At 56.5% G+C, this 55265-nt stretch carries 61 protein-coding genes, 2 tRNA genes and 1 other RNA gene (1 of these 64 cut by a window edge); 32 read left to right on the forward strand and 32 right to left on the reverse strand.

Features of this window, described 5'->3' with window-relative positions:
* Positions 1–195: 195 nt before the first annotated feature.
* Positions 196–285, reverse strand: a tRNA-Ser gene (locus tag PJL69_RS03530).
* A 107-nt stretch (positions 286–392) separates the two neighbouring features.
* Between PJL69_RS03530 and PJL69_RS03535 the strand changes: the two genes are divergently transcribed.
* The 8 genes from PJL69_RS03535 (at position 393) to PJL69_RS03570 (ending at position 7130) form a co-directional block, all read left to right on the forward strand.
* A complete protein-coding gene (locus PJL69_RS03535) occupies positions 393–1265 on the forward strand; it encodes a DUF2059 domain-containing protein (RefSeq protein ID WP_271308420.1) in 873 nt (290 codons plus the stop codon).
* Between the two features lie 221 nt (positions 1266–1486).
* Positions 1487–2092 (forward strand): 50S ribosomal protein L21, encoded by a 606-nt coding sequence (locus tag PJL69_RS03540; protein WP_209095709.1) that lies wholly within the window; start codon positions 1487–1489, stop codon positions 2090–2092.
* Between the two features lie 23 nt (positions 2093–2115).
* Positions 2116–2385: a 50S ribosomal protein L27 gene (gene rpmA / locus PJL69_RS03545; RefSeq protein ID WP_108890078.1), complete on the forward strand. Its 270-nt coding sequence runs from the start codon at positions 2116–2118 to the stop codon at positions 2383–2385.
* 81 nt (positions 2386–2466) lie between these two features.
* Complete coding sequence (locus PJL69_RS03550) at positions 2467–3060, forward strand: LysE family translocator (RefSeq protein WP_271308421.1); 594 nt, start codon at positions 2467–2469, stop codon at positions 3058–3060.
* Positions 3061–3074: 14 nt separating this feature from the next.
* A complete protein-coding gene (locus PJL69_RS03555) occupies positions 3075–3614 on the forward strand; it encodes a GNAT family N-acetyltransferase (RefSeq protein ID WP_271308422.1) in 540 nt (179 codons plus the stop codon).
* Positions 3615–3669: 55 nt separating this feature from the next.
* Positions 3670–4716: a GTPase ObgE gene (gene obgE, locus PJL69_RS03560; protein WP_209095712.1), complete on the forward strand. Its 1047-nt coding sequence runs from the start codon at positions 3670–3672 to the stop codon at positions 4714–4716.
* The gene (gene proB / locus PJL69_RS03565) at positions 4704–5810 is read left to right on the forward strand and encodes a glutamate 5-kinase (protein ID WP_271308423.1); all 1107 of its coding nucleotides are present in this window, start codon (positions 4704–4706) and stop codon (positions 5808–5810) included. Before obgE ends, proB begins: the two co-directional genes overlap by 13 nt.
* A 54-nt stretch (positions 5811–5864) precedes the next feature.
* Positions 5865–7130: a glutamate-5-semialdehyde dehydrogenase gene (locus tag PJL69_RS03570; RefSeq protein ID WP_271308424.1), complete on the forward strand. Its 1266-nt coding sequence runs from the start codon at positions 5865–5867 to the stop codon at positions 7128–7130.
* 50 nt (positions 7131–7180) lie between these two features.
* Here the strand turns inward: PJL69_RS03570 and PJL69_RS03575 are convergent, their stop codons facing one another.
* Positions 7181–7777: a histidine phosphotransferase family protein gene (locus tag PJL69_RS03575; protein ID WP_271308425.1), complete on the reverse strand. Its 597-nt coding sequence runs from the start codon at positions 7775–7777 to the stop codon at positions 7181–7183.
* 29 nt (positions 7778–7806) lie between these two features.
* On the opposite strand from PJL69_RS03575, the gene PJL69_RS03580 reads away from it, so the two are divergent.
* From PJL69_RS03580 to PJL69_RS03590, 3 genes are all read left to right on the forward strand, one after another.
* Positions 7807–7989 (forward strand): DUF3553 domain-containing protein, encoded by a 183-nt coding sequence (locus tag PJL69_RS03580; RefSeq protein ID WP_271308426.1) that lies wholly within the window; start codon positions 7807–7809, stop codon positions 7987–7989.
* 121 nt (positions 7990–8110) lie between these two features.
* The gene (locus PJL69_RS03585; RefSeq protein WP_271308427.1) at positions 8111–8890 is read left to right on the forward strand and encodes a GNAT family N-acetyltransferase; all 780 of its coding nucleotides are present in this window, start codon (positions 8111–8113) and stop codon (positions 8888–8890) included.
* Complete coding sequence (locus tag PJL69_RS03590; RefSeq protein WP_271308428.1) at positions 8887–9705, forward strand: lysophospholipid acyltransferase family protein; 819 nt, start codon at positions 8887–8889, stop codon at positions 9703–9705. Before PJL69_RS03585 ends, PJL69_RS03590 begins: the two co-directional genes overlap by 4 nt.
* A 55-nt stretch (positions 9706–9760) precedes the next feature.
* Here the strand turns inward: PJL69_RS03590 and PJL69_RS03595 are convergent, their stop codons facing one another.
* Entirely contained in the window at positions 9761–10375 is a 615-nt protein-coding gene (locus PJL69_RS03595; RefSeq protein ID WP_271308429.1) for a glutathione S-transferase family protein, read from the reverse strand.
* Between the two features lie 324 nt (positions 10376–10699).
* On the opposite strand from PJL69_RS03595, the gene rpsB reads away from it, so the two are divergent.
* Together rpsB and tsf are read left to right on the forward strand one after the other, a co-directional pair.
* Positions 10700–11470: a 30S ribosomal protein S2 gene (gene rpsB / locus PJL69_RS03600; protein WP_058240801.1), complete on the forward strand. Its 771-nt coding sequence runs from the start codon at positions 10700–10702 to the stop codon at positions 11468–11470.
* 75 nt (positions 11471–11545) lie between these two features.
* Positions 11546–12421: a translation elongation factor Ts gene (gene tsf / locus PJL69_RS03605; RefSeq protein ID WP_271308430.1), complete on the forward strand. Its 876-nt coding sequence runs from the start codon at positions 11546–11548 to the stop codon at positions 12419–12421.
* Positions 12422–12592: 171 nt separating this feature from the next.
* On the opposite strand, the gene PJL69_RS03610 is transcribed toward tsf, so the two are convergent.
* The 12 genes from PJL69_RS03610 to PJL69_RS03665 all read right to left on the reverse strand — a co-directional run bounded on the left by PJL69_RS03610 (position 12593) and on the right by PJL69_RS03665 (position 25673).
* Positions 12593–14398, reverse strand: a complete 1806-nt coding sequence (locus tag PJL69_RS03610; protein ID WP_271308431.1) for a methyl-accepting chemotaxis protein — start codon at positions 14396–14398, stop codon at positions 12593–12595.
* A 568-nt stretch (positions 14399–14966) separates the two neighbouring features.
* A complete protein-coding gene (locus PJL69_RS03615; protein ID WP_271308432.1) occupies positions 14967–15731 on the reverse strand; it encodes a LuxR family transcriptional regulator in 765 nt (254 codons plus the stop codon).
* Between the two features lie 321 nt (positions 15732–16052).
* Positions 16053–16742 carry a phosphate regulon transcriptional regulator PhoB gene (phoB, locus tag PJL69_RS03620; RefSeq protein WP_209095723.1) on the reverse strand — a complete coding sequence of 230 codons (690 nt, stop codon included), beginning with the start codon at positions 16740–16742 and terminating at the stop codon, positions 16053–16055.
* Between the two features lie 23 nt (positions 16743–16765).
* Positions 16766–17461 carry a phosphate signaling complex protein PhoU gene (gene phoU, locus PJL69_RS03625; protein ID WP_209095724.1) on the reverse strand — a complete coding sequence of 232 codons (696 nt, stop codon included), beginning with the start codon at positions 17459–17461 and terminating at the stop codon, positions 16766–16768.
* A gap of 12 nt (positions 17462–17473) precedes the next feature.
* Complete coding sequence (gene pstB, locus PJL69_RS03630; protein WP_209095726.1) at positions 17474–18271, reverse strand: phosphate ABC transporter ATP-binding protein PstB; 798 nt, start codon at positions 18269–18271, stop codon at positions 17474–17476.
* Between the two features lie 17 nt (positions 18272–18288).
* Positions 18289–19644 (reverse strand): phosphate ABC transporter permease PstA, encoded by a 1356-nt coding sequence (gene pstA / locus PJL69_RS03635; RefSeq protein ID WP_271308433.1) that lies wholly within the window; start codon positions 19642–19644, stop codon positions 18289–18291.
* Complete coding sequence (gene pstC / locus PJL69_RS03640; RefSeq protein WP_271308434.1) at positions 19641–21113, reverse strand: phosphate ABC transporter permease subunit PstC; 1473 nt, start codon at positions 21111–21113, stop codon at positions 19641–19643. Before pstC ends, pstA begins: the two co-directional genes overlap by 4 nt.
* 90 nt (positions 21114–21203) lie before the next feature.
* Positions 21204–22241, reverse strand: a complete 1038-nt coding sequence (locus tag PJL69_RS03645) for a substrate-binding domain-containing protein (protein WP_271308435.1) — start codon at positions 22239–22241, stop codon at positions 21204–21206.
* 151 nt (positions 22242–22392) lie between these two features.
* Positions 22393–23481: a sensor histidine kinase gene (locus PJL69_RS03650; RefSeq protein ID WP_271308436.1), complete on the reverse strand. Its 1089-nt coding sequence runs from the start codon at positions 23479–23481 to the stop codon at positions 22393–22395.
* A 134-nt stretch (positions 23482–23615) separates the two neighbouring features.
* Positions 23616–24137 (reverse strand): gamma carbonic anhydrase family protein, encoded by a 522-nt coding sequence (locus tag PJL69_RS03655; RefSeq protein WP_271308437.1) that lies wholly within the window; start codon positions 24135–24137, stop codon positions 23616–23618.
* On the reverse strand, positions 24137–24778 hold the full coding sequence (gene gmk, locus PJL69_RS03660) for a guanylate kinase (RefSeq protein WP_209095731.1): 642 nt from the start codon (positions 24776–24778) through the stop codon (positions 24137–24139). The genes PJL69_RS03655 and gmk overlap by 1 nt, the downstream gene beginning before the upstream one ends.
* A 4-nt stretch (positions 24779–24782) precedes the next feature.
* Positions 24783–25673 (reverse strand): YicC/YloC family endoribonuclease, encoded by an 891-nt coding sequence (locus PJL69_RS03665; RefSeq protein WP_271308438.1) that lies wholly within the window; start codon positions 25671–25673, stop codon positions 24783–24785.
* A gap of 235 nt (positions 25674–25908) precedes the next feature.
* Between PJL69_RS03665 and PJL69_RS03670 the strand changes: the two genes are divergently transcribed.
* Positions 25909–26607 (forward strand): PAS domain-containing protein, encoded by a 699-nt coding sequence (locus tag PJL69_RS03670; RefSeq protein WP_271308439.1) that lies wholly within the window; start codon positions 25909–25911, stop codon positions 26605–26607.
* A 157-nt stretch (positions 26608–26764) separates the two neighbouring features.
* On the opposite strand, the gene PJL69_RS03675 is transcribed toward PJL69_RS03670, so the two are convergent.
* From PJL69_RS03675 to PJL69_RS03745, 15 genes are all read right to left on the reverse strand, one after another.
* Positions 26765–27484: an alanyl-tRNA editing protein gene (locus PJL69_RS03675; protein ID WP_271308440.1), complete on the reverse strand. Its 720-nt coding sequence runs from the start codon at positions 27482–27484 to the stop codon at positions 26765–26767.
* Positions 27481–29913 (reverse strand): DUF3772 domain-containing protein, encoded by a 2433-nt coding sequence (locus tag PJL69_RS03680; RefSeq protein ID WP_271308441.1) that lies wholly within the window; start codon positions 29911–29913, stop codon positions 27481–27483. Before PJL69_RS03680 ends, PJL69_RS03675 begins: the two co-directional genes overlap by 4 nt.
* Positions 29914–29927: 14 nt before the next feature.
* The gene (locus PJL69_RS03685; RefSeq protein ID WP_271308442.1) at positions 29928–30965 is read right to left on the reverse strand and encodes a cysteine synthase A; all 1038 of its coding nucleotides are present in this window, start codon (positions 30963–30965) and stop codon (positions 29928–29930) included.
* Between the two features lie 58 nt (positions 30966–31023).
* Entirely contained in the window at positions 31024–32157 is a 1134-nt protein-coding gene (locus tag PJL69_RS03690; RefSeq protein ID WP_271308443.1) for an NUDIX domain-containing protein, read from the reverse strand.
* A gap of 3 nt (positions 32158–32160) precedes the next feature.
* A complete protein-coding gene (locus tag PJL69_RS03695) occupies positions 32161–32595 on the reverse strand; it encodes a TrgA family protein (protein WP_271308444.1) in 435 nt (144 codons plus the stop codon).
* On the reverse strand, positions 32592–33803 hold the full coding sequence (locus PJL69_RS03700) for an SAM-dependent methyltransferase (protein ID WP_271308445.1): 1212 nt from the start codon (positions 33801–33803) through the stop codon (positions 32592–32594). The genes PJL69_RS03695 and PJL69_RS03700 overlap by 4 nt, the downstream gene beginning before the upstream one ends.
* Before the next feature lie 63 nt (positions 33804–33866).
* Positions 33867–35297, reverse strand: coding sequence for a cryptochrome/photolyase family protein (locus PJL69_RS03705; protein ID WP_271308446.1), 1431 nt, complete (start codon positions 35295–35297; stop codon positions 33867–33869).
* Positions 35298–35366: 69 nt separating this feature from the next.
* Entirely contained in the window at positions 35367–36587 is a 1221-nt protein-coding gene (locus tag PJL69_RS03710; protein ID WP_271308447.1) for an aminotransferase class V-fold PLP-dependent enzyme, read from the reverse strand.
* 84 nt (positions 36588–36671) lie between these two features.
* Positions 36672–37088, reverse strand: a complete 417-nt coding sequence (locus PJL69_RS03715; protein ID WP_271308448.1) for an HIT family protein — start codon at positions 37086–37088, stop codon at positions 36672–36674.
* A 123-nt stretch (positions 37089–37211) separates the two neighbouring features.
* The gene (locus PJL69_RS03720; protein WP_333781862.1) at positions 37212–37655 is read right to left on the reverse strand and encodes a hypothetical protein; all 444 of its coding nucleotides are present in this window, start codon (positions 37653–37655) and stop codon (positions 37212–37214) included.
* A 200-nt stretch (positions 37656–37855) separates the two neighbouring features.
* Positions 37856–38848, reverse strand: a complete 993-nt coding sequence (gene acuI, locus PJL69_RS03725) for an acrylyl-CoA reductase (NADPH) (RefSeq protein ID WP_271308449.1) — start codon at positions 38846–38848, stop codon at positions 37856–37858.
* A 104-nt stretch (positions 38849–38952) separates the two neighbouring features.
* Positions 38953–40056, reverse strand: a complete 1104-nt coding sequence (locus PJL69_RS03730) for a dimethylsulfoniopropionate demethylase (RefSeq protein WP_271308450.1) — start codon at positions 40054–40056, stop codon at positions 38953–38955.
* Positions 40047–40562: a DinB family protein gene (locus PJL69_RS03735; RefSeq protein ID WP_271308451.1), complete on the reverse strand. Its 516-nt coding sequence runs from the start codon at positions 40560–40562 to the stop codon at positions 40047–40049. The genes PJL69_RS03730 and PJL69_RS03735 overlap by 10 nt, the downstream gene beginning before the upstream one ends.
* Complete coding sequence (locus tag PJL69_RS03740) at positions 40562–41266, reverse strand: DUF1326 domain-containing protein (RefSeq protein ID WP_271308452.1); 705 nt, start codon at positions 41264–41266, stop codon at positions 40562–40564. Before PJL69_RS03740 ends, PJL69_RS03735 begins: the two co-directional genes overlap by 1 nt.
* 2 nt (positions 41267–41268) lie before the next feature.
* Positions 41269–42072 carry a DUF2182 domain-containing protein gene (locus PJL69_RS03745; RefSeq protein WP_271308453.1) on the reverse strand — a complete coding sequence of 268 codons (804 nt, stop codon included), beginning with the start codon at positions 42070–42072 and terminating at the stop codon, positions 41269–41271.
* An 81-nt stretch (positions 42073–42153) separates the two neighbouring features.
* Between PJL69_RS03745 and PJL69_RS03750 the strand changes: the two genes are divergently transcribed.
* The 12 genes from PJL69_RS03750 to PJL69_RS03805 all read left to right on the forward strand — a co-directional run bounded on the left by PJL69_RS03750 (position 42154) and on the right by PJL69_RS03805 (position 50210).
* A complete protein-coding gene (locus PJL69_RS03750) occupies positions 42154–42900 on the forward strand; it encodes a FadR/GntR family transcriptional regulator (RefSeq protein WP_271308454.1) in 747 nt (248 codons plus the stop codon).
* Positions 42901–43024: 124 nt separating this feature from the next.
* Positions 43025–43510: a twin-arginine translocation signal domain-containing protein gene (locus PJL69_RS03755; protein WP_271308455.1), complete on the forward strand. Its 486-nt coding sequence runs from the start codon at positions 43025–43027 to the stop codon at positions 43508–43510.
* 4 nt (positions 43511–43514) lie between these two features.
* Positions 43515–44144, forward strand: a complete 630-nt coding sequence (locus PJL69_RS03760) for a ferric reductase-like transmembrane domain-containing protein (RefSeq protein ID WP_271308456.1) — start codon at positions 43515–43517, stop codon at positions 44142–44144.
* Positions 44145–44247: 103 nt separating this feature from the next.
* A complete protein-coding gene (locus PJL69_RS03765) occupies positions 44248–44895 on the forward strand; it encodes a TenA family protein (protein ID WP_271308457.1) in 648 nt (215 codons plus the stop codon).
* 120 nt (positions 44896–45015) lie between these two features.
* Positions 45016–45365: a transfer-messenger RNA gene (gene ssrA, locus PJL69_RS03770) on the forward strand.
* A 227-nt stretch (positions 45366–45592) separates the two neighbouring features.
* On the forward strand, positions 45593–46024 hold the full coding sequence (locus tag PJL69_RS03775) for an ester cyclase (protein ID WP_209095765.1): 432 nt from the start codon (positions 45593–45595) through the stop codon (positions 46022–46024).
* A gap of 50 nt (positions 46025–46074) precedes the next feature.
* A complete protein-coding gene (gene chrA, locus PJL69_RS03780) occupies positions 46075–47331 on the forward strand; it encodes a chromate efflux transporter (RefSeq protein WP_271308458.1) in 1257 nt (418 codons plus the stop codon).
* Between the two features lie 79 nt (positions 47332–47410).
* On the forward strand, positions 47411–47881 hold the full coding sequence (locus PJL69_RS03785; RefSeq protein WP_209095770.1) for an SspB family protein: 471 nt from the start codon (positions 47411–47413) through the stop codon (positions 47879–47881).
* A 152-nt stretch (positions 47882–48033) separates the two neighbouring features.
* Positions 48034–49428, forward strand: coding sequence for a class II fumarate hydratase (fumC, locus tag PJL69_RS03790; RefSeq protein WP_271308459.1), 1395 nt, complete (start codon positions 48034–48036; stop codon positions 49426–49428).
* A 128-nt stretch (positions 49429–49556) separates the two neighbouring features.
* The gene (locus tag PJL69_RS03795) at positions 49557–49694 is read left to right on the forward strand and encodes a hypothetical protein (RefSeq protein WP_271308460.1); all 138 of its coding nucleotides are present in this window, start codon (positions 49557–49559) and stop codon (positions 49692–49694) included.
* A 76-nt stretch (positions 49695–49770) separates the two neighbouring features.
* A complete protein-coding gene (locus PJL69_RS03800; protein WP_271308461.1) occupies positions 49771–49956 on the forward strand; it encodes a DUF4169 family protein in 186 nt (61 codons plus the stop codon).
* Entirely contained in the window at positions 49953–50210 is a 258-nt protein-coding gene (locus PJL69_RS03805) for a ribbon-helix-helix domain-containing protein (protein ID WP_271308462.1), read from the forward strand. Before PJL69_RS03800 ends, PJL69_RS03805 begins: the two co-directional genes overlap by 4 nt.
* Before the next feature lie 48 nt (positions 50211–50258).
* Here the strand turns inward: PJL69_RS03805 and PJL69_RS03810 are convergent, their stop codons facing one another.
* Positions 50259–50669: a SufE family protein gene (locus tag PJL69_RS03810; RefSeq protein WP_271308463.1), complete on the reverse strand. Its 411-nt coding sequence runs from the start codon at positions 50667–50669 to the stop codon at positions 50259–50261.
* Between the two features lie 127 nt (positions 50670–50796).
* Between PJL69_RS03810 and PJL69_RS03815 the strand changes: the two genes are divergently transcribed.
* Positions 50797–51297 (forward strand): hypothetical protein, encoded by a 501-nt coding sequence (locus PJL69_RS03815; RefSeq protein WP_271308464.1) that lies wholly within the window; start codon positions 50797–50799, stop codon positions 51295–51297.
* 168 nt (positions 51298–51465) lie between these two features.
* On the opposite strand, the gene PJL69_RS03820 is transcribed toward PJL69_RS03815, so the two are convergent.
* A tRNA-Ile gene (locus PJL69_RS03820) sits at positions 51466–51541 on the reverse strand.
* Between the two features lie 282 nt (positions 51542–51823).
* Between PJL69_RS03820 and PJL69_RS03825 the strand changes: the two genes are divergently transcribed.
* The 5 genes from PJL69_RS03825 to rnd all read left to right on the forward strand — a co-directional run.
* Complete coding sequence (locus tag PJL69_RS03825; protein ID WP_271308465.1) at positions 51824–52552, forward strand: helix-turn-helix transcriptional regulator; 729 nt, start codon at positions 51824–51826, stop codon at positions 52550–52552.
* A 114-nt stretch (positions 52553–52666) separates the two neighbouring features.
* Entirely contained in the window at positions 52667–53029 is a 363-nt protein-coding gene (locus PJL69_RS03830; RefSeq protein WP_271308466.1) for a hypothetical protein, read from the forward strand.
* Between the two features lie 215 nt (positions 53030–53244).
* The gene (gene purM / locus PJL69_RS03835) at positions 53245–54294 is read left to right on the forward strand and encodes a phosphoribosylformylglycinamidine cyclo-ligase (protein ID WP_271308467.1); all 1050 of its coding nucleotides are present in this window, start codon (positions 53245–53247) and stop codon (positions 54292–54294) included.
* Positions 54291–54884, forward strand: coding sequence for a phosphoribosylglycinamide formyltransferase (purN, locus tag PJL69_RS03840; RefSeq protein ID WP_271308468.1), 594 nt, complete (start codon positions 54291–54293; stop codon positions 54882–54884). The genes purM and purN overlap by 4 nt, the downstream gene beginning before the upstream one ends.
* Positions 54885–54969: 85 nt before the next feature.
* Positions 54970–55265, forward strand: the 5' portion of a protein-coding gene (gene rnd / locus PJL69_RS03845; protein ID WP_271308469.1) for a ribonuclease D. The gene runs 874 nt beyond the window's last position; only the first 296 of its 1170 coding nucleotides appear in the window; it begins with the start codon at positions 54970–54972; its stop codon lies beyond the right edge, outside the window.

The raw sequence follows: 55265 nt of genomic DNA on the forward strand, positions 1-55265 counted from the left end.
TTGCAGATGTGTTTATAGCCAAGCCGTTTCTGGTCGCATAAACCTTTAAGCTAAGCTAGGCTGGATAGTTGCTATGTGTGTTTTAAATAACGCAATCTATGGTGGTATAGATTTCACCTATAGATGAATCTAAAATAGATTATTTTGAGCGATTGGTCACATGTCTGGAGAATAAGCACAATGCTTGAGGAATAATGGCGGAGAGACAGGGATTCGAACCCTGGGTCCCCGTGAAGGGACAACGGTTTTCGAGACCGCCCCGTTCGACCACTCCGGCACCTCTCCGTCCGCATAGACCGTGGTCTTGGTGAGGGCGTCGTTTAATCGGCTTTGTGATGTGGTGCAAGTGGGATTTGCATTGTTTTGCTATCGAAATCGACTAGCTTAAGCGGATGAACAGTTTCACCGCCCCTCTGGCCCCGTCATCCGTCTCTCTGTCCCGTCTGGCGCATATCTTTGTTGCTGGTGCGTTTGCATGGCTGAGCGTTTTTGGCGCCCCTGCACAGGCCGCCAATCGGGAGCGGGTGGAAGCTTTCTTACAGGTCACAGGCTTTGATGTTGCCATTGAATCCATTGCATTGTCAGCCTCTTCCGCCCCGATCCTGCTTGGGCTGGAAGAAGAGGATTTTGGCCTGCAATGGACCGCCCTGACCAGAGAGGTGTTTGACACCGAATTCATGCACGACCGTGCCCTGGACATTTTAGAGGCGACGCTGGATGACGACAGTCTCGCCCATGCGGCAGCGTTTTATGCAAGCGATTTGGGGCAGCGGCTCGTGGCTGTCGAAAACGCCGCCCACATGGGGGATGATGAAGAGAAAGAGTTGGTGGGTGGCGCGCTGCTTGCAGATTTGGAAGCCAATGATGATCCCCGTGTTGATCTGTTTAAGCGTATGACGGTGGCCATTGACCCAGAAGACGTGGGCTCTGACGCGATTTTGGAAATTCAGGTGCGCTTCATTTTGGCAGCCTCTTACGCGGGCGTCGTTGATCTGCGTACCGATGAAGAGGGGTTGCGCGCCGCGTTGCGGGAAAATGCGGCGGAAATGGACGCGGAGATAGAGCTCTCTTCCCTGCGCAATGCCGCCTATACGTATCAGGACTTTTCGTTGGAAGAGCTGATTGAATATACGGAAGCACTGGAAGACCCGACCATGATGACCGTATATGAGCTGATGAATGCGGTGCATTTTGAAGTTATGGCGAACCGCTTCCAGGCACTGGCTGTGCGGATGGGCGATTTGCAACCCGCACAAGAGCTTTGAGGGCTATATCGGCCTTTAATATAAAGCTTGACGAACACTGAAATCCAAAGCATAAGCGCGCCACCGGCGTGGAGTGTGTACTTTGCGCCGCGTTTTTGTTGTAACACAGTCCCGACAAGGGACGCGCTGTTCGAGGCGGCATCGTCGTAAGACATTGCCACAAACGCCAAACCCGAAAGGGGGCGGGGCCACAGGACGCGATCAGATCGAAGGAATAGGACATGTTCGCAGTCCTGAAGACCGGCGGCAAACAGTATAAAGTACAGGCAGGTGATATCCTGCGTGTCGAAAAACTGGCTGCAGACGCTGGCGAAAAAATCCAATTCAACGACGTGCTGATGGTTGGCGGTGACTCCACCGTTGTTGGCGCACCTTTCGTTGAAGGCGCAGCCGTGCAGGCAGACGTGATCGACCAGATCAAAGGCGAAAAGCTGATCAAATTCGTGAAGCGTCGTCGTAAGCACAGCTCCAAGCGTACCGTGGGCCACCGTCAGAAACTGACTCTGGTTCGCATCACAGACATTCTTGCGTCCGGCGCAGACAAGTCTGGCGTAAAAGCAGCCGTGGGCGCAGGCTCCGTTGCAGCACCTTCCGAGGCCAAACCAGCCAAGAAAGCGGCGAAGGCAGAAGCAAAGGCAGAGGCACCAGCCGCTGCAGCAGCTGATGACCTGACTGCAATCAACGGTGTGGGCCCGGCAGCAGCGAAAAAGCTGGCAGATGCAGGCATCACCTCTTTTGCACAGCTCGCAGCGGTTGACGTAGACAGCTTTGACGCTGTTAAAGTAAAGCCTGAGTGGGTTGCACAAGCAGCCGAACTGGCGAAGTAAGCGAAGTATAGGAGACTAACGATATGGCACATAAAAAAGCTGGTGGTAGTTCCCGTAACGGTCGCGACTCCGCGGGTCGTCGTCTTGGCGTGAAAAAATACGGTGGCGAAAACGTGATCCCAGGCAACATCATCCTGCGTCAGCGCGGCACCAAGATGTGGCCAGGCGAAGGCGTTGGCATGGGCAAAGATCACACCATCTTTGCAACTGTTGACGGCAACGTGAAGTTCCACAAAGGCCTCAAGGGCCGCACCTTTATTTCGGTCCTGCCAGTGGCGGAGGCCGCAGAGTAAGCCGACCTTAAGGGTAATGAGACATTTAAGGGACCGGCGAAACAGCCGGTCCCTTTTTCTTTTTAAAGGTGCATTCAGACGATGAGCGTCGCAGTGATCAGTTTTGGCGTTTTTGCCGCAAGTCAGGTGGGCACACCTGGGCCTGCGAATATGGCGCTGTTGGCCACCGGTGCGCGCTTTGGTTTTCGGGCCGCTCTGCCATTTGTGGCTGGTGTGGCTTTGGGCAAACAATTGATCATTTGGCCGTTTGGGTTTGGCCTGATGGAGCTTGCCGAAACCGTACCGGGTTTGTTTGACGCTCTGAAATGGGTGAGCGCGGCCTATATCTGCTGGCTTGCGTGGAAAGTGGCCAATCTCAGGCTGGATCCAAACCGCGATGCGGTATCCCAGCCTCCCGGATTTGCGACGGGTCTTTTGGTGCATCCGCTCAACCCTAAAGCCTGGGCGATGATCGTCGCCGGCTTCACAAATTTTGTAACACCTTCGACACCGGCGTTGCAGGCCACGGCCACCATCGCCATCTGTCTTTTGGCGGCGCAGGCCGTCTTTCATCCGATCTGGACCTATGCAGGAGACCAGATCGCCCAGACCGTCGCCGGAAAACCCGCCGAACGTTATTTAATGCGCACTTTGGCCGCGCTGACTGTGGCCTCTGTGCTTTACGTAGTTCTTTGAGGAGGAGAACAGGCATGAAATTGGATACCATCGTGAACCAGCCTGTGATCGAAACAGACCGCTTTGTGTTGCGCCCGCTGCGCCGCTCTGATCAGGGCCTGATCGAGATGCACACCGCAGATCGTGAACTGGCGCGGATGACCACCAGCATCCCGCACCCGATCCCGCCCGGCGCGACCGAGGCGTTTATTGCGCGCGCGCAATCGGAAGACCGCGTTGAGGATGTCTGGGCCATTGACAGCAGTGCCGATGGGCAGCCCGAAGTCATGGGGCTGATTGGCCTTACCCGTGTGGATGAAGGGCAAGTGGAAATCAGCTACTGGATTGGCAAAGCTTTCTGGAACACGGGTCTGGCCTCACGTGCTGTTCGCGCGCTGATCGATGCCAATCCGCTTCAAAGCCGCACAATCTTCGCCAGCGTGTTTCAGGACAACCCGGCCTCTGCGCGGGTGCTGACGAATTGTGGCTTCCAATATCTGGGGGATGCCGAGAGCTTCTCTGTGGCACGTGACGCAAATGTCCCCACCTGGACCTACAGTCTGAAACTGGATTGAGCCTTGCCGCAAGGCAAGGTATGAGCGCTGCACGCGCCGCATAAGGACAAAAGCTATGAAATTCCTCGACCTTGCCAAAGTCTACATCCGCTCAGGCGGCGGTGGGGGCGGCTGTGTATCCTTCCGTCGTGAAAAATACATCGAATACGGCGGCCCGGATGGTGGCGACGGCGGCAACGGCGGCTATGTCTGGGCAGAGGCTGTTGAAGGGCTGAACACGCTCATCGACTTCCGCTACCAGCAGCACTTCTTTGCCAAATCCGGCCAGCCCGGCATGGGCAACCAGCGCACCGGCAAGACTGGGGATGACATCGTTTTGCGCGTCCCTGTGGGCACTGAGATTCTGGATGAAGATCAGGAAACTGTCATTGCCGACCTGACCGAAGTTGGACAGCGCGTCCTGCTCGCCAAAGGCGGCAACGGCGGTTTTGGCAACCTGCACTTCAAATCGGCCACCAACCAGGCCCCACGCCGTGCCAATCCCGGCCAGCCGGGTGTGGAGCGTACCATCTGGCTGCGCCTGAAACTCATTGCGGATGTGGGTCTTCTGGGTCTGCCCAATGCGGGCAAATCCACTTTCCTTGCCGCCACCTCCAATGCGCGGCCCAAGATCGCGGACTACCCGTTCACAACGCTTCACCCCAACTTGGGCGTTGTCGGTGTGGATGGTGTTGAATTTGTCGTTGCTGACATTCCCGGCCTGATCGAAGGCGCGAGCGAGGGCAGGGGCCTTGGCGATCTGTTCCTCGGCCACGTTGAACGCTGCGCGGTGCTATTGCACTTGGTGGATGGCACCTCTGGTACGCTGCTTGAGGACTACAAAACCATCGTGCAGGAAATCACCAATTACGCCGATATTCTGGCTGACAAGCCGCGCGTGACGGTGCTCAACAAAATTGACTCGCTGGATGCGGAAGAGCGCGCATTCCTCAAAGAGGAACTCGAAGCGGTTGCGGGCGGTCCTGTGATGCTCATGTCTGGCGCAAGCCACGAAGGCACCACCGAAGTGCTGCGCGCCCTGCGCGCCGAGATTGATGATGACCGCGTACGGCAGAAAATCGACGAAACAGCGGATGAGGAAGAGGCACCGTGGCAACCCTGACTGACGCAAAACGGGTTGTTGTGAAAATCGGGTCGGCACTGCTTGTTGACCGGACCTCTGGGTTATTGAAGGCCGAATGGCTGAAAGCCCTCGCCGAAGATGTCGCAATGCTGAAGGCACGTGGCACCGATGTGGTGCTGGTGTCTTCTGGCTCTATCGCTTTGGGACGTGGCGCACTTGGGCTGCCCGCCACTGACCTTACGCTGGATCAATCCCAAGCTGCAGCCGCTGTTGGCCAAATCCGTCTGGCCCGCGCCTATGAAGAAGCTCTCGCGCCCCATGGCATCACCACCGCACAGGTCTTGGTCACGTTGGAGGACAGCGCCAACCGCCGCCGCTACCTCAATTCGCGCGCAACTTTGGATCAACTGCTCAGCCTTGGCGTTGTGCCCATCGTCAATGAAAACGACACCGTGGCCACCGATGAAATCCGCTATGGCGACAATGATCGGCTGGCCGCACAAATCTCACTCACCACAGGCGCAGATCATCTGATCCTTCTGTCTGATGTGGATGGCTTCTATTCCGCCAACCCGATGACCGATCCCAGTGCCAAACGCTTTGATGTGGTCGACACCATCACGCCCGACATCGAAGACATGGCAGGGGAAGGCGTTTCTGGCCTGTCCAAAGGCGGCATGATCACCAAACTGATGGCGGCCAAAACCGCCACCGCAGGCGGCTGTGCCATGGCGATCACCGAAGGTTCTGCCATGCGCCCTGTTCAGGCGTTGGAAAACGGGGCGAATGCCACCTGGTTCACCGCTCAAGGCACGCCACAGCTCGCGCGCAAACGTTGGATCAACTCGATGAAACCCCAGGGTGCGCTGGTTGTGGATGCAGGTGCTGCGCGCGCGCTGGCTGCGGGTAAGAGCCTGCTGCCTGCAGGTGTGACCGCCGTAAACGGAGAGTTCAACCGCGGCGACCCGATTGAAATCACCGATGCGAACGGGCACCGTTTGGGGCAGGGGCTGACCGCCTATGCCGCCAAAGATGCCGCCAAGATCAAAGGCCACCACAGCCGCGACATTGAACCGATTTTAGGCTATCCTGGACGCGCCGCACTGATTCACCGAGATGACATGGCGCTCTAGACGCTCAAAACCTTCGCCAAAGGCGACATTCACCAACCACAAAGGACAGATCTGATGAAAGACATCGCAGATATCCCCGCCCTGATGGCCCAGATTGGCGCGCAAGCCAAAGCGGCAAGCGCGGAGCTGGCCTTTGCCCCGCCGGAGGTGAAACGCGCCGCGCTAGAAGCCGCCGCCGATGCGGTCTGGGCGCGCCGCGCTGAGATCATCGAGGCCAACAAGAAAGACCTTGAATTTGGCCGTGACAAAGGCCTGTCTGACGCGATGATGGATCGCCTGATGCTGGATGAAGACCGCATTGACGGCATCGTGTCTGGCCTGCGCACTGTTGCGGCGCAAGATGACCCTGTTGGCGAGGTACTGACCCAGTGGGACATGCCTTCCGGCATCAACATTCGCCGCGTGCGCACGCCGCTGGGTGTGGTTGGTGTGATCTATGAAAGCCGCCCCAATGTGACCGCAGACGCGGGCGCGCTGTGCCTGAAATCTGGCAACGCCGTAATCCTGCGTGGCGGCTCTGAAAGCTTCCACAGCTCCGGTGCGATCCACGCTTGCCTTGTGGATGGCCTTAAATCCGTTGGCCTGCCCGAAGCTGCGATCCAGCTGGTGCCCACACGTGATCGCGCGGCTGTTCAGGAACTGTTGACCATGATCGACACTGTGGACGTGATTGTGCCGCGCGGTGGCAAAGGGTTGGTGGGGCTTGTGCAGCGTGAAGCCCGCGTGCCGGTCTTTGCCCACCTTGAGGGCATCGTCCACATCTATGTGGATGCGGCTGCCGACGCACAAAAGGCGATGGATGTGATCCTGAACGCCAAAACCCGCCGCACCGGCATCTGCGGCGCGGCGGAATGCCTGCTGATCAACGAAAGTCTCGTTGATAGCCTCGGCGCTGCGCTTATTCAGATGCTGCTGGAGGCGGGGGTGCGGGTGCATGCCGATGAAACCTTGCAGAAGATCGCAGGCACCACACCCGCCACGGCAGAGGATTGGGGCAAAGAATATCTCGACATGGATATTGCCGCGAAAGTGGTGCCGGACGTCGACGCAGCGATTGCACATATCCGCCTGTATGGCTCCAATCACACCGATTGTATCCTGACCGAAGATGACGAAACCGCCGCGCGTTTCTTTGAACGTCTGGACAGCGCGATCCTGATGCGCAACGCCTCCACTCAGTTTGCCGATGGTGGTGAATTTGGCATGGGCGCAGAGATCGGCATCGCCACCGGCAAAATGCACGCCCGCGGACCTGTTGGCGCGGCCCAGCTCACCAGCTTCAAATATCTGGTCGAAGGCAACGGCACCACGCGGGCCTAAGTCTCAAAAGACCAAAAACAAAAGGCGCCGGATTTCGGCGCCTTTTTCGTTTAAAACCTGACCTCTAGGCTCATATCGGTCATCGATACATTGAGCGTGCGCCGCAGAAGGTTCACCCCCTGTGGCAGCAGGCCAAACTGCACCTTTGCAGGCACAAGTCCCTCAGGGACGTCGCCATGCGACACGGGACCCCATAGATCGGTGTCCGCACGCAGCTTCTCGCTTTCTGCGAGCAAATACCAACCCGCGCCTTCCTTTGCGATGCTGATTGTGCCGCCAAACGGCATCGACGTCTCAAAGCACATGAGCGTCAGAAAGGCGAGGCGCAGCTCAGAGCGGGCCACAGCGCCCTCGACTTCCCAAAACGTTTCCACCCGTGACGCAGGCGCCAGATCGGTCAGGATGGATTGGATTTCCTGCGTGCCGACCATTTGTTCGTCACCTGGCTGGCCAAAAGCCACGCGAAACAGACGAATGCGCGCGTTTGCGTTCTTTACGCTGTCCTCGATCATCTCCATCTCAGGGCCCTTTGCGTCGCCGGTCAAAGCAAGCAGTTCAAGCCCATTGCCAATCGCCCCGACTGGGCTGATCAGGTCGTGGCAAATCCGTGACCCTACCAATGCGGAGAAATCCGTATTATCTGACATCTGTATTCCTTTAGAAAACGAGTGGCCCAATGGATGATCTCAATGCCTTTCTTGAACCCGGAATGTTGGTCACACACCCGACACAGCCCGATTGGGGCCTGGGGCAGGTGCAGTCCAATATCGGTGGCAAAATCACCGTCAACTTTCGGGATGCGGGCAAAGTTGTTCTTGATGGTACACGCGTCATGTTGATGCCGGCATCTGAAACCTAATTTGGTTAATAAAGTGTTCACGCCCATCCAGAAACGTCAACACATGATCTCCGCTGGCTGAATTGATTTCCCCGATTCAGCTGCGTAAAAGGCCTCAAAACAAAGAGGAAAACGCGCTCCCATGACCGAGCAGCCCCGCGATTTTAAAGTTAAACTTGCCGAGTCTGACGCGGAACTTCGCGCCGCACAGCATCTGCGTTACCAAGTGTTCGTGAAAGAGCTGGGCGCGGATGGACCTATGGTGGATCACGCCCAAGAGCTTGAAAAAGACCGGTTTGATCCAAAGTTTGACCATCTGCTTTTGATTGATCGCGCGCGCTCCGAAGATCTGCAGTCGCAAGTTGTGGGCGTTTACCGACTTCTGACCGGAGAAAAAGCCAAAGAGATTGGACAGTTCTATTCAGAGGACGAATACGATCTGTCGGCGCTGAAAGCCTCGGGTCGGCGCTTGCTGGAACTGGGACGTTCCTGTCTGTTGCCAGAGTATCGGGGTGGGGTGGGCATGTTCCATCTCTGGAACGCGCTGGCAGCTTATGTGGCCGATCATGAGATCGAAGTGCTGTTTGGCGTTGCCAGCTTTCACGGCACCGATATAGCCCGCCATGCCGCAGCACTCTCGCTTCTGCACCATCGCCATCTGGCCCCGTCAGATATCCGTCCGCGTGCGCAAGAAGGCGTGTTTCAGGCGATGGACCTGCTGCCCGAAGCGGACATCGACCGCCGAACAGCAATGCTGTCGGTGCCACCTTTGATCAAAGCCTATCTGCGCCTTGGTGGTTTTGTCGGGGAAGGGGCGTTTTTGGACCATGCCTTTAACACCACCGATGTCTGTCTGATCCTTGACACCGCCCGCATGAATGAGAAAAGCCGGGCGCTCTATACGAAGGAGCGCGCACTGTGAGCACTTGGGAAAGCGACGAAGGCTATCCAGTTCAGCCTGAACTCGGGGCAATGGGCATTCTGCGTGCTGTTGCACGCGGCTTTCCTCTGGCCATATTGGTGTTTGGATGTCTGGGGCTGTTGCTGCTACTGCGCCTTATCGAGCGTCCGCTGTTTGGGCTGCAACGCCCCTGGACCCCACACATCACCCAATTTGTCTGCCGCAACGCGTTCCGGCTGCTCGGCATTCGCTTCACCGTGACCGGCACACCGATCAAAGGGCGCGGTGCGGTGGTTGCAAACCACTCATCTTGGCTGGATATTTTTGCGCTCAACGCGCCACAACAAGTCTATTTCGTGTCCAAAGCGGAAGTTGCCAAATGGCCCGGAATTGGCTGGCTTGCGCGCGCCACGGGCACATTGTTCATAAGGCGTGACCGCCGTGAAGCGCGTGCGCACAAGCAAATGTTTGAGGATCGTCTGCTGGCCGGGCACCAGCTGCTGTTCTTTCCAGAGGGCACCAGCAGCGACAGCCAAAGGGTCTTGCCGTTCAAGACCACGCTCTTTGAGGCGTTTTTTGATCCACGTCTGCGCGAAGAAATGGTCATACAACCCGTCACGGTGCACTACACAGCCCCCAAAGGGGCTGAGCCCCGATTTTATGGCTGGTGGGGAGATATGGACTTTGGTCCACATCTGCTTTGCACATTGGCGGCCCCACGGCAGGGCCAAGTTGATGTGATTTACCATCCACCGCTCAACGTCAGCGACTTTGCCAATCGCAAGTCATTGGCGCGTGCCGCCGAAACCCAAATCCGTTCTGGCCTGAAAAAATAGTTCCTCAAAATGGGCGCGGTGATGGGGCGAATGCCGCCCCAAATCTGCTCAGCGCTCAACCATTGTCACGTGCCAGTGCGCGCTGAAAAGCCGGGCGCGCCTCGATAGCGGCCACATATGCTGCCAGTTTGGGGTAAGCCTCTGAAAGGCCCAGCCGATGAACTGCGGCTTGTGCTGGGAACAGCATCATCACATCCACTGCGGACAAGTCATCGAGAACAAAATGACCGGACGGGCGCAGCTGCGCTTCCATATAGTCAAAATGGTTCTTTGTTTCCGAACGTATGCGCGGCTGAAGCGGCGCAGCTGCCTCGCCCAGACGGCTTGTATAAATGCCCAGAAGCAAAGGCGTCATCGCAGACCCTTCTGCAAAATGCATCAATTGGAGATGGGCCATTGCCTCTGCACTGTTTTCATCAGCTGGCAGCATCTGGGGTGCATATCGCTGGCACAAAACCTCAACAATCGCGGCCGATTCCGTGATCAATTGCCCATCAATTTCCAACATGGGCGCTTTGCCTAGCGGATGTATCTCTTTTAGCGTCTCAGGTGCCAAGAACGTCTCGCTGTCGCGCTGATAGCTGCAGAGCTCATAGGGCACGCCAATCTCTTCAAGCAGCCACATGATGCGCAATGACCGGGATTGATTAAGGTGATAGAGTTTGATCATGAAGGCAGCTCCTTGGTTGTTTGACTGAACAGGCTTTTGCGTCATACAAAACGCCAAGGCGCTTGACGCCTCAACACCAGTCGACCAACGAAATTCACCGCCTCAAGGCAAAGGTCAACCCGTCGCGATCCGCAGTGCCTGCAATTTCGGGCATCCGCGACAATAGGTGCTTGCAAGCAAACCAATGCTGGTGTAAACGCGCGCCATTCAAACCCGCAGACGGGGTTTGGGCTTGGGCAGGGGAGACATCCCTGTCGGTCCGCCGGTTGGAGCATCCGCTCTCACTTCTCCCCGTCAAGGCGTAAACCGGAAAAGGAAAATAGCATGGCTCTTCCCGAGTTCTCCATGCGTCAGCTGCTGGAAGCTGGCGTTCACTTTGGTCACCAAACACAGCGCTGGAACCCACGCATGGGCCCGTTCATCTACGGCTCCCGCAATGGCATCCACATCATGGACCTGACCCAGACCGTTCCTATGCTGGACCAGGCTCTGACAGCTGTTCGTGACACCGTGGCAAAAGGCGGCCGCGTTCTCTTCGTTGGCACCAAGCGTCAGGCCGCAGCGCCAATCGCAGATGCAGCAGAGAAATCCGCGCAGTACTTCATGAACCACCGCTGGCTCGGCGGCACGCTGACCAACTGGAAAACCGTTTCCCAGTCCATCAACCGTCTGAAAGAGATCGACGAGAAACTGGCATCCGGCGCAGAAGGCCTGACCAAGAAAGAGCGTCTGGGCATCGAGCGCGACCAGGAGAAGCTGCAAGCCTCTCTCGGCGGCATCCGCGACATGGGCGGCGTTCCTGACCTGCTGTTCGTCATCGACGTGAAAAAAGAAGCTCTGGCGATCGCAGAAGCCAACAAACTGGGCATCCCAGTTGTGGCTGTGGTTGACACCAACTGCTCCCCAGACGGCGTTGACTACATCATCCCAGGCAACGACGACGCATCCCGCGCGATCTCCCTGTATTGCGACCTCGCAGCCCGCGCAGCGCTGGACGGCATGACCGCACAGCTGGGCGCAGCTGGCGTTGATCTGGGCGAATTCGAAGCTCCGGTTGAAGAAGCCGTGGCCGAAGAAGCCGCAGCAGACGCGTAAGCGACGTTACAAATCTGACATGGGGGCAGGGTAGACCCGCCCCCACATTCCCAATTCTGACGAGGAGAGCCACAGATGGCGATCACAGCAGCAATGGTTAAAGAACTGCGCGAGATGACCGGCGCAGGCATGATGGACGCGAAAAAAGCGTTGACCGAAACCAATGGCGATCAGGAAGCAGCAATCGACTGGCTGCGCACCAAAGGTCTGGCGAAAGCGGCGAAGAAATCCGGCCGTACCGCAGCCGAAGGTCTGGTGGCTGTCACTGTTGAAGGTGGCAAAGGTGTTGCCGTTGAGGTGAACTCCGAAACCGACTTCGTTGGCAAAAACGCGGACTTCCAGTCCATGGTTGCCAAAATCGCTGGCGCAGCGATCAACGTATCTGACGTTGACGCGCTGAAAGCAGCGGATCTGGGCGGCAAGACCGTTGAAGAAACCGTAACCGACGCTGTTGCCACCATCGGTGAAAACATGTCCGTGCGCCGTATGGCATCCGTTGAAGGCGACGTTGTGACCTCCTACGTTCACAACCCAGCGACCGACGGCATGGGCAAAATCGGTGTTCTCGTGGCGCTGAAAGGCGGCGACGAAGCATTCGGCAAGCAGGTTGCCATGCACATCGCAGCGGCCAACCCGCAGGCACTGGGCGAAGCAGACCTCGACCCGGCCATCGTTGAAAAAGAGAAAAACGTTCAGATCGAGATTGCACGTGAATCTGGTAAGCCAGAGCAGGTGATCGAGAAAATGATCGTAGGCCGCATGAAGAAATTCATGTCCGAAGTGACCCTGCTGGGCCAAAACTTCGTGATCAACCCTGACCTGACCGTTGAAGCAGCTGCCAAAGAAGCAGGCGCGGAAATCGTTGGCTACGTTCGCATGGAAGTGGGCGAAGGCATCGAGAAGAAAGAAGAAGACTTTGCAGCAGAAGTGGCGAAAGCCGCTCAGGGCTAAGCCCCTCTGAAGTCGACGACTTTGAACGCCGCACACTACAGAGTGTGCGGCGTTTTTTTGTGTCTGTTTATTAATCTCAGCTCTTGGCCACCTGCGCTTCTTTGGCAGCACTAAATACGAAAAAAGGGGCCCGCATCCGGACCCCTATAAGAACAAGTATCAACGATTGATTTAAGCTGCTGCGGTGTGCCCATTGGCAAGTGATCTGTCGCCCACAACCACCGTGTCTTGCTCAATTTCGAAAACAGCCAGATGCGCGATGAGCTCTTCAGAGTTGTCCTCAAGCGTGGCGCAATGCTGTTGGGTCTGCTCAACCATCTCTTTGTTCTGTTGCGTGACACGATCCAGTTGCTCAATGCCAGTGCTGACCTCTTCAATCGTGCTGGATTGTTGGTCCACGACCTGTGCGATTTCTTCAACCATATCGGAGATCCCACCAACCTTGTCAGCAATGCTCTTAAGTTCGTCACCCATGCGGCCAACCAAATCAACGCCTTCCGTAACCTGGTTGGAGCTAAGTGCGATGAGGTCTTTGATCTCTTGCGCGGACTCAGTGGATCTCAGCGCCAGCGAGCGCACCTCAGAGGCGACAACCGCAAATCCACGACCAGCTTCACCAGCCCGTGCGGCTTCCACCCCTGCGTTCAACGCCAGCAAGTTGGTTTGGAACGAAATATCCTCAATCACCGAAATGATTGCCGAAATCTGATTAGAAGAACCTTCGATTTTCGACATCGAGTTCACGGCCATCGACACAATGCCACCGCTCTGATCTGCTTCTTTGCGTGCTTCAGAGACGATACGTTCGACCGAACGCGCGTTTTTCGACGCTGATTTTGCGCTGCTGGTCAGATCTTCCATCGCGGAGGTCGTTTCATCCAATGTGGACGATTGGCTTTCTGTACGCTGTGCAAGTTCCTGCGATGCACCTGCCAATTCAGAAGAGAAGTGTTTCACAGACTCAGAATTGCGATGAATTGCGCCCAAAAGCGTGTTCAACTTCTCTGCCGAGGTGTTGAAGTCTTTGCGAAGCACATCCATGGCGCCAGCAAACGCATCATCCAGACGATAGGTCAAATCGCCTTTGGAAAGCTCTTTCAGCCCCATGCCAAGTGCTGCCACAACGGTCTCAACCTGGCGCGCATTCTCGCGTATCTCTTCTTCTTTGCGCTGATTGCCCTCAATCGCCTCTCGAAGTGATGAAACCACACGTGCCAACGCGCCAATCTCGTCTTTTCTCTGTCCGAGACTTTCATCGGCAGTCACATCACCTTCAGCCATGCGCCCCAGTAGGGCCTGAAGATGTGACACAGGGCGGGTCACAGACAGCGTTACGTATCGCGCAGCGAACACAGAAAGTGCGACAGCCGCCAAGAGAATGAGCGTCACATGCAGGCCAAAGCTGTCAAGCGAGGCAGTGACTGTCGAACCGGCAGAGTGATTGGCCGCTTCTTCGAAATCAATGAACTCATTGATCACATTCAACCAGTCCGAAAACAGCGGAGAGACTTCTTGCAACAGAGCGATCGCCTGCGCTTTGTGTCGCGGATTTCCTGAAGAGATTTTGTTGATGATTTCATCAACCAACGGGTTGGTCTCCGCTTGAACCAGCGCAATACGCGCTGCAATTTCTTTTTCCTCAGGGCGCACGGTGGCCGTGTCAGCCAATAGCTTTTCGAGCTGTTTTTCGTTTTCAGCATAAGTGGCAGCCAAAGCATCGATCAACGCAACCTGCGCATCGCGATCTGGGCCCGCCTGCAACAGCACCACATCCCGAATAGCAATGGCGCGGTCGTGAACGCTGCCGCGAAAATTGATTGCATGGCGTTGTTTGACCGAATTGACTTCGTTGATTTGCGCAAGCGTTTCGCGCGCTGCTTCAACGCGCCAGACCGCGACAATGGCAAGCCCCACCATAAGGGCAAGCATAAAGGCAAAGGTCACTGACAAACGGGCACCGATGGCGAGATTTTTCATCTCTGTCTCCAATTCAGGTGAATTCATGTCGATGGCCATCCCCGCCATCGCTTTTGTAAGGAGCAAAATCTGAGATCAGGCATAAGAAACCGTTAAAAGGCCCCATGAAACTGGCGCTCTCACCACGTTAGACAGCGGTCAATCTGCTCACGATTTCAGAGCGATCCGACACAGAGATTTCTCCATGATAACAGAGGGTTGTCAGCAGAGTAGGGCACAACAAACGAACAACCGTATGCCGTACAGCGGTCTGAAAAGACATCGTTCCATAGGGGCGGTCAAAGCAAAACATGCATAAAAAACGGCGCCACCATAGGGTGACGCCGCTCTTTCCACGGCCTCCAAAACATGGGGATGGGGAGGCCACCGAAATTGTTAACTTATGGCCAAAATAAACCTAAGCTAACGTCCGGGTTGTGTACCGGTCGACACGGAGAGCCTCGAAATTACGAAGTTCAGCGCCGATATGTTCCAAGGCCAAAGCCACCACTCACGGAACAATTCGATATTGCCATTCTGACAAATAACCAACAAGTCAGGGATACCATACTAATGACGCTATAATGCGTCAGTTTTGGCCTTCAAGCAAGTAAATTTGTCGCATGAACGAAGCCTTGAGCAAAGCCTGGGCTGTGGTCTCCACATTCATGGCGTCTCGGGCCAGCCGCAAATGCTTCTCAACTGTCGCGGGAGTGCGGCCAATCAGCAGTGCAATATCCTGAATGGTTTTGCCATCGCCAACCCATTCCAGCACTTCTCTTTGACGATTCGTCAGTTCCCGTTCCGGATTTTTGTAGGGCAGGGACTGGATCTTCAGATGCGCCACATTATTGAACAATGAAATCTCGCGGCCATGTGTTTCCCAAAGTTCGTCAACTTCGTATTGCGCCAGGTCAGAACGCGCGCCAAGTGAGATCGCGCCCTTGTGGCGCGATGAAACCGTCGGGAAACTTACTGTATAGCCTGCGTGCAGCCCAAACTGTTGGTTCACCTGATACACTTGGATTTGTTTCTCTGTCAGATTGCCCGCCGCAAAGGCGTTTTGGATGATGCTCCAGCTCTGTGCGCCGGCGTTATCAAGCGACCACTTCATCATCGGGCCGTCAAAGTACAGGCCTTCGCCGATGTATTTGTCCAGATAGGCACGCTCATGATTGGAGAGAATGAAAAAGTCTTCAACATCACCCAATGACATGCCGCTGCGGTAGTTGGTGTAGCCATAGATGATTTTGTCAAAACCAAAAGTTGCCATCTTGGCGCAGTGCAGTTCCCAAAGCGCCTCAAGGCTGGTCTGGTTCATTACGGTTTCGACGTAGTCTAAAGCTTCGTCCATCAGTGCATCCACAATACAACGGCGCGATCAAGTACAGCACAGAGAAAATCTGGTGCGCTTGTCGGCAGGTTTACAACTGTCGTCAGGTTCGTTCATCCCCACGAACTAATCCCAAAGGTATCGTAAATCTTTCCTAAGTGTCCAGAGGGGTAAGATAGTTGTTTTGACCATTTGGTTTAATGACATAATACCAATTATAAGACTTAAGGATTCGCTATTTAAACAAGACTCCCCGCCCATCGCGAATGTGAAAACGAAATCACTCTCAATGTGTTACGAGGCACATTCAATGCGCCTCGTACCCCTTGTCATATGTGGCGCCTATCCAAGCGCATAACCGGCGCCGCGCACCGTGCGGAGCGGGTCATTGCCCCCATGCACACACAGTGCTTTGCGCAGACGCCCGATATGTACATCTACCGTGCGGCTGTCGACATAAATGTCGCGCCCCCAAACCCGATCCAACAGCTGTTCACGACTCCAAACACGGCCAGGCTTTTCCATAAACGTTGCCAGCAGACGGAACTCTGTCGGCCCAAGCCGCAACGCTTCATCAGAGCGTGTCACCCGGTGAGTTTCGGCATCCAAAATAATGTCTTCATATGTGAGCGTCTGGCCAACTGAAGACGGACGCACGCGGCGCAGCTGGTTGCGCACCCGTGCCATCAGCTCCATCACTGAATACGGTTTGACAACATAGTCATCAGCGCCGGTCTCAAGCCCGCGCACACGGTCAACCTCTTCAGACCGCGCCGACAACATGATCACTGGAATGTCTTTGGTCTCTGCACGCGTTTTCAGACGCCGACAGATTTCGATGCCAGATGTTCCCGGCAGCATCCAATCCAGCACGATGATGTCAGGCTGGACCTCCTGCACCATCAACAGCGCTGTGTCGCCATCCGCGGCGGCTTCCACGTCAAACCCTTCGGCCTGAAGGTTGTAACTCAGAACTTCACGCTGTGCCGGTTCATCTTCTACGACGAGAACGGTGGGATGATCTTTGGCCATCTTCTTTGCCTCTCTATCTCTCTTTAGGCCTCAAGCCGTGTGGCTTTGGGGCGCGCCTCTTCAGGCATGGAACCGGTCACCAGATAAATCACCTGCTCGGCAATTGCGGTCACATGGTCCCCCATGCGCTCGGTGTTTTTTGCCATGAAATGCAGGTGCATACAGGGTGTGATGTGGCGTGGATCTTCCATCATGAACGTCAGGAATTCACGGAACAGCGCATTGTACATCTGGTCAATGCTCTGATCACGCTCAAGCACATCCTGCGCCAGCGCAACGTCGCGCTGGATAAAGGCGTCCAGCACATCTTTCAGCATCAGCTGCACTTCTTGCGCCATACGACGCAGAGAGCCATGCGCGCCCTCAATCTGCTCCATATGCACGAGCACCGCTGTGCGTTTGGCCATGTTCTTGGCATAGTCGCCAATGCGTTCAAGGTTGCCGGCGATTTTCATCACAGACAGCACAACGCGCAAATCCACCGCCGCAGGCGCACGCAGCGCGATCAGATTGGCGCAAAGCTCATTGATCAGGTCTTCAAGCGCGTCAACGGCCTTGTCACCTTGCCGCACTTCGGCAGCCAATTCTTCGTCGCGGTTCTGCATAGACTTGGCGGCATCGCCAATCGCCGCCTCAACCAGGCCGCCCATTTTCATCACATGCGCCTGAATGCCTTCGAGGTCGCGGTCAAAGGCGGAAGCAATATGTTGATCGTTCATAATACAGTCTCCTTAGCCGATCCGGCCAGTGATATAGCTTTCAGTGCGCTCGTCTTTTGGGTTGGTGAAGATCTGCGAGGTGTCGCCAAACTCCACCAGATTGCCCAAATGGAAAAACGCGGTTTTCTGGCTGACGCGCGCGGCCTGCTGCATGGAGTGCGTCACAATCACCACCGAATACTGGTGGCGCAGCTCATCAATCAGCTCTTCCACCTGCGCGGTGGCAATCGGGTCCAAAGCAGAGCACGGCTCATCCATCAGCAGCACTTCAGGCTCGGTCGCCACAGCGCGCGCAATACACAGACGCTGTTGTTGACCACCGGACAGCCCCGTGCCCGGCGCATGCAGACGGTCTTTCACCTCATCCCAAATCGCACCACGGCGCAGGGATTTCTCCACGATCTCGTCCAGATCCGCCTTGTTCTTGGCCAAGCCGTGAATGCGCGGGCCATAGGCGATGTTGTCATAAATCGACTTGGGGAACGGGTTTGGCTTTTGAAACACCATGCCGACTTTGGCACGCAGCTGCACAGGATCCACACGCTTGTCATAGATGTCTTCGCCATCAATCAGGATATCACCTTTCACACGACACACATCAATAGTGTCGTTCATCCGGTTGATACAGCGCAAGAAAGTGGACTTTCCACAACCCGATGGGCCGATGAAAGCCGTCACAGCCTTCGCATCAATCTCGACGTTCACGTCTTTGATGGCATGGGTGTCACCATAATAAACCTGCACGTTGCGGGCGGAGATTTTGGTTGCGTTCTGGTCCACGGCGGCCCCCAGTTCAGCTTGGTCATACATATTGTTCAATCCTTTGCTTACCAACGGCGCTCAAACCGGCGGCGCAGGATAACTGCGAGAGTGTTCATTGAGATGAGGAAGATCAACAAAATGATGATCCCGCCCCAGGCGCGTTCATAGTAAGCTGGGTCAGCGCGCTTCGCCCATTCGTAGATCTGTGCCGGCATGGCAGAATTCGGATCCAGCAGGCCGCTGGCAATGCCGTCCGGCGCGTTGGACGCGATATAGCCCACCATCCCGATCAGCAGCAGAGGTGCAGTTTCACCGAGTGCCTGGGCCAGGCCAATGATGGTGCCGGTCAGAATGCCAGGCGCGGCCAGCGGCAGCACATGGTGGAAGACCGACTGCATTTTGGAGGCCCCTACCCCCAGCGCCGCGTCACGGATGCTTGGCGGTACAGATTTCAGCGAGGCACGGGTCGAAATGATGATCGTCGGCAAGGTCATCAGTGTCAGCACCAGACCACCCACGAGCGGCGCGGATTGCGGCAGATGCATGAACTGGATGAACACCGCGAGACCCAAGATACCAAACACAATGGATGGCACAGCCGCGAGGTTGGAAATATTGACTTCGATCAGATCTGTCAGGCGGTTCTTAGGCGCAAATTCCTCAAGATAGATCGATGCGGCCACACCCAACGGCAGGGCCAAGAAAAGCACCACAAACATCATGAACAGGGAGCCCAGCATCGACACACCGATTCCGGCTTGCTCCGCGCGGCTTTCGGATGCATCCGCGCCAAAGATGAAAGCCGGGTTGAAGGTTTTGGCAACCACGCCCGCTTCCAGCAGCCCATCCACGATGTCGAGGTGCTCGGCGTCAATGTTCTTGTCGCGTGCCAGATGCTCACGTTTCACACGGTCTTTCAGATAGCCATCCACACGGCTTGACGCGAGGAACTTGAACTCCACGGTCTGACCAATCAGTGCCGGGTTTTCGATCACCGCCGTACGCACTTGGCCCGCAGCAGAGGCCGAAATCAGCGCCTTCATCTCTTTGGATTTGGTCAGCGGTGTCTCGATGCCTGCCTTCTGCACTTCTGCAAGAACAGCTTTTTGGATCAGTGGGTTATAGCCAAAAGTTGACACTTTCTTAATGTCATCAATGTTGCGGTTGCCCTTTTTATCGAGCTTGGCCTCATCCAGATAGACCGGCACGGTCAGGAAGGTCTGCTGAAACGCGCCCAGACCACTGGTCAGGATCGCAAACAGCAGCACAAAGAGGAACGTGATACCGGTGACAATAGCGGCCACGCCATAGGCGCGAAACCGTTTCTCTGCTGCATTGCGCTTTTTGGTGCGCGCATCGAGCGTGGTCAGAGAGCCAGACTGCGGCTTTGCGCCATCGGTGGGAAGGCTTGCGTCGGTCATTCGTACTGCTCCCGGTACTTACGGACGATGTAGAGCGCGAAAACATTCAGCGCCAAGGTCAGAACAAAAAGGGTGATCCCAAGGGCAAAGGCCACCAGGGCTTCGGGCGATGCAAAGTCAGAGTCGCCTGTCAGCTGAGAGACAATCTTGGCGGTCACGGTGGTCATCGCTTCAAACGGGTTGAGCGAAAGCCGGGCTGCGGCCCCTGCCCCCATGACCACAATCATGGTTTCGCCAATCGCGCGGCTTGCGGCCAACAGGATCGCGCCCACAATGCCCGGCAACGCGGCCGGCAGGATCACCTGTTTGATGGTTTCAGATTGCGTCGCGCCCAGCCCGTAAGAACCGTCGCGCATCGCCTGCGGCACCGCATTGATGATGTCGTCAGACAGCGAGCTCACAAATGGGATCAGCATGATGCCCATGGCAATTCCTGCGGTCATCACCGCGCGACCACCGCTCATCCAGCCTGCGCCATCTTCGCCGAAAACAGAAACCAATAGCGGCCCGATGGTCAGCAGCGCAAACAGACCATACACAATGGTCGGGATCCCGGCGAGGATCTCCAGCAGCGGCTTGGCAATGCCCCGCACGCGTGGTGTCGCGTATTCCGACAAGTAGATCGCGGCAAACAGCCCAATAGGCACCGCCACCAGCAAAGCAATGAAAGAGATATAAAGCGTGCCCCAAAGCAGCGGCAGAATACCCAGCTTAGAAGCGCCCCCCCGGCCAGAGAAGCTCGGCGCCCACTCAAGCAGGGTGAAAAAGTCTGCTGCAGGATAGAGGCGGAAGAATTCGGCAGTGTTGAACACCAGCGACAGCACAATGCCGATCGTGGTCAGGATCGCCACAGAGGCTGCCGCGATCAAAAGCGCCAAAATGCCTTGTTCCACGGTGTTGCGCGCTTTGTAGTCTTTGTCGGCCTGCCGAATGGCAAAACCTGCGGCACCAAGGGAGACCAGCAAAGTAAGCGCTGCCAGGATAAGGCTGCCAGTGCTCGTCATCGTACGATAGGCCTGCGCCGCATGCAGGATCGGCTTGGTGATCGCAGAGGTCACAACCTGCCCGGCCTCTTTCAGGCTGGCAGTCAGCGCTTCAACATCGGCACCTGCATCACGTGACAGCTCTTCAGAGATCACGCCAGCAGCCACAGCGTTGTTCAGCCCCTCGGCAGTGCGGCGCACTTCGGCCATCACCAGACCAATACTTGAGCCTTCTTTGATCTCACTTTCTGGGATCATACCAGCAATGCTGTTTTGAATGACAAGCGGTTGCGCGATCAGCCAGACAACGATCAGCCCAAATGCAGGCGCTGTGACTTTCATGAACACGTTCCAGCCATAGTAATTCGGCAGGGAGTGCAAGGCGCGCGAGTCACCGCCAGCGCTGCTCAGGGCACGCTGTCTCCCAAAAACAAAGCCGACGATCGAAATCGCCAGCACAATCACGCAAAGCCAGATAACAGGCATATGTCCCCCAGAAGTCTTTTTCTCAAGACAGATTGGAAAGAGGCGGCGACAGGCGCCGCCTCAGATGTTTTATCGACTTAACAGTCGGGATCAGCTGTCGCCACCCATGGTTTTCTCAGCAGCAACCGCTTCCTGAGTTTCAACCAGCGCTGGGTCGGACACGAGGCCGTATTCAGCCAGAGGGCCGTCGCCGCCTGCGATCTCATCAGAGATGAAGAACTCAGCGTATTCTTTGAGGCCAGGGATCACGCCGATGTGGGCTTTCTTCACGTAGAAGAACAGCGGGCGGGACACTGGGTATTCACCGGTGGAGATGGTTTCGGTGGAAGGCTCAACGCCTGCCATAGTCGCCACTTTCAGCTTGTCGGTGTTGTTCTCATAGAACGCCAGACCAAACACGCCGATGCCGTTTGCGTTGGCGTCGATGGAAGCCAGGGTCTCGGTGTAGTCACCGTCGATGTCCACGGCGCGGCCATCAGACATCACTTCCAGACATGCATCTTCTGCATCGTCCTCAGACATGCCAGCAGCCATCATCGCTTCGAAAGCGCCAGTGGCTTCACAGCCTGCTGCAACCACTTTCTCTTCAAACACTTCACGGGTGCCGTGCTTGGTGCCTGGGATGAATGCCAGAATGTCCTCGGATGGCAGGTCCGCGTTGAAGTCAGACCATTTCTTGTGTGGGTTATCAACCAGCTTGCCGTCCACCATCACTTTTGGGGCCAGCGCGTTGAAGATGTCAGACTGCGTGAAAGCAGAGTAGTCAGGACCGTTCAGCTGGGAAGCGAACACGATGCCGTCATAACCGATGCGCACTTCGATGATGTCAGTCACACCGTTTTCTGCGCAGGCTTTGATTTCTTTGTCGCGGATCTTGCGGGAGGCGTTCGCAACATCGGTGTGCTCGGTGCCAACACCTTGGCAGAAACGCTTCAGACCAGCAGAAGAGCCACCGGATTCAACAACCGGTGTTGGGAAGTCGAAGTTTTCGCCAAAAGCTTCAGCAACGATAGAAGCATAAGGCAGAACGGTGGAAGAACCGGCGACCTGAACTTGGTCACGCGCCGCAGCAGAGGTGGCGGCAACGGCCGCGATGGCCAGAGCAGAGGCAGTCAGTTTGACAGACATTAGTATAACTCCATGTGTTTAGACTGTTCTGTGTCAGTCTCACAGCGCGGTCTAATGCGCCTGTTCGAAGCTTTTGTGACGGCTATGTAACAGCTGTATGACAGTGGCAAAGAAAATATGTCATTTCGCAAAAAACAACATTGCCAAAAGGTTACTTCAAAGGAAGCAACACGTTGAAAACGCTACCTTTACCCAGCTTGCTTTCGATGTGCATACGGCCCCTGTGACGGTTAACAATATGTTTTACAATGGCGAGCCCAAGCCCCGTGCCGCCCATCTCCCGCGATCTATGAGAATCTATGCGGTAAAAACGCTCCGTCAGACGGGCAATATGCACCGAGTCGATTCCCGGCCCATCATCACGCACCGAAAGCGCATATCGCGGCCCCATCACGCCAACCCCGCTGCGCTTTTCTGCTAGGGTGACCGTGACAGTGGTGCCCGGGCCGCCATATTTCAGCGCATTTTCCACGAGATTCGTGACCACCTGCAAAAGCTGGTCCGCATCCCCAGGCACCACTGCCTCTTCACGCACCTTGTCATAGACCAAGGTGCACCCGGCCTCTTCAGCCATCGGCCCAAGGTTTTGCAACACAGATCGGATCACCTGATCCAGATCGACCGGATCCGTGGGGCGCATCCGCGACACTTCTTCAACACGGCTCAGTGACAAGAGATCCCCAACCAGGCGATTCATCCGGCTCGCTTCCGCCGACATAATGCCCAGAAACCGATCCTGTGCCCTAGGATCAGCCCGCGCTGGCCCCTGAAGGGTCTCCACAAAGCCCAGAATCGCGGTTAGCGGCGTGCGCAACTCATGGCTCACATTGGCCACAAAATCCCGCCGCATCTGGTCAAGCTGCTGAAGCTCGGTCACATCCTGAAAACAGATCAGCACACCTTTGAAGCTTTGCCCACTTCGGGGCATACTCAATCCGCGCGGGCCGCTTGCTTCAGGGGTCAACGTCACCGGCGCACAGCTGACATCATAGCGGTGTTCCTGTGGCCCTTCGCTGTGCAGGTAAATCGCGCGATGCGTCTCCCCATCCCGCAGACAGTCTTCAACGGCCGCGTTCAGACTTGGTTGACGAAATACCAAAATCAAAGGCCGGTCATCGTCCGCATGAGGGTTCAGTTTCACCGCAGCCGCATTGCCACCCACAATTCTTGCCCGGCTGTCCACCAGAACAGCGGGAAGAGGAATCGCATCCAAGTATGATCTGTAAAATTCGCGCTGCACGTTTGCCTCATATCTTCAAAAGGCCCGGCCAAAACGGCCAGGCACCTTTTGCAGGCTCAAATCGCAGCAACGTAACAGGAATATGACATGTCGCTCTATCTAAAGAGAAACTGTCACAAATCGCGATGCGCGAGTCAGATTGCGCGCAGCCCGGACTTATAGCGCAGGAAATTTTCCTGATAATGCAGCGCTGACAAGCGCAGCTTTGCGATCGCCGCCTCATCCAGCTGGCGCACCACCTTTCCGGGTGTGCCCATCACAAGGCTGCCATCAGGGATCTCTTTGCCTTCCGGGATCAGCGCCCCTGCCCCGATCAGGCAGTTTTTGCCAATCTTGGCACCATTCAGGATGATCGCGCCCATGCCAATCAGGCTGTTCTCGCCGATCGTGCAGCCATGCAGCATCACCTTATGGCCAATGGTGCAGCCCGCACCAATGGACATCGGAAAACCCATATCCGTGTGCAGCACACAGTTTTCCTGAACATTGGAGCCAGCGCCAACCCGGATCTCCTCGTTGTCGCCGCGCAGCGTGCTGCCAAACCAGACGGAGGCCCCAGCCTCAAGCACAACATTGCCAATCAAATTGGCATCTGGCGCGCACCAGCTGTCTTCATCCTGATGAGGGCGCACCCCGTCCAGTTCATAAATTGGCATCAGGACATCTCCTCAAACTGCATCTGCAACTGACGCACATGATCCTGCAGCTCTGGCTGCTGAATACGGCGCATCCGCTCCGCTTCCACAATGGTTTTCAGCTTGGCTTCGGTCTCATCCAGATCGTCATTGACCAGTACATAGTCGTAATAGCCCCAGTGGCTGATCTCATCCCAGCTCTTGAGCATACGCTTGGCGATCACATCTTCGCTGTCCTGCGCGCGGGTTTCAAGACGGCGGCGCAGCTCTACAATCGACGGTGGCAGAATGAAGATCGACAGCGCATGTTTGCCCAAATCCGAATTGCGGATTTGAATTTCACCTTGCCAGTCCACGTCAAACAGCACGTCCTGACCATTGTTTATGGTGTCCCGCACCGGTCCCGCTGGCGAACCATAGAAATTGCCAAAAACGTGGGCGTGCTCCAGCATCTGCCCTTCAGCAACCTGCGTCTTGAACTCTTCTTCTTTCATGAAGAAATATTCGCGCCCATGCTCTTCACCGGGGCGTGGCGCACGTGTGGTGGCAGAGACCGAAAACTTCAGCCCCGGATCCCAGGCCATCAACCGCCGCGCCAGCGTTGATTTCCCTGCGCCGGAGGGGCTCGACAAAATGATCAAAAGGCCGCGTCTGTTGGTCATGCTCTCATTCCACGTTTTGAACCTGTTCCCGCATCTGATCTATCACAGCTTTGAGGTCCAGCCCAATCCGCGTCAAATCCACCGATTGTGCCTTTGAACACAGCGTATTGGCCTCCCGGTTGAATTCCTGCATCAGGAAATCGAGTTTGCGACCAACCGGGCTGCCTTGGGCAATCAATCCGCGCGCGGCCTCAACATGGGCGCGCAGCCGGTCCAGTTCTTCCATCACGTCCGCTTTCACGGCCAATATGGCCAGCTCTTGCGCCACCCGTATTTCATCCGCACCTTCGGTGTTTTCCAGCACCCGCGCCAAATTGCTGCGCAATGCATCGGCACTCTCGGCCCGCCGCGCTTCCGCCGCCGTCGCAGCCTGCGACGTCAGCGCTTCGATTTGCGCCAACTGGTCAAGCAGCACCGTTTGAAGCGCTTGTCCTTCTTGCTGGCGCATGGCCGCAAAGCTTTCAAGCAACGCCGGCACCTCTGCCATCAAAGCCGTCAGAAGCGCCTTTGTGTCGGTGTCCTCAGAGGTGGTTTCCATCACGCCACGCAACCCCAAGAGATCGCTCGCTTTAGAGGGCGCCAAAGCGACACCTGCGTCAGCCGCCTGTGCTTCCGCCGCCTTGATCGCGCCCAGCACCGCGGCTAGTTGGCCAGCATTCACCGACAAAGTGCTCTGTTCCTCATCGCGTTGAATGCGCAATGACAGGTTTACACTGCCCCGCGCCAGCGCTTTGGACAGCGCCGCCCGCAAAGCTGGTTCAAGCCCCTCAATCCAGTCAGGAACACGCAGGCGCAGATCCAGCCCCTTCGCATTCACACTGCGCAGATCCCACGTCCAGCTGTGTCCCAGCGCATCACCCTTATGTGACGCGTATCCTGTCATCGACTCCAGCATCTGAACCCTCCTGCGGCTAAGCTGTTGACGCAGCTAAATCTATTCTACTGCGAAGCGCAATGTTAACGCGTTAAAGCGTTAACCATTTCTCGCATTTTTTAGCGCAAACAAAATAAAATATGACATAAGTGATTTACGAGTTGTAAACACTCTCTGTATCGTCAGATAAAATATAGCGAACGAGAGCTTCTACGTACGAGTGCAGACCAATACGAAGGTTTACGGGGAGAAGGTTGTGAGAATTTTTGGAGACGGGAAATCAGGCGCGGCCAAAGTGCACAGCATTGAGGTCATGCAAGAGGTGAAAACCTACTGGGAAAGCCTGCGCAACGGCCACCCAATTCCTTACCGCAGCGATGTAGACCCACGCCGCATCCAGAAGCTTTTGAAACATGCTTTCATTCTGGAACGCATCGCACCCGGCATGGCACGCCTGCGTGTCTCCTGTAACACCCTGTCTGATGTGATGGACATGGACATGCGCGGCATGCCGATGTCTGCGCTGATCAATGGCGCCTCCAGAGACAGCTTTGCCGAGGTGCTGGAGCGGGTCTTCTCCTCGCCTGCGGTTGGACGCGTGGAGCTGACAACACGCCGCAGCTTTGGCCGCTCGGGCCTTCAGGGTGAAATGATGCTCCTGCCACTGCGCAGCGACTCTGGCGAAGTGAACCGCATTCTGGGCGCAATCACGCTCGACGGTGAAGCCACGCGAAGCCCACAGCGCTTTGATATGGAAGGCAGCTTCCTGCGCCGTATTGAAATGGGCAGCGAAAAGACATCGGATCCGATCGCCACAATCTTGCGCCCGCAGAAAGTCTCAATGCCGAAATTCGATCCAGCCACGCATTTTGCGCAGGCAGACGACACACCAACGAAAACAACTTTGGAACCCACCAAACATGCCCATCTGCGGCTGGTGGTCTCCAACACCTAAATCAGAACAAACCGCAGGAGAGTGCTCCTGAGGTTACGGAAAAGGCGGGGTCTATTGGTCATGGCACCTCGCCTTTTTTCGTTTTTTACTCAGAAAAATACAGCCAAATCCGCCCGCGAAAACCGCAGGTTCATGTAGGTCGAGTGTCGGTTGGGCCTCAGCCCTCCAGATGCAGATACACCCGCCGGTTCTGCCGCCCTTTTTTCTCGACCTTGCCAATCCGCACACGCCCAATCTCAGCGGTGCTTGCCACATGAGTGCCGCCACAAGGTTGCAGATCGACCTGCTCATCGTCTGAGCCAATCCGCACCAGACGCACACGACCCGCACCTTTGGGCGGGGCAACAGACATGGTTTTCACAAGACCCGGATTGGCCTCAAGCTCCGCATCGCTGATCCAGCTTTCCGAAATCGCAAAATCCTGATCAATCAGCGCATTCAATGCCTCGGTCAGCGCCTCTTTGTCTTCAGGCGCCTCGGGCATGTCAAAATCAAGCCGCCCTTTCTCCGTGCCGATAGAACCGCCCGTGACAGGCAAAGGGATCACCACGGACAGCAGATGCAGTGCCGTATGGACGCGCATATGGCGGTGACGGCGCGGCCAGTCGAGCACCTGCATCACCTGTGCCCCAACCGGCGGCAGCTCTTCGGGCTCCGAAGGCACCAGCGCAATGCCGCCGTCCGGCACTTTCACAGCGGTGGCAATCTTCAGGCTTTTGCCATCCCAGCGCAACACGCCGCTGTCGCCGGGTTGGCCGCCGCTGGTTGCGTAAAACAGCGTGCCATCCAGCAACACCCCACCCTCAGGTGTGTGCCCCACCACCTTTGCAGATGCCTCTTTCAAATAAGCATCTTTCAAAAACAGCAACTCGCTCATCGTGCATCTCCCCCATCTGCATCGCCGTCCGCATCCAGATCTTCGAAATCAGGTGGTGTCGGTGACGGAATGTCCTGTCCCTTGGGGACAGCCGCCGCCGTTTCGGGCGATTTGGCTGCGTCACCCTGCAGAACCTCAGGGTTGCGCAACCAAACATCACGCTGCGCAAAGGGAATTTCGATCCCTTCCTCGGCAAACCGCCGCGCGATTTCATGGTTCATATCGCTCTTGACGGTCAAAACCCAGTTCACATCCCGCAGGATCGCACGGATCTCAAAATCCAGCGAGTCCGCGCCAAAGCCCTGAAACACCACCGCAGGGCCGGGATTGGCCAGCACCATCGGATGGGCTTCTGCAATCTCGCGCAGGATCCCCTCAACCCAGCGCGTATCCGTGCCATAGGCCACCCCAACCGGCACAATCACACGCCCAACCGTGTTGCCGCGTGTGTAATTGGTAACCGTGTTGGACACGAGGTCGGAGTTTGGCACCACAACATCTGTGCGATCAAAGGTTTCAATGCGCGTCGCGCGTACCGAAATATCGCGCACGTAACCCATCTGGCCGTTGACCTCGATCCAGTCCCCTTCGCTCACAGGGCGCTCAATCAACAAAATGATGCCACTGACAAAGTTGGACACAATGGTCTGCAACCCAAAACCAATGCCGACAGACAGCGCCCCAGCAAACAGCGCGATATTGCTCAGATTGATGCCAGCAACGCTCAAAGCAACCAAAGCCGCAAGGAAGATACCGACATATCCCGCGCCAGACACAACTGCGGTCTGGCCGCCGACATCAAGCCTCGTCTTCGGCAGCACATTGTCGCGCAGAAAGCTCTGGATCAGTCGCGTGATCGTATGGCCAATCACATAGACAACAATCAGCAAGAAAATAGTTTTGGGAGCCAGCACCAGGTCGCCAAACGCAAATCCCGTGGTCAGCGCCTCCCACCCCTGTCTGAGATGTGTCACCTGTGCCCCCCAGCACAGCGCAAACACCGGGATCGACAGAATAGACAGGGCCACACCGGTCAGAACAGCGCCCAGCGATCCGTCATCATCCGCGCCGCGTCCGCTCAGCGCAGCAAAAATCTTCTGAATGACACGCTGCGCCACCAACAGAAACGCCACCAGAAACACCGAGCGCACACTGGAAAACACAATGTAGCTTGCCCCGCGCGTCAAGCCGCCCATCGACAAGAGTGCCCCTGCCACCGACACAAGGATCATGTAGCGGCTGAGCATATAGATCAGCTGACCTGTTGCAGACAGCGGCGACTCTTCATCCTTGCGCATGGTGTTGGCATGGCGCGACACCAATATCGCAAGCTGCGCAAGGAAGAAGCCTGCGACGATCGTGAACACACAAAACACCACCGCCTCGGTGCCTGTTGTCCAGTTTTCATAGCGTGACAGCTTGTAAAACATCGTGCTCAGCGCCAGCACCGCGCCCAGTGTTACACTGGCTCTGCGCCCCTTGGCTTTCTCAGCGGCAGAAAGATTGAGCGGCAGCAAAGGTTGCTCCGCACGAGAGAATATGCGTTCTCCCAACCAGCGCGCAGTGAGCAGCTCGAAGGTCATGATCGGCAGGTTCGCGAGGATCACATCTCCGCGCAAGCCTGGCAAATCCGTCGCATAGACCGCCTTTGAAAATGCAAATACCCCAAGCATCGGCAGCGCGACCTGTCCATATGACAGCGCGAACGCAGACACCCACCGCATCGCAGACAGCTCGCGCCGCTCACGTGTCACCATGTGCAGCGCCGCATTGGTCCATTTGGTGCCTTGCGACAACAGCACAAAGCTGATTGCCAGATAAAACAACATGGTCGGCAGGGACCGGCCAAGGTCATGGCTCAACCGCTCGTGTCGCCAGCCTGACTGAAACTCCAGCGCAACCACTCGAAATGTGTCCAGCACCTGATCCAATGCAGGCCACCACAGTTGCGGGTTCAACGGGATCGGACCCAGCTCCAGCAACATTTGCGTCTGCCGACCACGCAGCAAAACATCAATGGAACGGATCAGCTCTTCGGCTTCGCTATAGGCCAGATCAGCCCGCCGCACTGGAGCCTGCGCCGCCGATAGATCCAGCTGTAATTGCCTGCGTTCATCCGTGACGTCCTCTGCCTCGCCCCCTTCTGGAACGGGCCCGAGCCGCGTCAGCTGTGCTTCAAGGGTGGAGACGGAAATGCGGGTGCGCGAACTCTCCGAATTAAAGGTATCGCGCCACCCGACCAATTGTTCGCGCAGCGCATCCATCGCCGCTTCAGAGGCGCGGTCATTGTCGATCGCCTCCGTGGCACGGTCAACGACCTTGCGCCACGCATCGTAATCCGGCTCTTGCGCGCTCTGCGCCCAAGCCATTGAAACAAAAAGCGCCAGACAGGTCAGCGCTATTGCAAAGTATCGGCTCAGTGCGCGCATGTGCTTTTACGCTCTTAAACGTCTTCAAATACACCCGGAATGCTGGAAGGGCCTGTGTTGCCCAGCCATTCCGGTGTTGGCAGACCTTTTTCTTTCAGGAACGCCGGGTTGAACAGTTTGGACTGATAGCGTGTGCCATAATCACAAAGGATCGTCACAATGGTGTGGCCCGGGCCCATCTCATTGGCCATGCGCACCGCACCCGCGATGTTCACACCAGAGGAGCCGCCAAGGCACAGCCCTTCTTCCTGAAGCAGATCAAACACATAAGGCAGCGCTTCCTCATCAGAGATCTGATAGCTCATATCCGGCGTGAAGCCTTCGAGGTTCGCGGTGATACGGCCCTGACCGATGCCTTCGGTGATCGATCCTCCTTCAGATTTCAGCTCACCAGATGTGTAGAAGCTGTGCAGCGCGGCGCCCATCGGATCTGCCAGACCGATTTTCACGCCTTTGCCCTGAATGGCTTCCGCCACACCGGCCAATGTGCCGCCTGAGCCAACTGCGCAGATAAAGCCGTCCACTTTGCCTTCGGTCTGGGTCCAGATCTCAGGGCCGGTGGTCTCGACGTGCGCCTGACGGTTGGCAACATTGTCAAACTGGTTCGCCCAGATCGCGCCATTAGGCTCCGTCTTGGCCAGCTCCGCCGCCAGACGCCCGGAATACCGCACATAGTTGTTGGGGTTGCGATAGGGCGCGGCTGGCACCTGCACCAATTCCGCACCTGCAAGGCGCAGCATGTCTTTCTTTTCCTGAGACTGCGTCTCAGGGATCACGATCACGGTTTTGAACCCCATTGACGCACCAACCAGCGCAAGGCCGATGCCGGTGTTGCCCGCCGTGCCTTCCACAATGGTGCCGCCTGGCTTCAGATCGCCGCGCGCCAGCGCATCTTTGATGATATACAGCGCCGCGCGGTCTTTCACCGACTGGCCAGGATTCATGAATTCCGCCTTGCCGTAAATCTCACAACCGGTCGCCTCGCTCACCTTGTTGAGACGGATCAAAGGGGTGTTGCCGATTGCTTGGGCAAGATCACGGGCAATATGCATGTTGCGCGGTCCTCTTATGGATGTTTGAGAACCTGTGTAGGCAAGGCCGCGCCGGAACTCAAGCGGTCCCGCGCAGGCGATCACGATGCCGTGCCAGCCAAAGCGCCGCCAGCACCAAAGGCGTGTTCACCAATTGCATGGTGTCGACCATCTGCATCAGCTCCTCATAGCTGAACAGAAACGAACGAATGTCCTCGGCTTCCTGCTCCAGCCCCGAGACCCCGGTCACATCATCTGGCAGGTCGGTGATGCCGACGTAAATGTCATAAAACTCCGTCGTACACCCGGGCGAGGCATAGGCATGCGCAACCTCATGTATTTCACCAATGCTTAGCCCCGCTTCTTCCTGCGCCTCCCGCCGCGCCGTGGCCTCCGCGGTTTCCGCCGCATCAATCCGCCCTGCAATCGGCTCAAGCTGCCAGGGCAAGGCATCCCCCCGCAAAAACGGCCCCATGCGGAACTGCTCGATCAGCAAAACCCGGTCGCGCACAGGATCATAGGGCAGTAAGATCACCGCATCAGTGGCCACAAAAACCGCACGTTCCACCGGTTCGCTAAAGCTGCCATCGTAGCGCCGAAAGCGCAGGTCCACCTCTTCCAGCGCAAAATACTTGGCATAAGGACGCCGCAAGGACACATCGGTCACATCCGTGCGGAGCATGCCGCCCGGGCTCAGCGCCGTATTGTGGGCCTGTGCGGCCGCCTTCGCCATCGCCCGCGCGCGGATCATTGGCAACATGCGGTCCACTTCTGCCCGGCTGCGCGTGCCAAAATAGCTCATTTCCTCCACCGCGCCAAAAACCGCGGCAACGCCATAGGTGTTCTGCCAATCCGCCAGCGACCACGGCCCATCCGGCGCCCATGCGCTGTCTTCGCTCTTAAACACCTCAGCCGGCTTCAGCACCGCTGCCCCCTGAAGGGTGACATGCACAGGCGCAAGGTCATAGTCAAAGCCGCCTTCGTAATACTCAAGCCGCGCGACATCCGCCTCGGTCAAACCGCCCAGCCACAGCCCCTCCGCCGCACTGCCTGCCTTTGATTTGATGATTGGAAAATCCTGCCCTTGCACCGCATAGACCGCGTGGTCCTGCAGGGTTGCCGGCGCAATCTGCAAAGCGTCAGAAGGTTTTCCCAGCACAGCCTCAAGCAAAGGCACGTGTCGCAACGTACCATAAACAAATAGATTTTTCATAAGTCAGCCCCAGCGTCGATGCGCGAAATTTGTGAGATATCCACTCACGATCGCCCCGATCACAAGTGTGATCAAAATTGGCGTCGCGCTCAAATACAGCCCGTAGTCCAACGCAATCGTGACCACGGCCTCCATCGCCTCAACCGGCTCATCAAAATGGCGGCGCAGCGCCAGCCGCAACATTTCGATCAATCCAAACAGCGCAAGTCCCCAGAACACGAGCCAGAACACGCCAAGGATACCAAGCTCCAGAGAGCCAACCCTGCCCGCACGGCGCCCCATGATCCGCCATCCAACCAAAATACCAACTACTGCAGAAATCAGGGTCATATGGCCCGGGTCAGATCCTTCGGGCATCTGAGGCTTTACGAATTCGGCCACCAGCCCGCCAATGAAGGCAAGGCAGATGGCCGCAATCAGTTTGTTAGATGTTGTCATGTACTCGGTTTGGAAATTGTGATCTGCGTTACGTCACAACTTCCACTGTGAAACGCCGCCGCACAAGAGGTTAGATAAAAATTCCACATCCGGCGGAACCTTTCATCAAACCCCATGGGCTGAATGCGATCCCATTGCGCATTAAACGTGTCATACCAGCGCCGCAGCGTTTGACTGTAGCTTTCACCAAACTCAATCGACCCTGACAGAAGAAGCCCCGCCTTGCGCACCTCTTCCTTAAGCGCGGTTGGGCTGGGCAACATGCCCCCCGGAAAGATGTATTTCTGAATGAAATCTACACCTTTTCTGTACTCTTCAAAACGGCTTTCGGTGATTGTGATGATCTGCAACGTCGCCTTTGCACCGGGCTTCAGACGGTCGCGCACCGTTTGAAAATAGACCGGCCAATACTTCTCTCCGACGGCTTCAAACATTTCGATGCTGGCAATACCATCATAGTGCGCGGTTTCATCGCGATAGTCTTGCAGCTTGAAATCCACCAGATGTGACAGCCCCGCCTTTTCAATGCGCTCCTGCGCATATTTCAGCTGCTCTTCTGATATTGTCAGCCCGGTCACACGCAGCCCGCGCTCCTTGGCGGCATATTCCGCAAAACCGCCCCAACCACAGCCAATTTCAAGCACATGATCGCCGGGTTTGACGCCCATCTGATCCACCATAGACGCATATTTGGCAATCTGTGCCGCCTCCATGCTCTCTTGCCCGGTTTCAAAGATCGCAGAGCTATAGGTCATCGTGTCGTCCAGCCAGAGCCGATAGAACTCGTTGCCCAGATCGTAGTGATAGCTGATGTTTTTCTTAGCCTGAGATTTGGAGTTATTGTTCATCCAATGGCGCATGCGCTCATAAGCGCGCACAAAGAACATGCCGGGAAACCCATCATAAAGCGCATCATTGTCCGCGCGCAGAAAATCAAAAAACGCCTGCAGATCCGGACTGCTCCACCAGCCTTCCAGATAAGCTTCAGAAAACCCAAGTTCCCCCTCGCGCATCAGGCGGCCAAAGGTATCGCCGTTGTGAACACGCATCTCACAAACCGGGCCGGGCTTGGGGCCCTCTGCGCGGAACACGCGGCCATCCTCCAAAACGAAATCAATCCGGCCGTGATTGATCTTTTGTGCCGTGGCAAAAACGGCTGAAAAATAGCGCGGTAAGTTGGCCTCACCTTGTGTCGAAGTCAGGATCATCTTTCTCCCTCCCCTTTTGTGTAGTCTGAATCCTAGGCGCAGAAACCGCCTAGCGGCAAGAAATTATTGAGTTTTGAAAGCCTCATACGCGGCCAGGGCGCGCGCGCGCCCTTCAGGCAAGCTGACAATCGGTTGCATCTGCGGGTGCGCAAAACGCGCTTCCCAACTGACCGGCATTGCCTGAAAAAACGTCTGCGCTGTAGCGCTGCCTTCGCCGTCTTTGTGGCTGAACCAACGCCTGCGATAGGTCTTCTCAGGATCAAACTTGTCTGCCTGCGTGTCAGGGTTGAAGATCCGAAAATAAGGCGCTGCATCGGGCCCACAGCCCGCCACCCACTGCCACCCCATTGCGTTTGACGCAGGATCCCAATCGATCAAGCAATCTGCAAACCACTTGAGGCCGAGCTTCCAATGCATCCGCAAGTGCTTTGTCAGATAGCTGGCCACAATCATCCGTGCGCGATTGTGCATCTTTCCGGTGATGTAGAGCTCACGCATGGCTGCGTCCACCACGGCCACGCCTGTGCGTCCCCGGCACCAGGCCTGAAAATGCGGATGATCGGGATCTTCAGACCATTCAAACTGATCCCAGCCATCGCGCCAATTTGCATGCGGAAGCTGCGGAAAATGCCACAACAAGTGCCAGGCGAATTCGCGCCAAACCACTTCTTTGAGGAAATGTTCCGCACCTGCTGCCCCCTGCTGCATCGCACGGTGCCCACCATGCCAGAGCTGCGCAGGGCTGACCTCGCCAAATGTCAGCGCATCTGACAAATCCGAGGTCGCCGCACGATCCAGAAAATCTCGTGCCGCTTGATACGCGACGACCTTTTCTTCCAGAAACGTCGAGAGTTTGGCTTGCGCGGCGGATTCCCCTGCCTGCACATGCGCCGCCACAACCGCAGCACCACGTCTCATGTCTTTTGACAAACCCCACGCGCTCAGGGTTTCACTCTGCGGCCAAACCGATGGTGGCTTCAGATCGGGGGCACGCAATGGCGCGTCCACCACACGGCTGCGCACGGCCTTCCAAAATGGCGTATACACCCGATAGGGCATGCCCTGACCCGTCTGGACCGTCCATGGCTCAAACAGAAGGGTCCCTTCAAAACTCTCAGCTGACAGACCAGTCTGTTTGAGCGCGGCTTTCACCTCCGTGTCGCGCGCCACCCAATCAGGTGCATAGGCGCGGCTCCAGTGTACTGATTTTGCGCCCACCTCTTGGGCAAGCTGCAACAGAACGTCGGTCGCGCGCCCACTGCGCAGAATGAGCTGCATCCCACGCGTTTCCAGATCCGCGGCAAGCGCCGCCAGTGACATCTCAAGCCGCTGCTTGGACGCTGCCCCAAGCCCGCGCACCTCATCATCCAGCACAAACACAGGCACCACAGGCCCCTGTGCCGCCGCAGCAGTCAAAGCGCGGTTGTCACTCAGTCGCAAATCGCGTCGAAACCAGTGAATCGTTACCGTATCTTGGGTATGGTTCTGCGCCAAAGTCTTGAGGTCCTGTCCTGTATTCTGCTGAGTTTACGGGACATTACCAAAGTCAGATCACACTTTGGATCACAAAACCGCGTCCAATGCCTCAATCAGCTGCGCCACCTCTTCTTCTGTGGTGTAATGCACAAAACTGACCCGCAGCACGCCGTGCTCTGCATCCACATTCATACCCTTTAGCGCCCGCACCGCGTAAAAGTCTCCGCCCCCGGCCATAATACTGTGCTGCGCCAGACGCTCTGCCAGAGCCGCGCCCGGCGCCTGCGCCACCAACGCAACAGTGGGCGCCCGGTCTGCTGCAACATCCGGTCCAAGCAGGCGCACAGAGTTGCGCGCAGATGCAAAATCCAACAAGGGCTGCAAAAGATTGGTTTCATGGCTGCGCATCAACGCATGCACCGCTGCCCCGGTTGCCGCCATCGTCTCGCCCAGCACACCATGATGCGCCGCAAGAGCCTCGAAATAATCCACCATACCGGCGCAGGCCGCAACCTGCGCGTGATCGGGACCCGCCGGTGTGAATTTCTTATAAAGCGTATCGGCGTTGAAGTAATGTGCCTGATTGGGCAACAGCTCCCCAAGGCTGCGCCGCATCACCATGATCCCCTGATGAGGGCCATAGGTCTTATAGCTGGAAAACAGATAAATATCAGCACCCAACGCCCCCACATCCGGCAAGCCATGCGGCGCATAACTCACGCCATCGACGCAGACAAAAGCACCGGCCGCATGGGCCAGCGCCGTGATCTCCGCCACCGGATTGATCTCACCAATCACATTGGAGCAATGCGGAAAACACACCAGTCGCACCCGGTCATCCAGCAGCTCTGCCAGCGCCTCAAGATCCAGATGGCCGGTCTCCGGATCCACACGCCATTCGCGCACGTCGATCCCCTCATCCGCCAGCCTGCGCCAGGGGCCACTGTTGGCCTCATGATCTTGATTGGTCACAACGATGGCATCGCCGGGATCCATCCATTTGCGAAATGCCTGCGCTAAAACATAGGTGTTCTGCGTGGTCGAAGGGCCGAAAGACACTTCATCGGTGCCAACCCCCATCAGGCCCGCAAGGCGGCTGCGCGCCTCATCCATCTCTGCCCCAGCAAGCTCAGAGGCGCGGTATGGCGCATAGGGTTGCACTTTGCGCTCACGGTAGAACCGCGTCAGACGATCGATCACCGGGGCACAGGTATAGCTGCCCCCGGCATTTTCAAAAAATGCCTGACCGCGCAGGGTTTCCTCAGAAAACGCCGGGAACTGGCCGCGCACAAAATCGATATCAAGCATCTGTTGTCTCCTCCGTCACTTAGGGCGGAGAAGAACGCTGATGTAACGCGAGGTCAAGCGTGGAAACACACGCAATGGCGTCGCTTAGGCAAAGGCTGCCCGGATCTTGTCCGCCTGCGCCTTCAGCACGTCAAAATCCGCCATCGTGCCGGGCGGGCGCAAGCCCACGCCCTCATGACGCGGCAACACGTGGTAATGCAGGTGAAACACCTCCTGCCCACCGGCAGCTTCATTGAACTGCTGCACCGTGACCCCTTCGGCGTCAAACGCCTTCATCACCGCATGTCCCATCTTCTGCACCGTGTTCAGACAGGCCGACAGCTGCGCAGGCGTCGCATCCAGCATATTGCGGCAAGGCGTCTTGGGGATCACCAAGCAATGGCCATCCGCGCGCGGCATGATGTCCATGAACACATAGGTGTCTTCATCCTCATAGAGTTTCTCGCTTGGGATCTCGCCCCGCAGGATCTTCGCAAAAATATTGTCGGTGTCATAAGCCATGGCCACGCCGCTCCGCTGTGGTGGTGTTCGTCGGCCGCCAAGGTGCCTTTGCCATTCCCGGAGTGCAAGCCGAATTGCAGCGCCCTGCACCGCCGGATCTGGTCCGTTTGTCACGCCCGATGGTCAGAAACTCATCCGAGCATCCGCCGCCAGCATCGCCGCCGCCATCGCACCGGGTTTGGCCACACCAACCCCCTCCAAAAGGATCTCCGGCCCCTGCCCCCGTCCGGGCAGATACAGCGCGCAGACCTCAACCTTTGCGCCGGGCATGGTCATGATCTTTTGCATCAGCCCCTGCGGGCTAACATCCATGGGCGGCTGCCCGGCAGTGGCCAGCTCAGGTGCATCTTTCAGCGCCAGATCGCCCCCGGCGTCACACAGCAACACATGCGGAGCTGCCCCCTGTTGCGCCGCCTGCAACGTCAACACCATCGCCATCAGCTGCGTCTGCGGTGCGGACTCTGTCAGAATGGTCACCAGCTTGGGCGCCTCCTGCGCTGAAACAGCCCCAGCACAGAGGCAGAGCGCAGCGGCAGTATTGGCGAGTGTTCTTTTCAATCGGGTCACAATGGCATCCTTTCATCCATAATTCTGAAAGAGGCCCGCGGCGGGATGTTGCGGCGGCCTCTGGATGTCACAGCACCACACGGCGATCTCAACGCCTTTGATCCAAATCATATACATTCAATTAAATGAATATGTTTCTCCCCTAAAAAGAAAAGGCACCCCCGAAGGGATGCCTCCAAAGCGTGCGCTTCAGCATTGAGTTAGGCGTTAACGTCCACCACGACACGACCCTGAACCTGACCTTTCAGAATATCTGCGCCCAGTTGCGGCAGATCCGACAGGGTTGCAGGCTTCACCATCGCTTCCAGCTTCTCCATCGACAGATCGCTGGCAATCCGCTGCCAGGCGCGCACGCGGTCTTCATACGGGCGCATCACAGAGTCGATGCCCAAGAGGTTCACACCGCGCAGCAGAAAGGGGATCACGGTTGCAGGCAGACCTGCGCCACCGGCAAGACCCACAGCGGCAACCGAGCCGCCATATTTCATCTGGCCCAGCACCCGCGCAAGCATTTCGCCACCCACGGCGTCAACACATCCCGCCCATGTCTCTGTTTCCAGCGGGCGTTTGACGGTTTCATTCAGCTCTTCGCGGGCCACAATCTGGCTCACGCCCAGCGACTTCAGATAATCAGCTGTTTCCGGACGCCCGGTGACACCGGCCACCTCATAGCCGAGATTGGCCAAAATCGCGACCGCCACAGAGCCAACACCGCCCGCCGCACCGGTCACCAGAACCGGGCCTTTGTCTGGGCTGACCCCATGATCTTCCAGCGCCATCACCGACAGCATGGAGGTAAAGCCAGCGGTGCCCACAGCCATGGCCTGTTTGGTGCTCAATCCCTCAGGCAGCGGCACCAACCAATCCGCTTTCACACGGGCTTTCTGGCCATAGCCGCCCCAGTGCACTTCGCCCACGCGCCAGCCGGTCAACACCACCTTGTCACCAGACTTGTAGCGATCATCCTCAGAGCTCTCCACAGTGCCCGCAAAGTCGATACCCGGCACATGCGGATAGTTGCGCACCAGCCCGCCACCTTTGGCTGAAAGGCACAGCCCGTCTTTGTAGTTCACCGTGGAATATTCCACCGCAACCGTCACATCGCCGGCGGGCAGCTGGCTCTCGTCCATTTCCTGAATGGCACCGCTTGCAAGGCCATCTTCGCCCTGTGTCATCACCAATGCTTTAAACATCTCATTTCTCCTAACGTTCACATCAAGCGCCCAAGGCGCATGTCATTTCCGGTTTCTCATTCTCAAAATATCCCCGCCGGAGGCATCTTTCCCCGCCGCGGGCGTCAGTTCCAGAAGGCTTCCCAGACGGTTGCCGCGCGCACCCCATCCGGCGTCACAACATCCAGTTCCGTGCCGCTGTTCCAATGGGTCATGCGGATCATGCCAATGGCCACATTGGTGTTGAAATCAGGCGACCAGGCTGCACTGCTGATATTGCCGACATGCTGATCTCCATCCATCACCGGCCAAAGCTGATCACAACGCGGCACAACACCACCGTGGATTTCAACAGGCCGGATCTGGCGCACCGGCCCTTCCTGCGCCACCCGCAACAGCGCATCACGCCCGACACAGCCAATCGCTGTGTTGGTGTTACAGAACCGCCCAAGTCCACATTCATGGGGCGTGTTGTCGTCGGTCATGTCATTGCCATAGCTCAGCAATCCGCCCTCAATCCGCTCGATCAGATTGGGACAGCCCGCATGCACATCCAGATCCTTACCCGCCTCCATCAAGGCGTTCCACAAGGGCATACCGATGTCGCTGCCGTCGACATAGATTTCAAAGCCGCCCTGTTTGGAGTAGCCCGAACGTGCCACCACCAGATTGCGGCCCTGAAAATCAAACCAGCCAAAGCGGAAGAATTTCACGTCGCGGATCTTGTCGCCAAACACCCGCGCCATCAGCGCGTCGGCCTGCGGACCCTGTACCGCCAGCGGGCTCACATCCGGCTCATCCACCAGCACATCAAGGCGATAGCCATAGGCAATGCCCTTGACCCAGAACAGCAGATCACTGTCCGCAATCGAAATCCACCAGCGGTCCTCGGCCAGCTTGACCGCCACCGGATCATTGAGCATGCCACCGGTTTCATCCACGATTGGAACATAGAAACACTGCCCCGGCAGCATCGCCCGCAAGTCGCGCGGGGTCAGCATCTGCATCAGCCGCCCGGCATCCGGCCCACGCAGCTCCACCTGACGCTCACAAGCCACATCCCAGACCTGCACAGCCGTCTTCAGGTGACGGTAATCTTCCTCAACGGAGCGAAAAACCGTCGGCAGCAACATCCGATTGTAGACCGTATAGGCTTTGACCCCAGCGGCCTCGACGCCTTCAGAAAACGGTGTGCGGCGCAAGCGCCGAGATGGGGAAATCAAAGCCATGCCGCACCCTCCGGCAACAACGCCACATCTGTATCGCCAGGATCATGTCCAATGCTGGTCAGCATGGCATGGATCTGGCCACGGTGATGGGTCTGATGGTTGAAAAGCTGCACCACACATTGTGCAACCGGTTTTTGCATATCCGCATTCAGCATCTGTGCATGCCATTTCAGATCGCCTTCCAGATCCTCCGCGCGCAGCGCCTCGGCCCACGCGGCGATCCGCAGGTCCTCGGCCAATCGCTCCTCAGACCAAAGCGCATAGGTCGCGCAGAGTTCCGCATGCTGCCTGGCGGGCACTTTGGGCCCTGCGCCCCCATCCAGACGGCTGATCCACAGGGTGTCGGCCCACAGGATGTGGTTCAGCGTCGCCATGATCGAGCCAAAAAATGCCCCGCGATCCTGACGCAGCTCAGCATCGCTCAACCTGTCGCAAACACTGCGCAACTGACTGTTTTGCCAAGCATTATAACGCGCCATCATCTGACAGTACGCAGGCGCAATCATTACCGCGGGCCTTTCCAGTCAATTGGGCAGATCTCTGCGGACTTGCCGCCAAAGTCCCAGACCCGGCCAAAATCGCGCACTTTGGATTTGGTGCCCACAGCGGCAATGATGTCCGGCCCCATCCAGTATTTGGAGTTGGAAATCATCACCGGATGATCCGGGCTCGCGCCCTCCAGCATTTCCACCTCACCCTGAATTTTGCGCCCCACATAAAGCGCGCGCTTCTTGCCGTCCCGAATGATGTCGACCTTTTCGCGCTCCGCTGAGAAGATATCGCTCACCAACATGGTGAACAGCCCCGTGGTGCCGCCCGCCTGACCGGAGAAAATCTGCAGCAGACCGTTGTAAGCCTTGCCGCTCGCGCGCTCATCCACATAAGCCGCGACCCGCCAGTCGCCTTCCGCCATCTTGCCGGGGATATAGACCATCAGACCCACATTCAGCCCGCTCAGGTCTTCGCCCTCATAGTGCCCCTCATCAATGGCAATCGCCATCCAGGCCTTACAGTCGCCTTCGGTGGGCGGATGCTGGCCCAGCGACACCACACAGGGGCAGAACACGGTGCAGGAACAGTTCAGGATCAACTCGCCCTTGATCGCCCATTCCGTCGGCGTCATCTTGCGCCGCTTGGGGTTGCTCACCCGGTTGTCGATCCGCTGTGACACCGGCAGTTTATCCGCGTCAGGTCTGCGTTCCAAAGCCATGATTATCCTCCATAAAACAAGCTTGGCATGGCGATCAGAACGCCACCCCCGGCAATCAGCGCCACCCCCATCGGTTTGGTCACCCGATGGCCAATCTGTGGCAGTTTCTCCAGCACCATAAACAACGTGGCCAGCCCCATCCAAAGAAGGCTCATCACGCCTCCGACAAATCCCAGCGCCATAAAGCCCCAGCAGCACCCGACGCAAAAGACGCCCAGTCCCAGTCCCATGCGCAGTCCACCACCAAAACCGGTGCGCCAATGGCCCAGAAAATAGGTCATCGGGCTGTGACACACACCATGGCACACTTCTTTGGCACGGGTGAACTGAAACGCGCCCACCACAATCAGCAGGCCGCCAGACACCCAGGGGCTCTTGGCGATGCCCAGCATGTCCACCACGCCGCCAAACAACAGCGCAAGTTGAACCCCGGTGATCACCGCCGCAAAGGCCACCCAAACGATCAGATAGCCGAGCAAAACACCGATCCAGCCGCCCCAGCTGCCATCCGCAGAGGTCATCAGGCGCTGATAATTGGTCAGTGTGGGCACCATGGTTGGCAGCATCATCGCCGCCATCATCACCGCCCACATCACAAACAGCGGGCCGAAATTGGCCATCGGCATATACATCGGCATGCGTGGATCCATCGCCGCCATACGCGCGCCCATCTCGCCCGGGCGCCCGATCAGATCCACGTCCATAGACATGGCCATGTCATACATCACCCACCACGCGCCCAGGATCGCAGCAAAGAAACTCAGCCACAAAAGGCTTCTTATGGAAAGAAAATCAAAGCGCGACATCTCCCCTCCCTTGGCGACTCGTGCATTTCCCTATTTAATGTCAGACAATTGAAGGTGCAGCAAACATTAAATGTCAGACAAATGAAAATTGACCCAAAGAGCTCCGCCGATCTTTCGGCCCAGATTGCCAAGGCAATCAGAGATGCGATCATTTCCGGCGACCTGATCGTGGATGAGCGCCTGCCCTCTGAGTCTGAGCTGGCCGATCAGTTTCAAGTCTCCCGTCCCACGGTGCGCGAGGCGCTCAAACGTCTGGCCGCGCAGAATTTGATCCGCACACAACGGGGCGCCTCTGGTGGGGCTTTTGTGCGCCGCCTCAGCTATGATGAGGCCGCAAGCCAACACATCACCACCAGCACACTTTTGCTCTCTATGAATGCGGTGGATTTTGAAACCGCCTGCGAGGCACGTTTTGCACTCGAACGCGCCTGTGCGCCGCTGTCCGCCAAACGCCGCACCCCCGATCATCTCGCCACCATGCGCGCCGAGATCCATCGCCAAGCCCAGCCGGGCCTGTCTGATGAACGCTTCTGTGAGTCCGATGTGGCCTTTCACCGCGCGCTTGTGGACGGGGCCGCCAATCCGGTGCTGTCTTATCAGCTTGCCGGCGCGGTGGAGGCCATGCAACCGCTGATGAATATGATCACCTTCACCCAGCGCAACCGCGACGTCATCATCGGTCTACACACCCGCATCGCCAACGCGCTCGACGCCCAAGACAGCGCCGCCGCTGACATAGCGCTGGCCGAACTCACCGCCTACACGCTGACGCTTGGCGAAGAGGCCATGGCCGCCCGCGCCGCTGCCAAGGCGCAATCAGAACGATAGACCTTTTTCTGGCTCCTTTTTCTGGCGTCCCGAGATCGCTCACGAATTTGTGTGCACTCCCCTTGCAAGGCTGTGGCACACTTTCGACGATTGCACCTGTTCTTTCCGGGAAAGGAGCCACCCCATGTTTACCCCCTTCTACAGCCGCCGCCGCTTTATCATCGGGGCTGGTCTCACCGGCACCGCACTGGTGACAGGCCTAGTGTCCCCTGCGCAAGCCGCAGGGTTGAAGCCCACTCAAACCATGCGCGGTGGCTCCAACAACTATCGCCCCAACGCACCGATGGTTGACCGCCTCGGCACGGGGTTCTTTGTACACGGTACGGTCCTGCGCGCAGGCTCGGGCACGCCCATTGCCAACACCCGTATTCAAATCTGGGCGGCAACCACACTCGGCGGCGAACGTGAGCCACGCAATCATGGCTCTGTGCTGACCCGCGCGGATGGCACCTACAGTCTGGAGATGGAGCAGATCGTGCCAAACTTCGGTCAGCCCCATGCCCATCTCGCCTATGATGATGGCGCTTACAAAACCCTGTTTCTGCGCCCCGTGATGCCAAGCGCACGCGACACCTCGCTCCAGGTTGATTTTGTCCTTGCGCCCGCATGAAGCCATGGCGGTGACAGAACGCAGTGCCTCACAGCCCAACAAAACCGCGCTTATCTGGGGCGCGCTCGCGCTTTTGATGCTCGCCCCTCTGCTGATCGCTTCTCAAAGTCCCTACCTCGCTTATCGCAATGTCGCCTATATTCTTGCCGGGTTTGCAGGCATCATCGCGCTGCTGCTTTTGTTTGTGCAGCCTCTTCTCGCCGCGGGCCACCTGCCCGGTTTACGTCCGCGCACGTCGCGCCTTTGGCACCGCGCCACCGGGAGCCTGATCCTCATTGCCGTGGCGATCCACATCGGCGGGCTCTATATCACAAGCCCGCCTGACACTCTGGATGCGCTCCTGCTGGTGGCTCCGACGCCTTTCTCTGTCTACGGCGCCATCGCGTGCTACGGGCTGGTCATCACAGCCCTGCTCGTCACGCTGCGGCAACGCCTGCCTCTGCGCTATCTGCACTGGTCGATTTTGCACAACACACTGGCCTTGCTCATCGTGATCTCCACCGTAATGCACGCCTTGCTGATAGAGGGCACCATGGGCCCGCTGTCCAAATGGCTCACCTGCGGCGCTGTGCTTTTGGTCACGTTCTGGGTGCTCTGGGACATACGCGTGCGCCGCCCGCGCCGAACTTCCTGAAACCTGCTTGAAGTTTTTGTCCGCAAAGGTTTTTCTCCGCGCAACTTGCCTCTGGTCGCAGACAGCCGTCAAACCAGAAGGCCAACCCATTAGGAGAGAGACCATGCGCCCAACTGAACATCTGCGCGACCTTGCTGGCGAAGACTGGATCGCAGCCACAACCCACCCGTTCTGCACCGAACTGGCGGACGGCACCCTGCCGCTGGACAAGATGCGCTGGTATCTTGCGCAGGATTATCAGTTTGTCGGCAACTTCGTTCGGCTGCTGGCAAGCGCCATCGCGCATGCTCCGACCCTGGCAGATTCTGTGCCAGCCGCGCAGTTCCTTGCGGTGGTCACTGGACCTGAGAACACATACTTCCTGCGCTCCTTTGAAGCGCTGGGCATGGACGCCGCCGCGCAAACACCGCCAGCCGCAGCCCCAACCGAGGGCTTCAACGCATTGATGGCAGAGGCCGCCTCATCAGGCCGCTATGAATTGATGTTGGCCGTGCTGGTTGTGGCAGAGTGGGTCTATCTCAGCTGGGCAACCCCAGTGAACCCACCCAAAGAAGACCTGCCGTTTTATTTTGCAGAATGGATCACCCTGCATGCGGGCGAAGGCTTTGAGGGCGTCGTCGCCTATCTGCGCAGCCAGCTTGATGCCGTTTGGCCCGAACTGTCTGACTCCGCCAAGTCCGAAGTCGAGGCAATGTTCCTGCGTGCCGCAAAGCTGGAGCGGCAATTCTGGGATGCCGCATACGCGTCCTGATCACCAACACCTGAACGCAACGCGCGGTTGGATAACACATTTCAGTCGCGCGAAAATGACACCGCCGCAATACCGTCGCATTACAGACGCAATACCGACGTGCAAAAAACCGGTTAACATCGACTTGCACCCGCAACACTTGCAGACTATCTATGACATGTCTCTTCGGGGACTATGGACATAAACGCGCTTGTAATAAACGGATCGGACCCGGGGGCGGTACCCGGCGTCTCCACCAAACATCCTTCATTTGGGGATCATGGGGACGAAATAGGATCGACGGACGTCTAAAGAAGTTAGCTTTGTCTCGGCTGTCTGCCACCGTTATCGGCGAAAATAGTACAATTGCAAATGACAATCGTGCACCGGTAGCAGTCGCTGCGTAAGCAGTGCCTAACACCGAATCTTAAGCCCTGACGCTTGCAGCTTCAGGCGGGGTTCGCAGGTACCTGGCAACAGAAACCTGCACTTCCTTAACGTTAATACTTAGCGTCCATGAGTGGGCATACACGTTAATTTCCGTCCAAAATTGGTTAACACATCTACCTGAACGCGAACTCACTAATTAATTAGTTCGCGAAACAATACCTAAGTGCCAAAAAACACAATTACGACAAGATTTGACCTTATTTTTTAACCTTTCACTTACTCTTTCAAACATAGCTTGCTCGTGGGGATGACAACAAGGAAATGAACAATGACTGTGGATAAGCAGCAAATCATCGAGGACTGGTTTCGGCGCGTATGGGTCGAACAGGACATGGACGCAATTGATGAAATGTTCCGCCCAGACAGCAAAGCCGAAGGCGTTCTGCCCGGTTTTGGCGTTGGGCCTGAGGATTTTCGCGAAATGGCAACCATGTATCTCGCACTTGTCGAAGACCCGATGGTTTGCGTAGAAAAAGTAATGGTCGACGGCGATTGGGCCGCCGCACTTTGGACAATGAGTATTCTCAATCCACTCAACAACGAACGGATCACTGGCTTTGGCCAACTCTTCGTGCGGTTTGATGGGAACATCATGGTCGAAGCCTACAACAACTTCGATATGGTGAGTTTCTTCCAACAACTTGGGCTCCTGCCTGAACAAACGATGGCGCTCTGTCTCACAGGCCAAAAAGTGGCCTGACCGGCTCCGAATCTCTTGCAAATGAGACATGCTGCGATAGCCATGAGCACATGTCTCAAACGCCACATATTTCTGAGCTTTTTCGCGTATTTGGACGCATCGGACTGCTGTCGTTTGGCGGCCCCGCCGCCCAAATAGGCTTGATGCATCAAGAACTTGTCGAACGTCGACCTTGGCTAAAAGAGAAAGAGTTTCTCGGCGCCCTATCCTTTTGCATGTTGTTGCCGGGCCCCGAAGCAATGCAACTGGCAACGTTTTGCGGCTGGAAACTGCGCGGCACACTTGGTGGCATCATAGCAGGCACACTCTTCGTCCTGCCAGGCGCCGCTCTTATCTTCTGCCTTGCAGCAGGCTATGCAACCTATGGCAACCTCCCTTTGGTGTCAGCGGCGTTTGTTGGCGTAAAGGCGGCTGTGGTCGCGATCATCTTGCAAGCCTTGATCGGACTGTCACGCAAGGTGCTGACAAACAACATCAATATACTTGTTGCCGCTATCAGCTTCTTAGCGCTGTATTCCGACACGCTCGCATTTCCTGTAGTAATACTGCTGGTTGGTATCTTCGGAATGGTTTTTCAGAGTTCCGACAGCACACCTGCTTTAGAGGATCAACCAGCGCAAACGCCCAATCCGCTCAGCTATTCATTCAAGGCCATTTTTATCTGGGGCGCGCTCTGGGCGATACCGGTTATTTTGTTGCTGAGGCAAGGCGGTTTTCTCAGCGACGTCGCATTGTTTTTTTCCAAGCTGGCCATCGTCAGTTTTGGCGGCGCCTACGCGTTGCTGGCCTATATGGTGCAAACTGTTGTGCAAGATTTCGGTTGGCTTTCCACAGATCAAATGATGGATGCGCTTGGGCTGGCTGAAACCACGCCGGGCCCCCTCATCTTGGTCACACAATTTGTCGCCACATTATCAGGCGCTCTGCAAGGCGGACCATGGCTGGCGCTCGCCGCGGGTGTTACAGCGCTTTGGTGCACATTTATTCCCTGCTTTTTGTGGATCTTTGCTGGCGCACCCCATGTCGCACGTATCCTATCGTCACCTCGGCTCAATCACGCACTACGTGCAATCACAGCGGCCGTTTTCGGCGTCATTCTGAATCTGAGCGTCTGGTTTATGCTCAACCTGCTCTTTGATCAGACCCAAACAACAGCATTTGGCGACCTGCCCGTTCTTTCAAGCTTCGACTGGCGCGCAGGCTTCCTCAGTGCGGCTGCAATCCTTGCCCTCCTCACCTTAAGGTTGCCACTCTTGGCGACACTGTTTATCAGCGCGTCAACCGCGGCAATTTTCGGGGCGATGTGATGCAATTTTTGAGCCGCATCATCTTTCGTTTCCTGCGCAATAAGCTATTGTCAGAAGTGTAGACTATCGGAGCAAGCTCATGTCTGGAACCATCGACTACGGAAACTTGATGCACCGCGCCATGCGCAGTCTGATCCAGACCGTTCTAACAGACGTGCAAACCAATGGATTGCCCGGCGAGCATCATTTCTTCATCACGTTTGACACACAGCACCCAGATGTCGAAATCGCCGAATGGCTGGCAGATCGATATCCCGGTGAAATGACTGTTGTGATGCAGCATTGGTATGACAATCTGACCGTTACAAATGAGGGCTTTGCCGTCACGCTGAATTTCGGAGATTCTCCAGAGCCGCTGTACATTCCATACAACGCCATCAAAACTTTCGTTGATCCCTCAGTTGAGTTTGGCCTGCGCTTTGAAACGCAGGAAGACGAACTTGACGAAGAAGCGCTCGAAGATCTCCCGGAGGAAATCAACCTCGAAGAGATCGTAGAAGAGCCGCGCAAAGACGCCGAAGTGGTGTCTCTGGACAGCTTCCGTAAGTAGAAACTGCACCAATCGGCGCAAAGCGATCTATGCGTAATGCACCGCTTTCGCGGCTCTATTTCATGGCTGTTAGCGGTATCCCACGGTATACTGTATTGCACTTTGGCCCCAGTCCGTTATGACACTCCTGACATATTTTACCGGAGGTCACGATGGCAAATACCCGCACCGAAACCGACAGCTTTGGCCCGCTGGAAGTTCCTTCAGATAAGTATTGGGGCGCACAGACCCAGCGTTCGATCATGAACTTCCCGATCGGTTGGGAAAAGCAGCCCATCGCAATCGTGCGTGCGCTCGGCGTGATCAAACAGGCCTGCGCCATGCAGAACAAAGCCACCGGCAAGATGGACGCAAAAATCGCGGATGCAGTCATTCAAGCTGCTTCCGAAGTGGTCGCAGGCAAATTCGACGACAACTTCCCGCTGGTTGTCTGGCAGACGGGTTCTGGCACCCAGTCCAACATGAACTCCAATGAGGTGATTGCAAACCGCGCGATCGAAATCCTCGGCGGTGTGATTGGCTCCAAAGATCCGGTGCACCCCAACGATCACTGCAACATGGGTCAGTCTTCCAACGACACTTTCCCAACCGCAATGCACATTGCCGCCGCGATGACCGTGCGCGATGTACTGCTGCCCGGCCTGACCAAACTGGCAGAAGGTCTTGAGGCAAAAGCCGACGAATTCAAAGATATCATCAAGATCGGCCGTACCCACACCCAGGATGCGACTCCGCTCACTCTGGGCCAGGAGTTTGGTGGCTATGCACACCAGATCCGCCAGGGCATCGCGCGTGTTGAAGCAGCCCTTCCCGGCATCTATGAGCTGGCACAAGGCGGCACCGCTGTTGGCACCGGCCTGAACACCCAGAAAGGCTGGGGCGAAGCTGTGGCGGCAAACATGGCCGAAATCACCGGCCTGCCTTTCGTGACTGCGCCCAACAAATTCGAAGCACTGGCGGCGCATGACGCCATGGTCTTCATGTCCGGCGCACTCGCCACTGTTGCTGGCGCAATGTACAAAATCGCCAACGATATCCGCTTCCTCGGCTCCGGCCCACGTTCCGGTCTGGGCGAGCTGATCCTGCCGGAAAACGAGCCAGGCTCTTCCATCATGCCGGGCAAAGTGAACCCAACACAGGCCGAAGCGATGACTCAAGTTGCCGCACATGTGATGGGCAACAACGCGGCGATGACCTTTGCTGGCTCTCAGGGCCACTTTGAACTCAACGTCTACAACCCGATGATGAGCTACAACCTGTTGCAATCCATGCAGCTTCTGGGCGATGTGGCAGACAGCTTCACCGAGCGTATGCTCAACGGCATCAAAGCCAATGAGCCACGCATCGACAAGCTGATGAAAGAGAGCCTCATGCTGGTGACCGCACTGGCGCCAACCATCGGTTATGACAACGCCACCACCGTTGCCAAAACCGCGCATAAAAACGGCACCACCCTCAAAGAAGAGGCCATCGCGCTTGGCTTTGTGGACGCGGAAACCTTTGATGCCGTTGTACGCCCGGAGCAAATGATCGGCCCCAAAGACTGATCTCTCGCCTTTATAAAACATCAAGGCGGTCCATTCGGGCCGCCTTTTTTTGCTGACGCTCCAATTTTCAGCGACGGACTTCAAATCCGCACCCGTATCAGCTCCATATCCTGAAAAACGAGCGCCCCATGAAACGACAATTTCTTCCACCAGTGTTTCTGCTGATCATCTTTGTACTGGGCGGATTGTCCCTCGCCTCGTCCCCGGTCTTTGCCACAGATCGAGATTTGGAATGCGCCACATTCTTCGCTTTGGTCGGGCTCTAAAGCGCCCACAAAAAGCGTTTCGGATCAAACGCAAAGGGCTCTATGCAAATCGAGCACATCGCGATACCTTGTGGCCATGGCAGAGATCATCTATCTGAACAAATTCCGCAAAGCGCGTGCCCGCGCCGATGAAAAAGCACAGGCAGAAGAGAACGCCGTGAAATTCGGACGCACCAAAGCGCAGAAGAAATTGGAAGTGGCCCAAACGGAGAAATCTGAGCGGGATCTGGACGGCAAAGAACGCAGCAAAGATCCGGAATGAGCCGCCCTCAAAAACGCTCTCTGACCCTGCGCGGACATCGCACAAGTGTGTCCTTAGAAGACGAATTCTGGCGCGCCTTTCGCGATATTGCAGAAGAAAAATCAATTTCAATCAACGAATTGGCAGCGCAAATTGATGCAGCTCGCGACCTTGACGCCGGGCTGGCCACTGCCATTCGCCTGTTTGTACTCCGCCACTATCGCGACAGAGCGCACGAGGGCGCAAACGAGCGCCAAACCTTCCTCTCGCCGTAAATATCCCCGCCAAAGGCAACGCCCCATCGGGCGTTTCATAAGGTGTGATCAGGCGGTTTCGCTGGCAACCAGACGTATGCGCTCAATCATGGCCCGCAATCCATTTGAGCGCTGCGAGGAGAGATGCTCGTTCAACCCAAGGCGCTCCATTTCCGCCCGCGCATCCACCGCCAGAACCTCTGCAAGTGACAGCCCGTTGTAGAGTCTGCGCAACACAGCAATCAGCCCACTCACGATCATCGCATCGCTCGCGCCTTCAAAACTGAACACCCCGTTGTCTATTGTGGGATGCAGCCAAACCTGGCTCGCGCACCCGTAGACCTTGGTGGCTGGCACACGCAGCGCTTCATCCAAAACGGGCATATCTTTGCCCTGCTCAATCACATAGCGATAGCGGTCTTCCCAGTCCTCGATAAACTCAAAGTCTTCGACAATCTCTTCAAACGCCTGCGCAGCCATGGTTTCGGCTCTCCTTTTGTGTCCACTCCACCTAAGCAGGCCTGCAGCAAACGTCCACCCCGCGATCGGCGCTTTTCAACTTCATACGAATAGGATAACTCAAAGGCACAACGAATGAGGCTTTCCGATGCGCACTTCCGTCCTGATCTTGTTGACCTCCACCTTGGCGCTGTCAGCCTGCCAATCCCGCGTGAATCCGGTAAATTGGTTCGGAAATGATCGGGCAGATGCCGTGATCACAGAAAGCAATCCCCTGATTCCCGAGGAAACCGACGCGGGCCGTTCCTTTTTTGCACAGGAACAGGCGGTTGCCTTTGTCGGGCTGCCAATTTCAAAGGTCACCAACCTTGAGGTGCACACTGTGACTGAAGGCCAGCTGGTTGTTGCGGTTGGTGTGTCTGCGGTGCACGGAACCCACGATGCGCGTCTTGTGGCCCGTGGGCCCGCGGAAAACGGGGTTCTGACGCTTGATTTCATGGCAATTCCCCCAGCCGATCCCATCACTGGTGGTTCAGATCTGACACGTGAAATCACCGCAGCCTCAGTCCTGACGGACCAGCAAACAGCCGGGGTGCGGACCATTCGTGTTGCCGCCTCAGGCAACACCTTGGAGCGGCGCGCGCGCTGAAAATCCGGCGCGTTACAGGGCTTTGATCACAAGTTGAGTTGCGGCGCAGACTTCTACGGTTGCGCGCAGATACCTCACGTCTGCACACTGGTTTATTCACCGCAGATACAGTTGGTCAGGCCGCAAATCACCTGATCTTAACATGCATAGAAAGTGTTAGGCGGAAGGTGGTAGGCCCGGCAGGATTTGAACCCGCAACCAAAGCGTTATGAGCGCTCTGCTCTAACCGTTGAGCTACAGGCCCGCCTGACGCTTGGTTATGAAATGCTGCTGATGGCGTCAAGCGGTCAGTGCGCGATTTCTGTCGCAAATAGTACTGAGTTTCCACACCAGCACTCTTGTTGTATAATTCCTTGGAGCAAAAACTATTTATACGGGGCAGCAGCGCTGCCGGCAAAGAGGTCTACGCCCAGGAAACGCTTTTAAGACGACCCATTTAAGCATTTAGACCGCAAACCCGCAGCTCCCAACGGCTTTCTCAATTTGCTGATGTGAATAGTAATTATGTGTTTCAAAGGTTTAGTAATTGAAAAATGCAATCATTGATGTCGTTGATCGTTTTGTCGGTGTTACTTCCAATCAACGCACTTGGGAACTTGCCGAAGCCTCCGCTTCCGATTGCGGTTTTGATCATCTGTTGGTGGCCAAGGTCTCCACCGCGGCACGAGATATCGACTGGGTCAACACAAATATGCCCGACAGCTGGATGCAAGAATATCTTGTTGAAGACTACATTGGTTCCGACCCAATTATCAGCCTCTTGGAAAATCATGTGGGAAGTCTTTTGTATAACGCTGGAACGATGCGTGCGGACGAATTGATTGATCAAAAGGCATATGCGGTGAGTCATGGTCTGAGGCAGTACGGCATGTCTCACCTCCATTGTTCGCGCTTTGGATCTCCTAAGGGCAACAGCTATTTTGTTACCTTGTGTTCTGAAAATGAGGCGCATTCAATTCTGAAATCGACTGACATCAATGCTGACGTTTTTGCGGCGTTTTTGGCAACGGTGATAACCTCCGCTGCAGATGTATATTCCAATCGGCATCTAGGGCACGTGTTCTTATCCCAGAGGCAACGGGAAGTGCTTTCCCTTCTCGCCCAAGGTCATCAAACAGGCCGGATTGCAGAGAAACTCGGCATTTCTGAGGCCACCGTTAGCAAGCACTTTTCTGAAGCAAGGTTGCGACTTGGTGTCAGCACGCGGGAGGAAGCGCTGGCAGTCGCCCTTCGACGCGAACTCATAGAACTGTAAAGGTAGTAATATTAGCACCTTCAAATTTCACGGTCGAGCGCGCTACAACACTCAGCGTGAAGTGTCATTCATCCTTCACCCATTTGTATTGTTAAAAAGTGTAAGGGTAAAACAATGAAAACTATGTCAGCCATTGCAGTTGTTCTCTTTGCAATTCCTCTGACGGCAAATGCTGCGACATGGGAACGTATCAAAACCGAAACACAGTTACTCGAAGTGGTTGCAGGAAAGCAGTTTTCGACCAAGAACGGTTGGTGGGAAATACGTTCAGACGGGTCCATGGTTGGTATCTTGAAAGGTGACGAGTTGCGCGGTGCATGGAAATGGGACAAAGGTGCATGGTGCCGAAATTATGTCTTCAAGGGCAAAGAAAAGAAAACCAACTGCCAACATGTCTGGAGCAGCGGCAACCAGGTCCGCTTTAAGAAAGACCGAGGACAGGGGGACGAAGACATCCAAACTCTGGTGGCGAAGTAGTCAAAGAGATCTCCGAAGTAAAAAGGCTACTGACTCTGTCGCCCAGAAATTTTGCATTTACGGAATGCACTGACTTAGGAACAGCGCAGTCAGCTGAGGCGCGAAGCTTGTCGCCGCCTACAGTTATCTTTCCGCAGACGGTGCAATCCATGGTTCCCTTTGCTGAAACGATCCTTTAAGCAACGCGCCAAGCATTGATTAAAAGGACACGCCCCATGAGCGACGGCAAAAACGGCATCACTTACGCGGATGCAGGTGTGGACATCGACGCAGGAAACGAACTCGTTGAGCGCATCAAACCTGCTGCCAAGCGCACCACGCGCTCAGGCGTTATGGCCGGTCTCGGTGGATTTGGCGCATTGTTTGATCTCAAAGATGCAGGCTACACCGATCCTATTCTTGTCGCGGCGACCGATGGTGTCGGCACCAAACTACGTATCGCCATTGACACTGGCAACGTAGACGGCGTTGGCATTGATCTTGTCGCCATGTGTGTGAACGATCTGGTGTGTCAGGGCGCTGAACCTCTGTTCTTCCTCGACTATTTTGCCACCGGCAAGCTTGAGACCGAAACCGCCGCCCGCATCATCGAAGGCATCGCCGAGGGCTGCTACCAGTCTGGCTGCGCTCTGATCGGTGGAGAAACCGCAGAAATGCCTGGCATGTATGAAGCGGGCGATTTTGACCTCGCGGGCTTTTCCGTTGGCGCTATGGAGCGCGGTGCCGATCTGCCTGCTGGCGTGAAAGAAGGTGACGTTCTGTTGGGGCTCGCTTCAAACGGCGTGCACTCCAACGGTTACAGCCTTGTGCGCAAACTGGTTGAGGTGTCCGGCCTTGGTTGGGATGACACCTGCCCATGGGATGACAGCCAGACCCTTGGCGCAGCCCTGCTCGCCCCGACCCGTCTCTATGTGAAACAGGCGCTGGCCGCCGTGCGCGCAGGTGGCGTACATGCGCTGGCCCACATCACCGGTGGCGGCCTCACTGAAAACCTGCCGCGGGTGCTTCCTGAAGGCCACGCTGGCGCGATTGATCTGTCCTCATGGGAGCTGCCTCCTGTGTTCGAATGGCTCGCCAAAACCGGCGGCATGGATGAGGCGGAGCTGCTGAAAACCTTCAACTGCGGCGTCGGCATGATCCTGTCTGTGGAAGCGGATCAGGCCGATGCGCTTGCGGCGCTTCTGCGCGAGCAAGGTGAAACCGTCTACACACTCGGCACTGTGACCAAAGGCGAAGGCGTCACCTACACCGGATCGCTTCTGTGAAGAAACGCGTTGCGATTTTTATCTCCGGCGGCGGGTCCAATATGGTCCGGCTGCTGGAGGACATGGCCGAACCCGGCCATGAGGCAGAGCCGGTTCTGGTGCTTGCCAACAGCGCCGATGCTGGCGGGCTTGCCAAAGCTGCGACGATGGGCGTGCCAACCGTCTCCGTGGATCACCGCCCGTTTAAGGGCGACCGCCCTGCCTTTGAGGCGGCACTTCAGGCAGAGCTTGATAAGGTCCAACCGGACATCCTTTGCCTGGCCGGTTTCATGCGGGTTCTGACAGAGGGTTTTGTCGCGCCATGGGAAGGTCGGATGCTCAACATTCATCCGTCCTTGCTGCCCAAGTACAAGGGGCTGCACACCCATGCCCGCGCCCTTGAAGCTGGCGATGCAGAACACGGCTGTACTGTACACATGGTCACACCTCTGCTGGATGACGGCCCCATTCTCGGTCAGGCCCACGTGCCTGTCCTCACAGATGACACGCCAGACACCCTCGCCGCGCGCGTTCTGGAGCAAGAACACCGCCTTTACCCAGCCGCTTTACGCCGGTTTGCCGCCGGAAATACCACACCCTTCACGCTTTAAGGGTTGGTGAATTGCTTTCCCTTATGTTTGTGCGTAGTGCTGATATCACCAAAACGTCACAACGGACGAAGAAGACACGCCACCTATGAAGACCCTCACAACCACCGAAGAGCTCGCGCAATTTTGCGCCATGGCAAGCAATGCCCCTTATGTCACGATAGACACAGAGTTTTTGCGGGAACGCACCTATTACTCCAAACTGTGTCTTGTGCAATTGGCGGTGCCAAGCGAGATGCCCGGTGAGGAGGAGGATAAGGCCGTTCTGGTGGACCCGCTTGTTGATGGGATCTCTCTGGAGCCACTTTATGACCTCTTCCGTGATACCGCTGTTGTCAAGGTTTTCCATGCGGCCCGTCAGGATCTGGAAATCTTCTTTGTAGA

It is taken from the genome of Shimia sp. MMG029 (assembly GCF_027947445.1).
In the GTDB taxonomy this organism is placed as follows: Bacteria; Pseudomonadota; Alphaproteobacteria; order Rhodobacterales; family Rhodobacteraceae; genus Shimia.

What these genes read in the sequence shown, in the direction of transcription:
- PJL69_RS03695 (WP_271308444.1), bottom strand. Translation starts at nt 32,595, where the DNA reads ATGACAACATCTAACAAACTGATTGCGGCCATCTGCCTTGCCTTCATT.
- PJL69_RS03535 (WP_271308420.1), top strand. Translation starts at nt 393, where the DNA reads ATGAACAGTTTCACCGCCCCTCTGGCCCCGTCATCCGTCTCTCTGTCC.
- PJL69_RS03815 (WP_271308464.1), top strand. Translation starts at nt 50,797, where the DNA reads ATGCGCACTTCCGTCCTGATCTTGTTGACCTCCACCTTGGCGCTGTCA.
- PJL69_RS03700 (WP_271308445.1), bottom strand. Translation starts at nt 33,803, where the DNA reads ATGATCCTGACTTCGACACAAGGTGAGGCCAACTTACCGCGCTATTTT.
- PJL69_RS03735 (WP_271308451.1), bottom strand. Translation starts at nt 40,562, where the DNA reads ATGATTGCGCCTGCGTACTGTCAGATGATGGCGCGTTATAATGCTTGG.
- PJL69_RS03830 (WP_271308466.1), top strand. Translation starts at nt 52,667, where the DNA reads ATGAAAACTATGTCAGCCATTGCAGTTGTTCTCTTTGCAATTCCTCTG.
- PJL69_RS03575 (WP_271308425.1), bottom strand. Translation starts at nt 7,777, where the DNA reads ATGTCAGATAATACGGATTTCTCCGCATTGGTAGGGTCACGGATTTGC.
- purM (WP_271308467.1), top strand. Translation starts at nt 53,245, where the DNA reads ATGAGCGACGGCAAAAACGGCATCACTTACGCGGATGCAGGTGTGGAC.
- PJL69_RS03805 (WP_271308462.1), top strand. Translation starts at nt 49,953, where the DNA reads ATGAGCCGCCCTCAAAAACGCTCTCTGACCCTGCGCGGACATCGCACA.
- PJL69_RS03675 (WP_271308440.1), bottom strand. Translation starts at nt 27,484, where the DNA reads ATGAGCGAGTTGCTGTTTTTGAAAGATGCTTATTTGAAAGAGGCATCT.
- PJL69_RS03685 (WP_271308442.1), bottom strand. Translation starts at nt 30,965, where the DNA reads ATGCATATTGCCCGTGATCTTGCCCAAGCAATCGGCAACACCCCTTTG.
- fumC (WP_271308459.1), top strand. Translation starts at nt 48,034, where the DNA reads ATGGCAAATACCCGCACCGAAACCGACAGCTTTGGCCCGCTGGAAGTT.
- PJL69_RS03775 (WP_209095765.1), top strand. Translation starts at nt 45,593, where the DNA reads ATGACTGTGGATAAGCAGCAAATCATCGAGGACTGGTTTCGGCGCGTA.
- PJL69_RS03645 (WP_271308435.1), bottom strand. Translation starts at nt 22,241, where the DNA reads ATGTCTGTCAAACTGACTGCCTCTGCTCTGGCCATCGCGGCCGTTGCC.
- PJL69_RS03795 (WP_271308460.1), top strand. Translation starts at nt 49,557, where the DNA reads ATGAAACGACAATTTCTTCCACCAGTGTTTCTGCTGATCATCTTTGTA.
- PJL69_RS03655 (WP_271308437.1), bottom strand. Translation starts at nt 24,137, where the DNA reads ATGCCAATTTATGAACTGGACGGGGTGCGCCCTCATCAGGATGAAGAC.
- tsf (WP_271308430.1), top strand. Translation starts at nt 11,546, where the DNA reads ATGGCGATCACAGCAGCAATGGTTAAAGAACTGCGCGAGATGACCGGC.
- PJL69_RS03665 (WP_271308438.1), bottom strand. Translation starts at nt 25,673, where the DNA reads ATGCTGGAGTCGATGACAGGATACGCGTCACATAAGGGTGATGCGCTG.
- acuI (WP_271308449.1), bottom strand. Translation starts at nt 38,848, where the DNA reads ATGTTTAAAGCATTGGTGATGACACAGGGCGAAGATGGCCTTGCAAGC.
- pstC (WP_271308434.1), bottom strand. Translation starts at nt 21,113, where the DNA reads ATGCCTGTTATCTGGCTTTGCGTGATTGTGCTGGCGATTTCGATCGTC.
- PJL69_RS03810 (WP_271308463.1), bottom strand. Translation starts at nt 50,669, where the DNA reads ATGGCTGCGCAGGCGTTTGAAGAGATTGTCGAAGACTTTGAGTTTATC.
- PJL69_RS03690 (WP_271308443.1), bottom strand. Translation starts at nt 32,157, where the DNA reads ATGAAAAATCTATTTGTTTATGGTACGTTGCGACACGTGCCTTTGCTT.
- pstB (WP_209095726.1), bottom strand. Translation starts at nt 18,271, where the DNA reads ATGTATGACCAAGCTGAACTGGGGGCCGCCGTGGACCAGAACGCAACC.
- PJL69_RS03715 (WP_271308448.1), bottom strand. Translation starts at nt 37,088, where the DNA reads ATGGCTTATGACACCGACAATATTTTTGCGAAGATCCTGCGGGGCGAG.
- PJL69_RS03765 (WP_271308457.1), top strand. Translation starts at nt 44,248, where the DNA reads ATGCGCCCAACTGAACATCTGCGCGACCTTGCTGGCGAAGACTGGATC.
- PJL69_RS03570 (WP_271308424.1), top strand. Translation starts at nt 5,865, where the DNA reads ATGAAAGACATCGCAGATATCCCCGCCCTGATGGCCCAGATTGGCGCG.
- gmk (WP_209095731.1), bottom strand. Translation starts at nt 24,778, where the DNA reads ATGACCAACAGACGCGGCCTTTTGATCATTTTGTCGAGCCCCTCCGGC.
- rpmA (WP_108890078.1), top strand. Translation starts at nt 2,116, where the DNA reads ATGGCACATAAAAAAGCTGGTGGTAGTTCCCGTAACGGTCGCGACTCC.
- chrA (WP_271308458.1), top strand. Translation starts at nt 46,075, where the DNA reads ATGTCTCAAACGCCACATATTTCTGAGCTTTTTCGCGTATTTGGACGC.
- rpsB (WP_058240801.1), top strand. Translation starts at nt 10,700, where the DNA reads ATGGCTCTTCCCGAGTTCTCCATGCGTCAGCTGCTGGAAGCTGGCGTT.
- PJL69_RS03750 (WP_271308454.1), top strand. Translation starts at nt 42,154, where the DNA reads ATGAAAATTGACCCAAAGAGCTCCGCCGATCTTTCGGCCCAGATTGCC.
- PJL69_RS03610 (WP_271308431.1), bottom strand. Translation starts at nt 14,398, where the DNA reads ATGAAAAATCTCGCCATCGGTGCCCGTTTGTCAGTGACCTTTGCCTTT.
- PJL69_RS03550 (WP_271308421.1), top strand. Translation starts at nt 2,467, where the DNA reads ATGAGCGTCGCAGTGATCAGTTTTGGCGTTTTTGCCGCAAGTCAGGTG.
- phoU (WP_209095724.1), bottom strand. Translation starts at nt 17,461, where the DNA reads ATGAACGATCAACATATTGCTTCCGCCTTTGACCGCGACCTCGAAGGC.
- phoB (WP_209095723.1), bottom strand. Translation starts at nt 16,742, where the DNA reads ATGGCCAAAGATCATCCCACCGTTCTCGTCGTAGAAGATGAACCGGCA.
- PJL69_RS03710 (WP_271308447.1), bottom strand. Translation starts at nt 36,587, where the DNA reads ATGCTTGATATCGATTTTGTGCGCGGCCAGTTCCCGGCGTTTTCTGAG.
- pstA (WP_271308433.1), bottom strand. Translation starts at nt 19,644, where the DNA reads ATGACCGACGCAAGCCTTCCCACCGATGGCGCAAAGCCGCAGTCTGGC.
- PJL69_RS03555 (WP_271308422.1), top strand. Translation starts at nt 3,075, where the DNA reads ATGAAATTGGATACCATCGTGAACCAGCCTGTGATCGAAACAGACCGC.
- PJL69_RS03615 (WP_271308432.1), bottom strand. Translation starts at nt 15,731, where the DNA reads ATGGACGAAGCTTTAGACTACGTCGAAACCGTAATGAACCAGACCAGC.
- PJL69_RS03680 (WP_271308441.1), bottom strand. Translation starts at nt 29,913, where the DNA reads ATGCGCGCACTGAGCCGATACTTTGCAATAGCGCTGACCTGTCTGGCG.
- PJL69_RS03755 (WP_271308455.1), top strand. Translation starts at nt 43,025, where the DNA reads ATGTTTACCCCCTTCTACAGCCGCCGCCGCTTTATCATCGGGGCTGGT.
- PJL69_RS03760 (WP_271308456.1), top strand. Translation starts at nt 43,515, where the DNA reads ATGGCGGTGACAGAACGCAGTGCCTCACAGCCCAACAAAACCGCGCTT.
- obgE (WP_209095712.1), top strand. Translation starts at nt 3,670, where the DNA reads ATGAAATTCCTCGACCTTGCCAAAGTCTACATCCGCTCAGGCGGCGGT.
- PJL69_RS03740 (WP_271308452.1), bottom strand. Translation starts at nt 41,266, where the DNA reads ATGGCTTTGGAACGCAGACCTGACGCGGATAAACTGCCGGTGTCACAG.
- PJL69_RS03730 (WP_271308450.1), bottom strand. Translation starts at nt 40,056, where the DNA reads ATGGCTTTGATTTCCCCATCTCGGCGCTTGCGCCGCACACCGTTTTCT.
- PJL69_RS03785 (WP_209095770.1), top strand. Translation starts at nt 47,411, where the DNA reads ATGTCTGGAACCATCGACTACGGAAACTTGATGCACCGCGCCATGCGC.
- PJL69_RS03595 (WP_271308429.1), bottom strand. Translation starts at nt 10,375, where the DNA reads ATGATCAAACTCTATCACCTTAATCAATCCCGGTCATTGCGCATCATG.
- PJL69_RS03585 (WP_271308427.1), top strand. Translation starts at nt 8,111, where the DNA reads ATGACCGAGCAGCCCCGCGATTTTAAAGTTAAACTTGCCGAGTCTGAC.
- PJL69_RS03540 (WP_209095709.1), top strand. Translation starts at nt 1,487, where the DNA reads ATGTTCGCAGTCCTGAAGACCGGCGGCAAACAGTATAAAGTACAGGCA.
- PJL69_RS03580 (WP_271308426.1), top strand. Translation starts at nt 7,807, where the DNA reads ATGGATGATCTCAATGCCTTTCTTGAACCCGGAATGTTGGTCACACAC.
- PJL69_RS03745 (WP_271308453.1), bottom strand. Translation starts at nt 42,072, where the DNA reads ATGTCGCGCTTTGATTTTCTTTCCATAAGAAGCCTTTTGTGGCTGAGT.
- PJL69_RS03800 (WP_271308461.1), top strand. Translation starts at nt 49,771, where the DNA reads ATGGCAGAGATCATCTATCTGAACAAATTCCGCAAAGCGCGTGCCCGC.